At 42.9% G+C, this 57,671-nt stretch carries 43 protein-coding genes, 1 pseudogene and 1 other annotated feature (2 of these 45 running past the window's edge); all 44 genes and pseudogenes read left to right on the top strand.

The window, feature by feature from the left end:
- Nucleotides 1–903: the 3' portion of an AEC family transporter gene (locus OCV65_RS04425; protein WP_262581057.1), read on the top strand. Its footprint begins 42 nt before the window's first position; only the last 903 of its 945 coding nucleotides appear in the window; its start codon lies off the left edge, out of view; its stop codon occupies nucleotides 901–903.
- A 116-nt stretch (nucleotides 904–1,019) separates the two neighbouring features.
- Nucleotides 1,020–1,248, top strand: a binding site (T-box leader).
- Between the two features lie 91 nt (nucleotides 1,249–1,339).
- Complete coding sequence (locus OCV65_RS04420) at nucleotides 1,340–3,994, top strand: valine--tRNA ligase (protein WP_118383377.1); 2,655 nt, start codon at nucleotides 1,340–1,342, stop codon at nucleotides 3,992–3,994.
- 14 nt (nucleotides 3,995–4,008) lie between these two features.
- Nucleotides 4,009–6,243: an LTA synthase family protein gene (locus tag OCV65_RS04415; RefSeq protein WP_330424463.1), complete on the top strand. Its 2,235-nt coding sequence runs from the start codon at nucleotides 4,009–4,011 to the stop codon at nucleotides 6,241–6,243.
- A gap of 1 nt (nucleotide 6,244) precedes the next feature.
- Entirely contained in the window at nucleotides 6,245–7,549 is a 1,305-nt protein-coding gene (locus tag OCV65_RS04410) for a bifunctional folylpolyglutamate synthase/dihydrofolate synthase (protein ID WP_262581056.1), read from the top strand.
- Between the two features lie 22 nt (nucleotides 7,550–7,571).
- On the top strand, nucleotides 7,572–7,706 hold the full coding sequence (locus OCV65_RS04405) for a hypothetical protein (protein ID WP_262581054.1): 135 nt from the start codon (nucleotides 7,572–7,574) through the stop codon (nucleotides 7,704–7,706).
- Between the two features lie 17 nt (nucleotides 7,707–7,723).
- Nucleotides 7,724–9,085, top strand: a complete 1,362-nt coding sequence (locus OCV65_RS04400; RefSeq protein WP_262581053.1) for a hypothetical protein — start codon at nucleotides 7,724–7,726, stop codon at nucleotides 9,083–9,085.
- Nucleotides 9,086–9,402: 317 nt separating this feature from the next.
- On the top strand, nucleotides 9,403–9,714 hold the full coding sequence (locus tag OCV65_RS04395) for an STAS domain-containing protein (protein ID WP_118383379.1): 312 nt from the start codon (nucleotides 9,403–9,405) through the stop codon (nucleotides 9,712–9,714).
- 1 nt (nucleotide 9,715) lies between these two features.
- Entirely contained in the window at nucleotides 9,716–10,186 is a 471-nt protein-coding gene (gene spoIIAB, locus OCV65_RS04390) for an anti-sigma F factor (protein ID WP_118383380.1), read from the top strand.
- Nucleotides 10,165–10,395 (top strand): annotated as a pseudogene (locus OCV65_RS04385) (sigma-70 family RNA polymerase sigma factor); the annotation flags it as partial. The gene spoIIAB and the pseudogene OCV65_RS04385, both read left to right, overlap by 22 nt.
- Before the next feature lie 206 nt (nucleotides 10,396–10,601).
- Entirely contained in the window at nucleotides 10,602–11,348 is a 747-nt protein-coding gene (locus OCV65_RS04380) for a hypothetical protein (RefSeq protein ID WP_008688040.1), read from the top strand.
- A 2-nt stretch (nucleotides 11,349–11,350) separates the two neighbouring features.
- Nucleotides 11,351–12,145 carry a ParA family protein gene (locus tag OCV65_RS04375; RefSeq protein WP_055057300.1) on the top strand — a complete coding sequence of 265 codons (795 nt, stop codon included), beginning with the start codon at nucleotides 11,351–11,353 and terminating at the stop codon, nucleotides 12,143–12,145.
- Nucleotides 12,126–13,055 (top strand): ParB/RepB/Spo0J family partition protein, encoded by a 930-nt coding sequence (locus tag OCV65_RS04370; protein ID WP_008688042.1) that lies wholly within the window; start codon nucleotides 12,126–12,128, stop codon nucleotides 13,053–13,055. Before OCV65_RS04375 ends, OCV65_RS04370 begins: the two co-directional genes overlap by 20 nt.
- Before the next feature lie 112 nt (nucleotides 13,056–13,167).
- On the top strand, nucleotides 13,168–13,479 hold the full coding sequence (locus tag OCV65_RS04365; RefSeq protein WP_008688043.1) for a DUF6050 family protein: 312 nt from the start codon (nucleotides 13,168–13,170) through the stop codon (nucleotides 13,477–13,479).
- A gap of 131 nt (nucleotides 13,480–13,610) precedes the next feature.
- Nucleotides 13,611–14,009, top strand: a complete 399-nt coding sequence (locus OCV65_RS04360; RefSeq protein ID WP_055057301.1) for a hypothetical protein — start codon at nucleotides 13,611–13,613, stop codon at nucleotides 14,007–14,009.
- A 13-nt stretch (nucleotides 14,010–14,022) separates the two neighbouring features.
- Nucleotides 14,023–14,421 carry a single-stranded DNA-binding protein gene (locus OCV65_RS04355; protein ID WP_054335695.1) on the top strand — a complete coding sequence of 133 codons (399 nt, stop codon included), beginning with the start codon at nucleotides 14,023–14,025 and terminating at the stop codon, nucleotides 14,419–14,421.
- Nucleotides 14,422–14,435: 14 nt separating this feature from the next.
- Complete coding sequence (locus OCV65_RS04350) at nucleotides 14,436–14,828, top strand: hypothetical protein (protein ID WP_008371496.1); 393 nt, start codon at nucleotides 14,436–14,438, stop codon at nucleotides 14,826–14,828.
- A complete protein-coding gene (locus OCV65_RS04345; protein WP_055057302.1) occupies nucleotides 14,821–15,702 on the top strand; it encodes a replication initiator protein A in 882 nt (293 codons plus the stop codon). Before OCV65_RS04350 ends, OCV65_RS04345 begins: the two co-directional genes overlap by 8 nt.
- A gap of 10 nt (nucleotides 15,703–15,712) precedes the next feature.
- A complete protein-coding gene (locus OCV65_RS04340; RefSeq protein WP_055057303.1) occupies nucleotides 15,713–16,531 on the top strand; it encodes a replication initiator protein A in 819 nt (272 codons plus the stop codon).
- Nucleotides 16,531–17,325 carry an ATP-binding protein gene (locus OCV65_RS04335; protein ID WP_055057304.1) on the top strand — a complete coding sequence of 265 codons (795 nt, stop codon included), beginning with the start codon at nucleotides 16,531–16,533 and terminating at the stop codon, nucleotides 17,323–17,325. The genes OCV65_RS04340 and OCV65_RS04335 overlap by 1 nt, the downstream gene beginning before the upstream one ends.
- 82 nt (nucleotides 17,326–17,407) lie before the next feature.
- On the top strand, nucleotides 17,408–17,899 hold the full coding sequence (locus tag OCV65_RS04330) for a PcfB family protein (protein ID WP_055057305.1): 492 nt from the start codon (nucleotides 17,408–17,410) through the stop codon (nucleotides 17,897–17,899).
- A gap of 23 nt (nucleotides 17,900–17,922) precedes the next feature.
- Nucleotides 17,923–19,782, top strand: a complete 1,860-nt coding sequence (locus OCV65_RS04325; RefSeq protein WP_330377032.1) for a VirD4-like conjugal transfer protein, CD1115 family — start codon at nucleotides 17,923–17,925, stop codon at nucleotides 19,780–19,782.
- Between the two features lie 123 nt (nucleotides 19,783–19,905).
- On the top strand, nucleotides 19,906–20,121 hold the full coding sequence (locus OCV65_RS04320; RefSeq protein ID WP_017144663.1) for a Maff2 family mobile element protein: 216 nt from the start codon (nucleotides 19,906–19,908) through the stop codon (nucleotides 20,119–20,121).
- A gap of 12 nt (nucleotides 20,122–20,133) precedes the next feature.
- On the top strand, nucleotides 20,134–21,003 hold the full coding sequence (locus OCV65_RS04315; RefSeq protein ID WP_055057307.1) for a VirB6/TrbL-like conjugal transfer protein, CD1112 family: 870 nt from the start codon (nucleotides 20,134–20,136) through the stop codon (nucleotides 21,001–21,003).
- Nucleotides 21,004–21,026: 23 nt separating this feature from the next.
- On the top strand, nucleotides 21,027–21,491 hold the full coding sequence (locus tag OCV65_RS04310) for a PrgI family protein (protein WP_055057308.1): 465 nt from the start codon (nucleotides 21,027–21,029) through the stop codon (nucleotides 21,489–21,491).
- On the top strand, nucleotides 21,373–23,829 hold the full coding sequence (locus tag OCV65_RS04305) for a VirB4-like conjugal transfer ATPase, CD1110 family (RefSeq protein WP_172677497.1): 2,457 nt from the start codon (nucleotides 21,373–21,375) through the stop codon (nucleotides 23,827–23,829). The genes OCV65_RS04310 and OCV65_RS04305 overlap by 119 nt, the downstream gene beginning before the upstream one ends.
- Before the next feature lie 145 nt (nucleotides 23,830–23,974).
- A complete protein-coding gene (locus OCV65_RS04300; RefSeq protein ID WP_055057348.1) occupies nucleotides 23,975–26,776 on the top strand; it encodes a CD1108 family mobile element protein in 2,802 nt (933 codons plus the stop codon).
- A 42-nt stretch (nucleotides 26,777–26,818) separates the two neighbouring features.
- Nucleotides 26,819–27,121 (top strand): DUF4315 family protein, encoded by a 303-nt coding sequence (locus OCV65_RS04295; RefSeq protein WP_008688068.1) that lies wholly within the window; start codon nucleotides 26,819–26,821, stop codon nucleotides 27,119–27,121.
- Complete coding sequence (locus tag OCV65_RS04290) at nucleotides 27,075–28,499, top strand: CD1107 family mobile element protein (RefSeq protein ID WP_330377030.1); 1,425 nt, start codon at nucleotides 27,075–27,077, stop codon at nucleotides 28,497–28,499. Before OCV65_RS04295 ends, OCV65_RS04290 begins: the two co-directional genes overlap by 47 nt.
- A gap of 6 nt (nucleotides 28,500–28,505) precedes the next feature.
- Nucleotides 28,506–30,578 carry a DNA topoisomerase 3 gene (locus tag OCV65_RS04285; protein ID WP_055057309.1) on the top strand — a complete coding sequence of 691 codons (2,073 nt, stop codon included), beginning with the start codon at nucleotides 28,506–28,508 and terminating at the stop codon, nucleotides 30,576–30,578.
- Nucleotides 30,579–30,647: 69 nt separating this feature from the next.
- Nucleotides 30,648–36,941: a SpaA isopeptide-forming pilin-related protein gene (locus OCV65_RS04280; protein WP_055057310.1), complete on the top strand. Its 6,294-nt coding sequence runs from the start codon at nucleotides 30,648–30,650 to the stop codon at nucleotides 36,939–36,941.
- Nucleotides 36,942–37,029: 88 nt separating this feature from the next.
- Nucleotides 37,030–37,170: a hypothetical protein gene (locus OCV65_RS04275; protein ID WP_166460071.1), complete on the top strand. Its 141-nt coding sequence runs from the start codon at nucleotides 37,030–37,032 to the stop codon at nucleotides 37,168–37,170.
- A 6-nt stretch (nucleotides 37,171–37,176) separates the two neighbouring features.
- The gene (locus OCV65_RS04270; protein WP_055057311.1) at nucleotides 37,177–38,265 is read left to right on the top strand and encodes a DUF5688 family protein; all 1,089 of its coding nucleotides are present in this window, start codon (nucleotides 37,177–37,179) and stop codon (nucleotides 38,263–38,265) included.
- Between the two features lie 68 nt (nucleotides 38,266–38,333).
- Nucleotides 38,334–46,016, top strand: coding sequence for a DEAD/DEAH box helicase family protein (locus OCV65_RS13560; protein WP_055057312.1), 7,683 nt, complete (start codon nucleotides 38,334–38,336; stop codon nucleotides 46,014–46,016).
- A gap of 80 nt (nucleotides 46,017–46,096) precedes the next feature.
- Nucleotides 46,097–48,856: a YodL domain-containing protein gene (locus tag OCV65_RS04260; protein ID WP_055057313.1), complete on the top strand. Its 2,760-nt coding sequence runs from the start codon at nucleotides 46,097–46,099 to the stop codon at nucleotides 48,854–48,856.
- Nucleotides 48,857–48,883: 27 nt separating this feature from the next.
- A complete protein-coding gene (locus tag OCV65_RS04255; RefSeq protein WP_024728263.1) occupies nucleotides 48,884–49,090 on the top strand; it encodes a PIN domain-containing protein in 207 nt (68 codons plus the stop codon).
- Between the two features lie 284 nt (nucleotides 49,091–49,374).
- Complete coding sequence (locus OCV65_RS04250) at nucleotides 49,375–49,614, top strand: helix-turn-helix domain-containing protein (RefSeq protein WP_008688092.1); 240 nt, start codon at nucleotides 49,375–49,377, stop codon at nucleotides 49,612–49,614.
- Nucleotides 49,615–49,702: 88 nt separating this feature from the next.
- Nucleotides 49,703–50,440: a LytR/AlgR family response regulator transcription factor gene (locus OCV65_RS04245; protein WP_055057314.1), complete on the top strand. Its 738-nt coding sequence runs from the start codon at nucleotides 49,703–49,705 to the stop codon at nucleotides 50,438–50,440.
- On the top strand, nucleotides 50,437–51,732 hold the full coding sequence (locus OCV65_RS04240; protein WP_055057315.1) for a sensor histidine kinase: 1,296 nt from the start codon (nucleotides 50,437–50,439) through the stop codon (nucleotides 51,730–51,732). The genes OCV65_RS04245 and OCV65_RS04240 overlap by 4 nt, the downstream gene beginning before the upstream one ends.
- A 101-nt stretch (nucleotides 51,733–51,833) precedes the next feature.
- A complete protein-coding gene (locus OCV65_RS04235) occupies nucleotides 51,834–51,992 on the top strand; it encodes a cyclic lactone autoinducer peptide (protein ID WP_005344225.1) in 159 nt (52 codons plus the stop codon).
- A complete protein-coding gene (locus OCV65_RS04230) occupies nucleotides 51,992–52,576 on the top strand; it encodes an accessory gene regulator ArgB-like protein (protein WP_005344227.1) in 585 nt (194 codons plus the stop codon). The genes OCV65_RS04235 and OCV65_RS04230 overlap by 1 nt, the downstream gene beginning before the upstream one ends.
- Nucleotides 52,577–52,673: 97 nt before the next feature.
- Nucleotides 52,674–53,399 carry a thioesterase II family protein gene (locus OCV65_RS04225; RefSeq protein ID WP_055057316.1) on the top strand — a complete coding sequence of 242 codons (726 nt, stop codon included), beginning with the start codon at nucleotides 52,674–52,676 and terminating at the stop codon, nucleotides 53,397–53,399.
- A gap of 10 nt (nucleotides 53,400–53,409) precedes the next feature.
- Entirely contained in the window at nucleotides 53,410–54,108 is a 699-nt protein-coding gene (locus OCV65_RS04220; protein ID WP_055057317.1) for a 4'-phosphopantetheinyl transferase family protein, read from the top strand.
- The gene (locus tag OCV65_RS04215; RefSeq protein ID WP_055057318.1) at nucleotides 54,098–55,687 is read left to right on the top strand and encodes a (2,3-dihydroxybenzoyl)adenylate synthase; all 1,590 of its coding nucleotides are present in this window, start codon (nucleotides 54,098–54,100) and stop codon (nucleotides 55,685–55,687) included. Before OCV65_RS04220 ends, OCV65_RS04215 begins: the two co-directional genes overlap by 11 nt.
- A gap of 14 nt (nucleotides 55,688–55,701) precedes the next feature.
- Nucleotides 55,702–57,671, top strand: the start of a protein-coding gene (locus OCV65_RS04210) for a non-ribosomal peptide synthetase (protein ID WP_055057319.1). It continues 5,719 nt past the right edge of the window; only the first 1,970 of its 7,689 coding nucleotides appear in the window; its start codon is at nucleotides 55,702–55,704; its stop codon lies beyond the right edge, outside the window.

Genomic DNA, 57,671 nt, shown 5'->3' with positions numbered 1-57,671 from the left:
TTTCTGATGATGGTACTGGGATACTTTTTTAATAAAATTGGATGGATTGATGACGGATTTGCATCTAAGATGAATAAATTCGTCTTCCGCGTACCGCTTCCGGTATTGTTGTTTGGTGACCTGGCGACGGTGGATTTCTCTGAAGTATGGGATATGCGGTTTGTGTTATTTTGCTTTGTAGTAACAGTATGCAGTATTACGATTGCAGCGGCAGTATCTTGCTTATGGTCAGATCGCTCAATCAAAGGAGAATTTATTCAGGTATCTTACCGAAGCAGTGCGGCACTTCTTGGAATCGCATTTATCCAGAATATCTATGGCACAGCAGGTATGGCACCGCTGATGATCATCGGCAGTGTGCCATTGTATAATGTAATGGCAGTTCTGGTGCTGTCACTTTTTAAACCGGGACAGCAGGGATTAGACCGTGCAATGTGGAAACGGACATTGAAAGGTATTGTAACGAATCCGATCATACTTGGCATTGTGACAGGTCTTGCGTGGTCAGCACTGCATCTGCCGATGCCGACGATTCTGAATAAAGCAGTATCCAGCGTGGGCGGTATGGCTACACCGATGGGACTGATGGCGATGGGAGCAACATTCGATTTTGGTAAGGCACTCAGCAAAGTGAAGCCGACTGTCGTGGCGGCATTTATCAAACTGGTGGGATTCTGTGCAATATTTCTGCCGGTTGCAGTACAGATGGGATTCCGTGAGGAGAAGCTGGTGGCGATTCTGGTTATGCTTGGATCTGCAACGACCGTCTCAAGCTTTGTCATGGCGAAAAATATGGGACATGAAGGAGTGTTGTCGTCCGGTGTTATCATGCTGACGACACTGTGCAGTGCATTTACTCTGACGGGATGGCTGTATATTTTGAGAAGTATGGGACTGATCTGATTTCCTATATTAAGAGTTTATGAAGATTTTTTAAACTCCTTGACAAATCGACATCCAATGGCTATCATATTCAATAGTTTAGGCTCGACTTTGATTTATTTTCATGTGCGGGCAGTTGAAAGGCCAGGATGAAGAGGAGTATGTATCGGATGCACCGACAGAGAGGATGGTTCGTTGGCTGTGAGACCGTCCGGGAAGCGAGATACAGAAGGTAGCTTCGGAGCTGGATGGCTGAACAGTATCAGTAGGCTGTCCCGGAGTCGTTCCCGTTAAAGAATAAGATGAGCGTGCAGAAGGTTTTCTGCGTCATAAAGGTGGTACCGTGATGATTAAGTCACCCTTTATTTAATACATAAAGGGTGATTTTTGTATTTTAAAATACCCTTACATGTGAAACAGTATAATGATCTATTGAAAGAGAAAAGGGAGAAAGAACATGAGTCAGAATCTTGAAACAACTTACAATCCGAAAGCGATTGAAGACAAGCTGTACAGCAAGTGGTGTGAAAAGAAGTATTTTCACGCAGAAGTAGACAGAAGCAAGAAGCCATTTACCATTGTTATGCCGCCGCCGAATATCACAGGTAAGTTGCATATGGGACATGCGCTGGATAACACGATGCAGGATATCCTGATTCGTTATAAGAGAATGCAGGGATATAATGCTTTGTGGGTACCGGGTACAGACCACGCTGCAATCTCAACTGAGGTTAAGGTTACCAATCAGCTGAAAGAAGAAGGTATCGATAAGAAGGAAATGGGACGTGAGAAGTTCCTGGAGAGAACTTGGCAGTGGAAAGAAGAGTACGGCGGAACGATCAAGGAGCAGCTTAAGAAACTTGGCGTATCCTGTGACTGGGACCGCGAGCGTTTTACCATGGACGAAGGATGCTCAAAGGCTGTTGAAGAAGTATTTATCAATCTTTATAAGAAGGGATACATTTATAAGGGATCCAGAATCATCAACTGGTGTCCGGTATGTAAGACTTCTCTGTCAGACGCAGAGGTTGAGCATGAGGAGCAGGATGGACATTTTTGGCATATCAAGTATCCGATCGTAGGAAGTGATGATTACCTTGAGATCGCTACTACCCGTCCGGAGACTATGCTTGGTGATACTGCGATCGCAGTACATCCGGATGATGAGCGCTATAAAGAGCTGGTAGGAAAGAATGTAATTCTGCCGCTGGTTAACAAAGAGATTCCGATTGTAGCAGATTACTATGTAGATAAAGAATTTGGAACAGGTGCGGTTAAGATTACACCGGCACACGACCCTAACGATTTTGAGGTCGGTAAGCGTCACAATCTGCCAGAGATCAACATCATGAATGATGATGGTACGATCAATGAAAACGGCGGTAAATACGCAGGTATGGACCGTTACGAAGCGCGTAAGGTTATGGTAAAAGAACTGGAGGAACAGGGACTTCTGGTTAAAGTGGTTCCACATTCTCATAATGTAGGTACACATGACCGCTGCCATACAACTGTTGAGCCACTGATCAAACAGCAGTGGTTCGTTAAGATGGATGAGCTTGCCAAGCCGGCGATCGAAGCGATCAAGAACGGCGACCTGAAGTTCGTACCAGAGCGTTTTGACAAGATTTATCTGCATTGGCTGGAGAACATCCGTGACTGGTGTATTTCAAGACAGATCTGGTGGGGACACCGTATTCCGGCATATTACTGTGACGAATGTGGCGAGATGGTAGTTGCTAAAGAGAAACCATCTGTATGCCCGAAATGCGGATGTACACACATGACACAGGATGAGGATACACTGGATACCTGGTTCTCATCAGCACTGTGGCCGTTCTCTACGCTGGGATGGCCGGAACAGACAGAAGATCTGGATTATTTCTATCCGACGGATGTACTGGTAACCGGATATGACATCATCTTCTTCTGGGTAATCCGTATGGTATTCTCCGGATATGCGCACACCGGCAAGTCACCATTCCACACGGTACTGATCCATGGACTGGTACGTGACTCACAGGGACGTAAGATGAGTAAATCTCTGGGCAATGGTATCGACCCGTTGGATATTATCGATCAGTATGGTACAGATGCACTTCGTATGACATTGATCACAGGTAATGCGCCTGGTAATGACATGCGTTTCTATAATGAAAGAGTAGAGGCAAGCCGTAATTTTGCCAATAAGGTATGGAATGCGTCTCGTTTCATCCTTATGAATATGGATGGAAAGAATGTAACGAAGCCGGAAGCCTCTGAACTGATGCCGGCAGATCAGTGGATTCTGTCTGCATGCAATACACTGGTGAAGGATGTTACAGAGAACCTGGATAAATTCGAACTGGGTATTGCCCTTTCTAAGGTATACGATTTCGTATGGGATGAGTTCTGTGACTGGTACATTGAGATCGCCAAGTATCGTATGTATCATGCAGAGGAAGATCCAAAGGGAGCAAATGCTGCGTTGTGGACATTGCGTGAAGTATTGAAGACCTCCCTGAAGCTGTTGCATCCATACATTCCATTTGTAACAGAAGAGATTTACAGCAAGCTGGTTCCGGAAGAGGAATCACTGATGATGTCTGCATGGCCGGTATACGATGAAGCAGCAAGCTTCCCGGAGGCTGAAGACGTACTGAACCATTATAAAGAGATTGTAAGAGGCGTACGTAATGTACGTGCAGAAATGAATGTACCGAATTCACGCAAGGCTACGATTTATGTAGTATGCGAAAATGCAAAGCTGAGCCAGGGACTTATGAGTCTGAAAGATTCAGTGAAACTGATGGCAGCAGCCAATGACTTTGTGATCCAGACAGACAAGACCGGCATTGCAGATGATGCCGTATCTATTGTAGTTCCGGATGCAACCGTATATCTTCCGATGGAAGAACTGATTGACTTTGCACAGGAGATCGAACGTCTTGCTAAAGAAGAGACAAGACTTCAGAAAGAGATCGCACGTGCAAATGGCATGCTGAACAATGAGAAGTTTGTCAGCAAGGCACCGGAAGCAAAGGTACAGGAAGAGCGTGAGAAACTGGAAAAATATCAGCAGATGCTTGCTCAGGTACAGGAGCGTCTTGCCGGACTGAAAGAAAAAATGTAAGTAAGGTGATTGAATTGAAAAAGCTTCATTTTAAGCTACATCTGAAAAAACCAAAAAAGCCGGATATTAAGGGGACAATCTATAAGATCCGGCACCTGAAAAAAGAAGACATTATTGCCTGGAGAAAGGCGAAGAAAGAGCGCAGGGAGCGAATCTTGGAAGAGCGCAGGAACAGCGCATTTGCGAAAAAGATGAAGCCGGTTTATATGTGGATGAACCGGCTGTCACTCCTGTGCCATGCACTGCTTGCATGTGTGATCAATCTGGTTATCGAAGCCATATCCAGACATTCTCTGTTTCAGGCATGGGATTATATGGTAAATTCACCACTGGTGTTCCTGTATAATGCATTCATGATATTTGCGACATTTTCAATCGTCTATCTGTTCCGACGACGGGTATTTGCCAGAATTATTGTAAGTGTATTGTGGCTGATCCTCGGTGTCTGCAACGGCTATATGCTGATCAAGCGTGTAACACCGTTTAATGCGCAGGACTTAAAGGTAGCGATGGACGCAGTTCAGTTGATCAATAACTACTTTGATCCATTTGAGCTGATTATGATCGCGGTTGGTATCGTGGCGGTTGTGGTATGGATCATATCCATGTGGCGCCGCGGCGGACAGTACACAGGTAAGCTTCGCAGATGGCTGGCAGTGATCGGTATCGGAGTCAGCTTCGGAGCATATCTGATCGTCAGCCAGATTGCACTGGATCAGCGTGTAGTATCTAACTATTTCGGAAATATTGCATTTGCTTATCAGGATTATGGTCTTCCATATTGTTTTATGGCCAGTGTGTTTAACACAGGCATTGATGAGCCGACAGGCTACAGTAAAGAGGAAATGGAGAGAATCAGCAATAACGGTGAGATTACAGTCAATGAGACCTCCCGTGCATCAGATGATCTGCCGAATATCATTTTCGTGCAGTTAGAGTCTTATTTTGATGTAGATGAGGCAGAATTTTTTACAACATCTGAGGATGCATGCCCGAATCTGCATGAGATGTATAAGAATTATTCTTCCGGATATTTCAAGGTGCCATCCGTAGGCGCCGGAACCGCGAATACCGAGTTTGAGGTTATGACCGGTATGAATATGCGTTTCTTCGGACCGGGAGAATATCCATTTAAGACTTATCTGAAAGAAAAGACTGCGGAAAGTGCGGCAACAGCACTGGGCGCATTGGGATATGGAACTCATGGATTGCATAATAACGGTGGTAACTTCTATAGCCGTGCCCGTGTATACAACAATGCCGGATATGATACATTTACCAGTAAGGAATTTATGAATATCCTGCAGACCACACCAAATGGATGGGCGAAAGATGAAGTGCTGATTCAGCACATGATGGAAGCAATGGACACTACCGAGCAGCAGGATTTCCTAATGACCATCAGCGTACAGGGACATGGTGATTATCCGGAAGAGCAAGTCATCGAAGACCCGAAGATTAAGGTTGAGGGAATCGAGAACGAGGCACTGAAGAATAAATGGGAATACTATGTGAATCAGGTCTATGAGATGGATAAGTTTGCAGGGGATCTGGTAAAAGCAGTGGAAGACCGTGGCGAACCGACAGTGATCGTATTCTATGGAGACCATCTGCCGACCATGGGACTGCAGGCAGAAGACTTAAAGAGCCGTTACCTGTACAACACCAATTACGTAATCTGGGATAACATTGGTCTGGAGCAGCAGGATAAGAACATTCCTGCATATCAGATCATGTCAGAGGTATTTGAACGTCTGGGTATCCATTCCGGAACGATCTTTAATTACCATCAGGAACGGAAAGGTACAAAGAATTATCTGTCCGACCTGGAACTCCTGCAGTACGATATTCTGTACGGCAAGCAGTATGTCTATAATGGTAATCCGCCAATCACGGAAGGACATATGCAGATGGGCGTGAAGGATGTAACATTGTCTGAGATCGTACCGCATCTGGAGACCGGATACAGTTTGTATGGTGAGAACTTTACCAAGAGCAGTAAGGTCTATGTCAATGGTGAGAAGCAGAAGAGTACATTCCTGAACAATACACGAATTGAACTGCCGGATACTTCTGATCTGCAGTATGGCGACATTATCACGGTCAGTCAGGTGGGATCAAGCAATACGGTATTCCGTACATCCAATGAGTATGTATATCAGAATGGACAGTTGATTGAAAAGCCGGATACCGGAAGCGGCATCGAAGGCAAATCATGGCTTGAGACAACGAAAGAACAAGGGGATTAACATGACGTATCAGGAAGCAGTCGATTATATAGAGGAGATTCCGAAATTTACAAAAAAACATACACTGGAACATACGCGTGAGTTTTTACGAGGACTTGGTAATCCAGAAAGGGACCAGAAGATTATCCATGTGGCGGGAACCAATGGCAAAGGATCTGTATGTGCCTATCTGCGTGCCATGCTGGAAGCAGATGGGAAGACGACAGGATTTTTTACTTCTCCTCATTTGGTGAAGATCAATGAGCGGATCTGTCTGAACGGACAGCCGGTCAGTGACGAAGAATTCCTGAGAGCATTTGAAAAAGTTAAGACAACAGTAGACGAGATGAGCGGAGCTGGCTTCGCTCATCCGTCCTATTTTGAATTCCTGTTTGGAATGGGAATGGTGGTATTTGCTGAAAAACATCCGGATTATACAATCCTTGAGACAGGACTGGGAGGAAGACTGGATGCGACCAATGCGGTGGGGAAGCCACTGATGACGGTCATTACATCGATCAGTCTCGACCATACAAAATATCTTGGCAGTACCATATCAGAGATTGCGGCAGAAAAAGCAGGGATCATCAAACAGAATGTGCCGTTAGTGTTTGACGGAAGCAGTCCGGAAGCATCAGAAGTGATTCGCAGACAGGCGGAGACAAAAGGCGCAGAATGTAGAGAAATCACGAAACATGCGTTCAAAATCCAGGAAATCACAGACAAACGTATTGCTTTTTCAAGGGTAAATGCTTATGATGATAATATCGTCTGGAGGCTTTCTAATTCTGGGATCTATCAGGCAATGAATGCTTCTGTTGCGATTGCAGCGATGGAAGGAATCAGCAGGGAACCGGTAACGAAGGAGAAGTACGGGCGATGGCAGAGAGCACTCGCAGAAGTGCACTGGGATGGCCGTATGGAAGAGATCTGTCCCGGCATTTATCTGGACGGAGCACATAATCCAGGTGCCATTACGGCATTCTGCGACAGTATACAGGCACTGGGCGAAGAGACACCATCGGTGATCTTATTTTCAGCAGTGGAAGATAAAGAATATGAATCCATGATCCGGGAGCTGTGTGAGCGGGTACCGGCAGAGACCTATGTGGTTACCGAGATCGAGGATGGACGACGAGTGCCGGCAGAGGTGCTGAAACATATATTTGAGAAATACACAGACCGTCCTGTGCTTGCAAAGCAGCAGATCGCAGACGCATGGACAAGGGCAGTCAAAAGTAAAACAGAACAAGGAAAGATGTACTGTCTGGGATCATTGTATCTGGCGGGAATGATTAAGAGGGAAATATTACAGCCTGGCAGTTAGCGAAGATAAGGAGGACATACAGATGCTTAATTTTGAAGAAGAGTTGAAGAAATTCCAACCATGTCTGGAAGTAGAAGATATTGAGGATGCAGTTTATCAGGAAGATCTTGCTGATATGACTGATCTTCTGAGAGAAGTTATCGAACAAACGAAGTAAAAGGTTATGGGGATTATATGGAGTATACACAGAAAGTAGTCTATCAGTCCAATTACTGGTACAATGACGGACTTAAGAAGGCGAAGATCCGTGATATGACGGGAGCAGTCACATCGCTGAAGAAGAGTCTGCAGTTTAACAGTGAAAATATTGCGGCAAGGAATCTCCTCGGTCTGGTCTATTACGGCAGAGGAGAAGTGGGGGAAGCACTGGTTGAATGGATCTTAAGCAAGAATCTCAGACCAAAGGATAATATTGCCAATTATTATATACAGAAGATACAGAAGAGTCCGGCGGATCTGGATACGATCAACCAGGCGATCCGTAAATACAACCAGAGTCTGGTCTACTGCGAGCAGGGCGGAGAAGATATGGCTATCATCCAGTTAAAGCAGGTAGTAGCAGCATTTCCGGGATTCCTGAGAGCATATCAGCTTCTGGCATTATTGTATCTGCACACTGAGCAGTACAGCAGGGCAAGACATGTGCTGAAGGAAGCACGCAAGTTGGATACGACCAACGAGATCACGCTCCGTTATATGCATGAGCTGACCAATGGTAAGATGCGCAAAGAAGCAGCAGAGGCAGTCAAAAAGGATGAAAAGTCACAGACCGTCACTTATAATGTGGGCAATGATACTATCATTCAGCCCGCATCAGCATTAAAGGATAATAGCGGTCGCATGACATTTATTAATATCTTGATTGGTCTGACAGTTGGTGTTGCGGTGATGTGGTTCTTAATCATGCCGGCGGTCAACAAATCGACCTCTCAGAAGACCAATAAGCAGGTGACAGCATTCAGCGACAAGATTGCAGAAGAGGAAGCACAGATCAGCGCACTGAAGACAGAACTGGAGAGTTACCGGGCGTCCAGCGAAGAGAGCGAAAATGCACAGCAGACAGCAGCGTCTACAAAGGAAAGCTACGAGATCGTGATGGAGATGTATTCACATTATCTGCAGAGCGATATGAAAGATTCTGCTATGGTAGATTCACTGAAGAATGTTAATCCAGATGCGTTGGGAACACTTGGAAAGAGCCGTTATGAGGAGATGACGGACAGCATTTATCCGAGATATGCAGATGCATTATATACCGAAGCACTACAGGCATACGAGGTGGCAAACTACAGTACTACGATCAGTGACCTTGAAGTGCTTGTCGGATTTGATGAAGGATACAGTGATGGCAAGGCCGTATATCTGCTTTATAAGGCATATGACAAGACTGGAGATACGGATAATGCAAATACCTGGAAAGACAAATTGGATAAAGATTATCCGAATGTAGATACATCAGATCTGGGAGAATCTGATTCGGAGTCGGATACATCAGGAAGCAGTAAGAAGAGTAGCTCAGATGACGCAGAAGAATAAATAGAACACAAAAGAATAAGAACAATACGAAAGAGAAGAATGGGTAATGCACCTGTTCTTCTTTTTGTGCAATAAGCCGCTATGCAGAAATCGTGCTTGCACGAATTTCTATATGGCGGCCAATGTTCATCGAGCCGACAGGCGAGATGACATTGATTGCACGTCGAGTAGGTGTTGGTTTACTCGATTATGCGCGACGAGTCAAAGTCCGAGCGGGCTCAGGACCTTGACGACCGCTTACAATCTCAGAATGTGCCTTTTGGCACTTCTGGTGATTTGTTGTTTAGCAGGGAGAATTAAGTAAAGGGGTTGAAACTATGAAATTTGAAGTGCAGGAGAATTACCTGACTATTTATCTTCCGAAGGATCTGGATCATCACAGCGCAGAGGAAATCAAAAGAGAAGCGGACCGTCTTATTGAGCGGGGGCATATCCGGTATGTAATCTTTGACTTTGCAGGAACGGAGTTCTGCGACAGTTCCGGAATCGGAGTCATTATGGGAAGGTATAAGAAGGTGTGTATGTTTGGCGGAGAAGTTTGGGCGGCGCATACCAGCGAACGGATCAAAAAGATACTGAAAATGTCAGGAGCGGCTAAGATTATGCAGATATATGAGGAGGAAAAGTAAGATGAAAGAAATCGTAAATGGAATGACAAATGAGATGAAACTGGAATTTGACAGCCGTTCCGCAAATGAGGCATTTGCCAGAGTGACAGTAGCGTCCTTTATGACGCAGCTGAACCCTACGCTGGAAGAGGTCTCTGATGTGAAGACAGCAGTGTCTGAGGCTGTGACCAACGCAATCATTCATGGGTATGAAAATCATGTGAATAAGGTGCAGATCTATGCGGGGATTGAAGGCAGGACACTGCATCTGGAAATCTCCGATCGGGGCGTGGGAATCCCAGATGTGAAAAAAGCAATGGAACCGCTCTATACCACCAGACCAGAGTTAGAACGGTCCGGCATGGGCTTTTCATTTATGGAAGCCTTTATGGATGAAGTGCAGGTAGAGTCGGAACCGGGTAAGGGCACTATCGTCCGCATGAAGAAAATTATAGGGAGAGGCAGGGAATTATGGACCACACAATCGCTCTGATTCAGAAGACTCACCAGGGGGATGAACAGGCGAAGGCACAGCTTGTAGAGGAAAATGTGGGACTTGTGTGGTGCGTGGTAAGAAGGTTCTTTAACCGTGGCGCGGAAGCAGACGATCTGTTTCAGATTGGAAGCATCGGACTGTTGAAGGCAATTGAGAAATTCGATATTACATACAATGTGAAATTCAGTACCTATGCAGTACCAATAGAGTAAGATAAAGGAAACGACCGGAAAAGCCTTAAAATAAGGGATTTCTGATAAAGGCATTGGATAAAAAAACAGTGCTGTCAGATGTACATTTCGATATCTTATGTTGAAATAACAGTATAGATAAGATATTGAAAACAATTCGGAATTGTTTCTGATAGGAACCTTCTTGAATGAGATGATGACCATTCAAAGGAGGTTTTTTTATGGCAAGAATTATGACAAGAAGAAAAGCCATACCCAAGGCAATCGAATTACTGCAATGTCTGCCACAGACGGAGGAAGTTGTGGAAGTGATACAGGCACTAAAAAAATATTCTTCCACGCCATTGGATAGATGGGATGCAGCCAGTGTATATGAAGCATTAGATGAATGGACAGAATCTCATAATGGTATACCACCGAGAATAAAAGAGTGTGACAGCCATAAAGAGCTACCAAGCCATATGGTCTTTGAAAAGCTTTTTGGAAAAACAGCCAGAGAATTTCTAAATGATTATTATGGTGAGATGGAATACGTAAGGATTGGACGTCATGGAACAAGGTGTGTGGATGATCAATATGATTTTCTGGAAATATTTAAAAATGAATTTGAACGGATACAACCGGCAACGTCAAAAATATATGATGCTTGTAGAAATCCAGAAACACCATCATGGGGAACGATTGCAAGAAGATGTAAAGTGTCTTCCTGGTCAGAGCTGGTTACACTGTCCGGTGTAGAAGCGAATTGCATTAGAAGAAGATATGACACATATAATATTAGAAATAAGTTGAGCGTTTCACAAAAAACGAATTTGGAAACGGATTTGACAGCACACGAACAGCAGGAAGAAAAAGAAAGATTTGAGGCATTGCTGATAAAGACGCATGATTTAACATTGCAGGCTGAAAATCAGAAAAAGGCAGAAAAAGCAGTTTCAAAACATACATTACGAATCGGGAGGAAATAGAGATGGCAAAAGTTATAGCAATAGTCAATCAAAAAGGTGGTGTCGCAAAGTCAACTTCCTGTGTGAATTTAGGAATCGGATTGGTAAAAAAAGGATATAAAGTTCTGGCAATAGATTTTGATCCACAGGGAAGTTTAACAGAAAGTCTTGGATATCAGAATCCAGATGAATTAGAAATAACAGTAGCGACAATTCTTCATTGTGAAATGAATGGTCTTGAATTATCAGAAGGATATGGAATTCTTCACCATGAAGAGGGAATGGACATTCTTCCGGCAAATATTGAACTGTCTGGGGTAGAAGTTAGTCTGGTAAATGTTATGAGCAGAGAATATGTGTTAAAACAGTTTATCAAGACAATTTCGCCAGAATATGATTATATCCTGATTGATAATATGCCATCGCTAGGAATGCTTACTGTAAATGCTCTTGCAGCAGCTGATTCGGTTATCATTCCGGTTATGGCACATTATCTTCCTGTTAAAGGATTGGAACAGTTGATGCAGACCATATATAAAGTTAGAAAGCAGATAAATCGAAAGCTTCAGATTGACGGAATCTTACTTACCATGGTAGATCGAAGAACGAATTTTTCAAAAGAGATTATAGAGTTGCTTCATGATAATTATGGCGAATATATCAATATTTTCAAGACTGCAATCCCGTTTTCGATAAGGGCAGCAGAGACGAGTGCTGAGGGAGTAAGTATTTATAAACACGATCCGAAAGGTCGTGTTGCCGAAGCTTATAAAAAACTGGTAGAGGAGGTGATTGGTGATGGCAGTGAAAGAAAGTAGTGCTTCAAAGATAAAATTCAAAGGGGTAGATGCATTATTCGGATTGTCAGAGGAGCAGGAGTGTGTGCGAGAAATTCCGCTGGACGAGTTGGATACATTCAAGAATCATCCGTTTAAAGTGTTTAGGGATGATAAAATGGAGGAAATGATTGAAAGTATTTCAGAATATGGAGTTCTTGTGCCAGGAATTGCAAGACCTTCAAATTCAGGGGAAAAGGATTATGAATTAGTTGTGGGACACAGAAGAAAATATGCTTGCAGGGAATTAGGACTGAAAACAATGCCGGTCATTATCAGAGATATGTCTGATGATGAAGCAACTGTGGTTATGGTCGATTCCAACATTCAAAGAGAAAATCTGCTATATAGTGAGAAGGCATTTGCATACCGCATGAAGTATGAAGCATTGAAACGTCAGGGTAGACGGACTGATTTAACTTTGGTCCAAGTTGAACCAAAGTTGAAAAAAAGATGGGCAGCTGAGATGGTTGGCACAGAAGTCGGAGAGACAATGAGTACGATCAAACGATATATACGCTTGACCTACTTGTCGAATTACTTGCTGGAGTTTGTAGATAAAAATGAATTGCCATTTACTGTTGCAGTTGATTTATCTTATTTGAAAAGTAATGAGCAGTCATTGTTACTGGCGTTTATAGGAACAACAAAGAAAATGCCAAATGGATCTCAGGCAAAAAAACTGAAAGAACTTAGCCAGCAAAAAGAATTGACTGGAGAAGATATAGAGAAAATTCTTAGAGGAGAAGCAAAAGTGAATTATCAGAAAATCAGTTTTTCAGAAAAGCAACTGCAAAAATATTTTCCACCAGATTACAAGAAAGAGCAAATCGAAAAAATAATTTTCCAGTTATTAGATTCGTGGAAAGCACAAACAGAGCAAAGGGGATGATAAAGTGGAATATGAAAAGCAAATAAGATATAATGATAGACAGATGCAAAGATATCAGGCATATCTTTCTAAAGTACAGAAGATAAACAGATTAGATAAGAGGACGAAAGAAATGACGATTGGAGATGTAATTAAAAAATCAATTCTGCCACTGGCATTTATGGTATTCTGGTTTTGGATGACAAAAACAATTATGAAGGTCAGTGGGCAGACGGATTGGTTCTGGTGGGTATTTATTGCCGGACTTCCATTTGGAATACATAAAATGCGGTTGATTCTAATTCCGAGAGGAATGGATACCACAGCAACACTTGGGATGGCTGCATTAAGTGTCATTATTGGAGCATTGATTGGAAGCATCATGATTCCAGTGTATGTGATCAGAGCGATATACGTGTTTATACGGTATGTCATTGGAAAATAGAATATTAGATTGATAAGAGGCAGGCTTGCGAAAATAAAAATCGTAAGTCTGCCTCTTTTTTTGTGCTTAAAAACAGGCAATTCAGGGGAATTCCCTTTTGCAAATATATATATTCTTGGAGGATTTTTAAGATGAGAGAGCGAATTGAAAGTAAGCATGTAACAAAGGAAATCAAAAGTCAGATGCCAGTGATTCCGGGGGCAATTGTTAAAGAAAGAGGCTGTACGTTCTGCCCGTATTATCTGGGCAATTATGAGAAACAGCCACGCTGTATGATGAAAACCTGTGCTTGGGATGATGAAAATGAACGTTTCCATCCAGTTCTTCGTGGACTGATTCCATTTTACAAAGAGAAGATGGAAAAAGCAGAAGAGAAGTTCTTGGCAATGAAAAAGATTTACACAACGCTGTTAGGAATGTTTGCCGCTGAAATGAAGCAGGAAGAGTTGGAAAAAGATGAATGTTACGGATGTGCCTATGGAAAATGTGGACCATGTATCGGTATCTGTTACAAATCAATGAAAGCATAGGAGGGGGAAGCCAATGAATACAACAGTTATTTCTGGGCGATTGGTAAGAAATCCCGGATACAACGAAGTGGAGAATGAAAAAGGACTTCATAAGATTGCCAAGTTTGTTTTGGCAGTCAGAAGAAATTATTCCGATGAAGTCAGTTTCATTCCGGTAAAGGCTTTTGCGAAGAAAGCAGAATTTGCCAGAGATTATCTGATACAGGGAACGAAGGTCATGGTGGAAGGCGAGATTGTCACGGGTAATTATGAAGATAAAGATACCGGAAAAAAGATTTATACCACCGAAGTGTATGCAAACCGGATTGAATTTGCTGGTGCAAAAATGGTTGACAGACCACCGTTTCCAGAAGATGCGGAAGGGTTCTTAGAGATCCCAGAGGGCATGGAAGAGGAAATGCCGTTTAGATAGAGGAGGATTAAAAGATGGTTTCAGTAGATCAGGCGTATATGGTAGAGCATATGAAAAATGCCGATGGAAGTATCAATAACAAAAATGTAGTGCTGTCAGCAGCATGTGAAGCAGCAGAACTGTTCCAGTGCATGATGTCAGTAAATCAGAAACTGGAGGACTGGCAGAGATTTAACCACACTTTGGAGATGCATCTGAGGAGTGTGGAATGTGAGAAAATCCATGATATCTGTCAGGCAGTATATGGAATGAAACATCCGTCCAATGAACTGGAAGGATTGTATCTGGCAAGGGAGGATGAACAGATATGCCTGCTGTATTATCAGGTATTTGTGGGTATGTTGGAAATCAATATCAATTCAGCTGAAGTGCTGTACAAACAGAAGGAGGAAATAATCAATGAGTAAGATGGAGTATATGCCGGTAGATTGTCTGCAGGTGCCAAAGATGCTGTTCCAGATGGAAAAATACAAAAATCTGTCAAATACAGCAAAGATTTTATACAGCTTATTTCTGGATCGCTTAAAATTTGCGGTGCAGAATGGCTGGGTAGATGGTGAAGGGGATTTATTTGTAATCTATCCGAAAAGTGAAATGAAAAAAGACCTGAATACGACCAGATATGGGGTAGATCAGGCAGTACAGGAACTGGTGGAGGTTGGAAATCTGGTGCGTATCATTTCAGACAATGGAAAGGCGAAACACTTTTATATCAATGATATTTATGAAAATGAGATGGAGAAAGAATCAATGATGACATTAGACAGCATTATGGCAAATATGCCGATGGAAGAAAGAGAAATTATCATGGACAAGATGGTGAAAGCATCCAGAGATATTCTGGAAACGATTGCGGATATGGGATATCTGGATGAATATGAGACACCACTGACTTCAATGGAAGAAAGAAATTATCGAGATGAGCTTGGACAGCTTGATATTGATCAGATTTCCTGTGATGGCTATGAATTTGGCATGGACCTGGCATTTGGAATCCTGGAAGAAAATGAGGAAAATGCTGATAGAGTACTGGACATTCAGAAGTATGTGAATAGGCAGCATAAAAAGTGTTCAAAAAAGAAATTTATGAAAGTTTTGGAGACTCTGGTACACGCAATAGGAAATGATGAAGGATTTATTGCCGATATGTATGCGTGTGATAAAGAGGCAAGGAAAATTTATCTGGAAGAAGCGGTGAATGCGTTCAATTATGTGCTTGATGAATTGTGTCATGGCACAGGAAGTGCAGCAGGGTATGACTTCAACAATATGGAAGAATAGGAAATAAATTATGGCAGATTTTGAATACTTCAGAGCAGAAGAATCTGACCAGTTTTCTTTTTTCCGAATACCGAAAGCCCTGTTTACAGAAAAGGAATTTCAGAGTCTTTCCACAGATGCAAAACTCTTGTATGGAATCCTTTTAGACCGCATCAGTCTATCAAAGAAAAATGGCTGGATTGACAGTGACGGTTATGTCTATATCATTTATACGATTGCAGAACTGCAGGATCTTTTGCGGATGTCCCATACGACTGTAACAAAGCTCCTTTATGAACTTGACAGTGTGCATGGAATTGGACTGATTGAACGTTACCGGCAGGGAAATAACCGTCCCTCTGTCATATATGTGAAAAATTTTGTGAAACGGGTCAGAGGAAAGCCAGACAGATATTTTCATTCTGGATTGCAAGAAACTGGAAGTCCGGATAGCAAGGAGTTGGAAATCCGGATAGCAAGAAATTGGAAGTCCGGGCAGCAAAAAAATAGAAGTCCGGACTGCAAGAATCTGGAAGGAAGTAATACTAAGATAAATAAGACAGAAAAGAATCATACTGATAAGAGTAAGAGCAACACTCACGCTTTGGAAGAAAATTTCAGTCAGTATGGGAGATTCAAAAATGTTGTTCTGTCGGAACCGGAACTGCAGGAGTTGATGACTTTATTTCCGTGGGACTACCAGAAACGGATTGATCATCTTTCTGTTTATATGAAATCCAGTGGAAAAGAGTATCAGAATCATTTTGCAACAATCTGTCTTTGGGCAGAACGAGATGGAGCCAGGGCAGGAATGGACAAATATGAATTTCAGGAAGGAGAAAGCCTGTGATGGAAAATAAAGTAACAGCAGATTATCTGGATGAAGAGGGATGTCTTCATTGTGGTATCTGTGGAAAAAGAAAACAGATGAAAGTCAGTCTGATGGGATTTGAGCATGTAGTGTCCTGTTTGTGCGAATGCGAGGTAAAAGCCAGGCAGGAACTGGATGAGAAGATGCAGCGGGAAGAAGCACAGAGGCTGCTTTATCAGAGAAAGTCAGTCGGACTTCGGGAAAGAAGATTCTGGGAATGGAAATTTGAAAATGACAATGGAAGCAACCAGAAGATACTAATCGTCAGGCAGTATGTAGAAAATTGGACAGATATGAAGAGAAAAAATGTAGGACTGCTTCTGATGGGACCAGTTGGAACCGGGAAAAGTTTCTTTGCAGGCTGTATTGCAAATGCACTTTTGGAACAGGGAGAACGTGTCATGATGACGAATTTTTCCAGGATCTTAAACGAAATGACCAGCTATCAGGCAGATAAGAACCAGATTATACAAAATCTTGTGGATTATCCGCTGCTGATTATTGATGATTTAGGAATAGAACGAAATTCCGAGTTTGCTTTGGAGCAGGTCTATAATGTGATAGACAGCCGCTATTGTAAAATGCTTCCGCTGATCGTAACAACGAATCTGGGACTGAATGAAATGAAATCCACAGATTTGGATACTGCCCATCAGCGTATTTACAGTAGAATACTTGAAATGTGTGTTCCCATCTATTGTGGTGGAGAAGATAAGAGAAAAGAAGAAGGGACAGAAAAACTCGTACAGGTGCAGAACCTGATTACCGGTTAATCTGTCTTTTTTCATTAAAGGGGGTGATTGCCATGATTACAGATCTGGACAGCAGTTGAATCGCTGAAAGGAGGGAAAAGGCATGCAGGAAGAGGTAACTCAGAAAACGGTCACGTTCTGTATTCGGGCTACTAAGATTACGGCAGACCTGTTGAAAAAGGTTCTTGTTGCGTATCTGCGTCATCAGAAGCAGAAATCAGTAGAGAAGAAAGCACAGAAAAATCAGCCGAAACAGGGAAAGGTCACGGTAAAAGAGCTGGCAAAACAGAATGCCGGGATGGTCAATATCGAGATCACAAATAAGAATATCAAGTCCTTTGAACGGTATGCCAGAAAATACGGGATCAATTATGCTCTGAAAAAAGACAAGAGCAAAGAGCCTCCGGTTTATCTGGTATTCTTCAAGGGACGTGATCAGGATGCACTCAATGCTGCTTTCCGTGAGTTTTCCCAGAAACAGATTCAAAAAGCGAATAAACCTTCCATTCATAAGCGTCTTGCAGCTTACCGGGCAATGATGCCAAAGAAGACGAAGGACAAAGTAAAGAACCGGCATCAGGAGCAGAGTCGATGAAAAAGAAAAGCTGCAAAACTCTGATGCAGAAGTGGAAGAATAAAATCGGGGGTAAGCTGTCCGCCCTGGATAAAAAGGAACTGGTTCTTACAAATATTCCTTATGCTCTGGCTGCTTTCTATGCAGACCGGGCATTTTTTCTTTACCGGAACAGTCCGGGAGAAGATATGGGGAACAAACTATTATATGCGATGGAACATGCAGATCGGATCTTTACAGGGATTCTGTTGAGCTTTGACCTGAGAGATCTATTGGTTGGAGTTACTGTCGCAGTTATTTTGAAATTATTGGTTTGGCAGAAACAGTCAGATGCAAAGAAACTTCGGAAGGGAATCGAGTATGGTTCAGCCAGATGGGGAACTGCAGAGGATATCAAGCCTTATATGTCAGATGATCCCTGGATGAATATTCCGTTGACAGCAACAGAAGCATTGGCTATGGAGAGCAGACCAAAGCAGCCGAAGTATGCGAGAAATAAAAATATCGTGGTCATCGGTGGTAGTGGTTCCGGTAAGACACGATTTTTCGTTAAACCGTCGGTCATGCAGATGAATTGTTCCATGGTCATTACAGATCCAAAGGGCACTCTCATTGAGGAGTGCGGGAAGATGTTAGCAAAGGGACCGCCTAAGAAAGATAAGAATGGAAATATTATGAAAGATAAGTCTGGAAAAGTAGTTCATGAGCCCTATGTGATTAAGGTTCTGAATACCATCAATTTTTCCAAATCGCTTCATTACAATCCATTTGCCTATATACGGTCTGAAAAAGATATCTTGAAGCTGGTGACAACAATCATTGTGAATACCAAAGGCGAAGGGGAAAAAGCTTCCGAAGATTTTTGGGTGAAAGCAGAGAAATTGCTGTACACAGCACTGATTGCTTTTATCTGGTATGAAGGGGATGAAGAGGAAAAGAACCTGAATACCCTTCTGGATCTTTTGAACGAAAGCGAAACCCGTGAAGAGGATGAAACTTACCAGAATCCTGTGGATATGATGTTCCAGGAGCTGGAAGAAAGAGATCCGCAGCACTTTGCGGTCAGACAGTATAAAAAATATAAAATGGCGGCTGGAAAGACAGCGAAAAGTATTTTGATATCCTGTGGAGCCAGACTTGCCCCATTTGATATCGCAGAACTTCGTGAGATCATGTCTTACGATGAAATGGAACTGGATAAGATCGGAGACAGGAAAACAGCCTTGTTTCTGATCATGTCTGATACAGATACAACCTTTAACTTTGTGATTGCCATGTTACAGTCACAGCTTTTCAATCTGCTTTGCGATAAGGCAGATGATAAATATGGTGGAAGACTTCCGGTGCATGTGCGTGTCATCGCCGATGAGTTTGCCAACATCGGGCAGATTCCTCAGTTTGACAAGCTGATCGCAACTATCCGAAGCAGGGAAATCTCTGCTTCTATTATTTTGCAGTCCCAGAGTCAGCTAAAGGCAATGTATAAGGATAGTGCAGATACCATTTTGGGCAACTGTGATACTACACTTTTTCTTGGTGGCAAAGAGAAAACCACCTTAAAGGAAATGAGTGAGCTTCTGGGGAAGGAAACCATTGACCTGTATAACACTTCGGAGACGAGGAGTAATCAGAAGTCCTTTGGATTGAACTACCAGAAAACAGGCAAACAGCTGATGACGGAAGATGAGATTGCAGTCATGGATGGAGGAAAATGTATCCTGCAGATCCGTGGTGCCAGACCATTTTTTTCGGATAAATATGATATCACGAAACACAAAAACTATCGGCTTCTTGCAGATGAAAACGAGAAGAACCGGTACAAAGTAGAGAAAGAGTTAAATCCACAGTACACACCGAAACCCGAAGAAGAGGTGGAAGTGATTCATGTAGAACTGTCGGAGTAACCTTGGGAATGAACGAAAAATAATGAGGAAAGGAATAACTGACATTAGGTGCGCCGGCTTTTTAGTCGGTGTTTTTTCATTCCCGTAAACACCTGAAAGAAGTCAGTTTTGGTTTATGAATATATGGCATTTTTTAGCAGCGCAATTACAACTTTAAAAACTCTTGTAGTCGCTATCGGCGCAGGTCTTGGTGTGTGGGGTGTCGTAAACCTTCTGGAAGGATATGGAAATGACAATCCCGGCGCTAAGAGCCAGGGCATCAAACAGCTGATGGCTGGTGCCGGAATCATGCTGCTGGGAACTACCCTGATTCCACAGCTGGCAACATTGTTCTCTTAAGAGGAGTGGTAGATGAACACCATCATTGAGAGAATTACGGAAGCGATAAAGGATATCCTGATTGGACTTATCAAGTCATGTTTGGATAACATGTTCACGTCTGTCAATGAGCAGGTGGGAACCATAGCCGGGCAGGTGGGACAGACACCGCAGGGATGGAATGCAGGGATTTTTAATCTGATCCAGAATATATCCCAAACGGTGATCGTCCCCATTGCGGGACTGATCATCACCTTTGTCCTGTGCTATGAATTGATCACGATGGTAACACAGAAAAACAATTTCCATGAATTTGAGACTTACAATATTTTTCTCTGGATCTTCAAAGCGTATGTAGCCATTTATCTGGTGACAAATACGTTCAATATCACGATGGCGGTCTTTGACGTTGGCCAGCATGTGGTCAACAATGCCGCCGGGGTGATATCAGGAAACACTGCGGTGGATGCAACAGAAGCAATTACACGAATTGTGGATGCCCTGGAGGATATGGAGTTAGGGGATTTGTTCCTGCTATCCATGGAAACGCTGCTGATCAGTATTACCATGCGGATTCTGTCGATCATCATAACCGTTATTTTGTACGGAAGAATGATAGAAATTTACCTTTATACTTCCATAGCACCAATTCCGTTTGCCACCATGACCAATAAGGAATGGGGCAATATCGGAAACAACTATTTAAAAGGCTTGTTCGCACTGGCATTTCAGGGATTCTTCATGATGGTCTGTGTGGGAATTTATGCAGTTTTAGTAAATGCAATGACCATATCCAGTGACCTTCATGCAGCAATGTTTTCAGTAGCGGCTTATACCGTGATTCTTGCATTTTCATTATTCAAGACCGGAAGCCTTAGCAAATCGATATTCAATGCCCACTAACGGGCAGGAAAGGAGCGCATACCATGGCGTATGTACCAGTACCAAAAGACCTTACCAAGGTCAAAACAAAAGTAGCGTTAAATCTGACAAAGCGGCAGTTGATTTTCTTTTCACTTGCCGCAGTTGTGGGAATTCCGTTTTATCTGTTCATGAGAAAACCAATCGGTTCCAGTATCGCTGCCATTTTGATGGTAACGGTCATGCTTCCGTTTTTCTTCATGGCAATGTATGAAAAAGACGGGCTTCCCTTTGAAAAAGTGGTGGCAAATATGATTCGACAGAAGTTTATCTGTCCGGCAGTAAGACCATATAAGACAGAAAATTTTTATCAGGAGATTTCCACCCTTGTAAAAAAGGAGGGTGTGCCGGATGGCAAAAAAGACAAAGCAGGAGGCTCAGCAGGAGCGTCTGTCCCTGGCGGAAAAAAGAAACCGTCAGGAAAGAAGAAACAAAAAAAGCAGAAAAGAAAGAGAACAGGAAAAGCGTAAAAAGAAACAGGAACGGGACCGTAGGAAACAGAAAGGCATTCCTACAACTGCACAGCAGAGTATTCCGTATATTCGGATGCTGCAGGATGGTATCTGCCAGGTGACAAAGACCTTTTTCTCCAAGACGATTCAGTTTTATGACATCAATTATCAGCTTGCTTTAAATGAGGATAAGACCACGATATTTGAGAATTACTGTGATTTTTTAAATTACTTTGATTCTTCCATCAGTGTGCAGCTGTCCTTTATCAATCAGCAGGTGGATGTGGCAGAATTTGAGAAAAGCATTGACATTCCGGATCAGAACGATGACTTCAATGCCATTCGTGAAGAATACCGTACTATGCTGAAAAATCAGCTTTCCAAAGGAAATAATGGTCTGGTAAAGACGAAGTATATCACTTTTGGAATTGAAGCAGAAAGTCTGAAGGTAGCAAGACCAAGGCTTGAAAGAATCGAAACAGATATCTTAAATAACTTTAAGGTTCTGGGAGCACAGGCACATTCTTTGAATGGACTGGAAAGGCTGGAGATTCTGTATCATGTGTTCAACCAGGATCGGATCGAACCATTTAAGTTCCAGTACAAGATGCTTCCGGAAACCGGATTAAAGACCAAAGATTTTATTGCACCGACTTCCTTTAACTTTTCCAAGAATCAGACATTTTTGATGGGAAGAACGATGGGAAGTGTGAGTTACCTTCAGATTCTTGCACCGGAGCTGACAGACCGGATGCTTGCAGATTTTCTGGATGTGGATGACAGCATCAATGTCAACATTCATATCCAGTCCATTGATCAGAGTTCAGCAATCAAGATGATCAAGAGTAAGATTTCTGATCTTGATAAGATGAAGATCGAAGAGCAGAAGCGTGCGGTACGTTCCGGTTATGATATGGACGTGCTTCCATCGGACCTTGTGACTTATGGCGAAGAGGCAAAGAATCTGCTGGAAGATCTGCAGTCCAGAAATGAGAGAATGTTCCTTGTGACAGTTCTGGTAATGAATACCGCAAAGAAGCGTCAGAAGCTGGATAATAATATTTTCCAGGTGCAGGGGATCGCACAGAAATATAACTGTTCCTTAAAACAGCTGGATTATCAGCAGGAAGCAGCACTCATGTCCTGTATTCCGCTTGGAGTCAATCGAATTGAAATTCAGAGAGGGCTTACCACATCTTCAACGGCGATCTTCGTGCCATTTACGACACAGGAACTGTTTCAGGAAGGGGAAGCTCTTTATTATGGATTGAATGCATTATCCAACAACATGATCATGGTTGACCGGAAACGTCTGAAGAACCCGAATGGACTGATTCTTGGTACACCAGGTTCCGGTAAGTCCTTCTCAGCAAAGAGGGAAATTACAAACTGCTTTTTGATTACGGAGGACGATATCATTGTCTGTGATCCAGAAGCCGAATATTCGGCACTTGTGCAGGCGCTGCATGGGCAGGTGGTAAGAGTTTCGCCGGTATCTGACCAGTATATCAATCCAATGGATCTGAATCTGAATTATTCCGAGGAAGACAATCCACTGTCACTGAAAGCAGATTTTATTCTGTCTTTGTGTGAACTGATTGTTGGAGGAAAGAATGGATTGGAGCCGGTAGAAAAGACCATTATTGACCGTTGTGTGCGGTTAGTATATCAGGAATACCTTGCCGATCCAGTACCTGAGAAGATGCCAATCCTAGAGGATTTATATAATCTTCTGAGAAAACAGGAAGAACCGGAAGCACAGCGACTGGCCACATCATTGGAGATTTATGTTACAGGTTCTTTGAATGTGTTTAATCATCAGACAAACGTGGATATCAATAACCGCATTGTATGCTTTGACATCAAGGAACTTGGTAAGCAGCTGAAAAAAATCGGGATGCTTGTAATCCAGGATCAGGTCTGGAACAGGGTAACGATGAACCGTTCTGCCCATAAGTCCACCAGATATTATGTGGATGAGTTCCACCTTCTTTTGAAGGAAGAGCAGACCGCAGCTTATAGTGTGGAGATATGGAAGAGATTCCGTAAATGGGGTGGTATTCCAACTGGCATCACCCAGAATATTAAGGATTTGCTGTCTTCCAGGGAAATTGAGAACATTTTTGAAAACTCAGACTTCATTTATATGCTCAATCAGGCTTCCGGAGACAGGCAGATTCTGGCAAAACAGCTGAATATCTCACCAACCCAGCTGTCCTATGTAACCAACAGTAATGAGGGGGAAGGACTTTTGTTCTATGGAAATGTCATTATCCCATTTGTAGACAGATTCCCGAAGAATTCCCTCTATAAAATCATGACAACCCGCTTAGAGGAGACTTCCGAAGCAGGTTAAATCAAAGGAGAAAACAATGTTACGAGCAATTTCATATGTATTAACTTTTAGTGGCGGTGCTGTTTTCGGCATCGCTTTTCTCTGCTTATTACAGGCAGGGAAAGGGTATCCGAAGAAGGAGGAGTAAGTAGTGGCAGAACAGAGAATGAAAGTCAGGGACAAGAAAGTCCAGAAGATGACCAAGGATGGGCTGGTGGAAGAAAACCTGACAGATAAATCTTCTGTTCGTGTCAGTAACCGTGTCGGTGATGTGCAGATGGGAAGAAAACAGGGGGAAAAAGAAGAAAACCTTGTGGATAAGTCTCCCCGCCAGTCTGAACGGAGTGGGAAAAATATTCGACCCTCTGTGCAAAAATCCAGGGATGCACCGGAACTGATACGGACAGAGAAGCAAAGTGAGGATTTGGGACAGAGTAGTAAACAGCAAAATAGAAAAAGAATCCGTGCTGAAGTCGGAAAAGAATCCAGACTTGCAGAAAAATCCGAAGCCGGACAGTCAGGGAGACTGAAAGAAAAACGTGCTGATCTATCAGAAAACAGAGGAGACAGCCGGAGAAATCAGACAGGTGGCAGCAAAAAGCCAAAACAAAAACAACGTTTGAAGTTTGCTTATGAGGAAACTGGTGCTTCTGTGAAAAATGACAAAGATATGGAGAAATTGAACCAGATGGATACGGATGGAGTCAATTTCCGCCATCAGAAACAGAAGGAAAAAGCCAAAAAGTTTTCTTATGAAGAAGCAAGAAAGAAAAAGGAAGCAAAGCAGCATTCCAAGAAAGCACAGGTCTATCAGGCAAATGAAGGAGAAACTCCTGGAAAGAAAAAATCCCGTTTGAAGTTTGGTGAAGGGGAATCTGTGAAAACAGAAAAAACTTCTGTTGTCAAGAAAGCAGGAAGTGCAACTTCCGTAGCATTACACCGTGAGATTAGCAAAAATGAAGACGATAATGCGGCGGTAGAAGGTGCCCATAAGTTAGAAGAAAGCGGCGAAGGTGTTTACCGGCTGGAACAGAGAAGTGCCAGACGCAGGAAACAGTGGGCATCCAGAAAAAGAAGCAGACTTGAGAGACAGGCAGAGAAACAGGCACAGGCTGCATCCCATCAGGAGCAGAAGAAGCTGAAAAAACAGATTCAGAAGCAACAGATCAAACGGGATTATGCCAAAGCGAAGCGAAGTGAACAGATAGTAGGAACAGCTACAAAAGGTACGATTGATTATATTAAGAAGATTGGCGGTAAGGTCACCAACTTCTTTAAAGAAAACCGGAAGGTGTATATCAGTGTGGCAGTTCTGATCGGATTGATGTTTCTGATTATAACGAATGTCACGTCATGCTCTGCAGTGTTTTTACAAAATGTGATCACTTACACGGGAACCAGTTATCTGTCATCGGATCAAGCAATCCGGGAAGCGGAACTGTATTATACACAGCTGGAAGCTAATCTGCAGGAGCGGATTAACAACATGGAGTCTGAAGAATCGGGACATGAGGAATACCGATATAACATCGGACCTATTGAGCATGATCCGTTTATCCTAATCAGTTATCTGTCAGCAAAGTATGAGGAGTTTACTTTTGAACAGGTCAAGCCTGAACTGGATGCATTGTTTGTAGAGCAATATCATCTGACTACTGAAGCAGTCAATGAAACTGTGACAGAGACAGCAACAGTAAGAGTTGGAGAATCGTTGGGACAGGTTGTAACAAGCGGATATTGTAACTGTCCAATCTGTTGTGGTATTTGGAGTGGAGGACCGACTGCCAGTGGAGCATATCCAACAGCCAATCATACCTTAGCAGTAGATGCTTCCAATCCGTTTGTTCCAATGGGAACAAAGGTGGTCATGAATGGTGTCGAATATACGGTAGAAGATACCGGAGCTTTCGCAAGATACGGTGTACAGTTTGATGTCTATTATGACAGTCATGCGGCAGCATCCGCACATGGTCATAAGACCTGGGAATGCTATCTGGCAGATGATAATGGAAGCCAGGAAGTGGAAGTGACCAGGACAAGAGATATAGATGTGCTGAATGTCACCTTAAACAGCGGAAATCTGATGTCGATCTGTCAGGACAGGCTGGGATTTTTCCAGAAAGAACTGTTCAGTGTCTATAACGATACGAAAGGTAATTTACAGATGTTTGCGACACCGGTTGATTTTAACTGGTATTCCAGTGTGACAAGTTATTATGGATATCGGATTCATCCAATTTCAGGAGCAAATCAGCTTCATAATGGTATGGATATCGGAGCGCCGGAGGGAACAAAAGTAATGGCAGGGCTGACCGGAACGGTTACAACTTCTGCTTATAACGACAGCTATGGCAATTATGTTGTGATCAAGGACAGTAAAGGCTATGAACTGCGGTATGCACATTTAAGTAGCCGGAGTGTATCTGCAGGTGTATCCGTCACGAAAGGTGATGAGATTGGTCTTGTAGGAAATACTGGAAATTCTACAGGAAGCCATCTTCATATTGAACTTCTGAAAAATGGAGAGCGCTTAAACCCGATCTTTTATCTGGAAACTGGAGAAGGGGCAGGCTTTGGCGGCAATGAATACACCAGTGAAGCGGCACAGCGTTTGTTGAACGAAGCAGCGAGATATCTAGGAACACCGTATGTGTGGGGTGGATATTCTCCAAGTGGATTTGACTGTTCTGGATTTGTAAGTTACTGCCTGACAAACTCTGGTGTAAGGAATACAGGAAGATTGACTGCACAGGGACTGTATGACATCTGCACGCCGGTATCTCAGTCAGAAGCACAGCCGGGAGATCTGATCTTTTTTACAGGCACTTATGATGCAGGAGTTCCGGTAACGCACATTGGAATCTATGTAGGCAATGGTCAGATGATCCATTGCGGTCATCCGGTGCAGTACACGTCCATCAATTCACCATACTGGCAGAGCCATTTCTATGGATTTGGACGATGGTAAGAAAAAAGGGCGGCTGCATCAGCCGTCCGGAAAGGAGAAGCGATGAAAAGTCTTGAAAAAGCAACGGCGGATTATGAGAAAGCCAAGGAAAAAATGGAAGCATCCAAAGCCAGATATGAAGCAGACTTAAAGCGGTTCAAGGCTGCGGAGATTGCAAAAACAGAAGCGGAAAATCTGGAAATTGTAAGAATTATCCGTGCAATGGATATGAGTATTCCGGAATTGGAAGCTTTCAAAAAGAGAATGAAAAATGAACTGCCCGGCAGGGTGGAAATACAGAAGGAGGAAACAAAAGCCGATGATGAATCTGGAAAAAATGAAACAGAAGAAGAGAACAATTACTAAAAGCAGGGTAAAAAAGGGCTTGCTTGCAGCAACGACATTTCTTTGCCTGACAACACCTTTGCTCCAGACACAGACTGCTTATGCAGCTGAGAATACCACACCTGCGATTACGATTGAGAAACCGGATGGCTGGAAACAGGGAGAAACAACCATTGCTGTTACGGTAGATGCCAGCCATATGCCGGAAGGTTTCTCAATAGCAAAGATTGAAGCGAAAGCAGGAAAAGATGGAAGCTGGCAGGATGTAACCGGAAGCGGAAGTATCACGATCACTGGAAATCAGACAGTGTATGTGCGTGTGACAGATGGTGAGGGAAAGGTCTATGAGCAGAATCGCTCTATTAAGTGTTATGACACGGAAAAGCCGACACTTTCTGCTTCTCTGACAGATGGTGTGCTGACGATTCAGGGGAATGATACAGTATCCGGGATTACTGCGGTAACAGTCAATGGCACCACTTATACAGACTTGAAGGATGGAATGCTGAGAGTGCAACTGACACAGAAAGATTTTACTACAAAACAGATTGAGATTACGGTAACAGACGGTGCTGGAAATACTTCTGAAAAGTATGTGTTGCAGAATCCTTACTATGAATGGGCAAAGAAGCAGGCAGAGAAACAGAAAACTTCCAGTGACAGCAATGGTGCAATGGCAACTACGACCAGTGCAGATGCAACGGGAACTGAGAAAACAACGACTTCTCCGCTTCCGCAGGATGCACAGGCTTCTGAGCCGACAGATGCAAAAGGGACCGTGGATGATCGGACAGTAACAGGTATTGAGAAACAGCTTAATAAAGAAGGCGAGACGGCAGAATCCGTTACAAAAACAGCTACGGAAGGAACAAAAGAGTTTTATACCATTTCAACAAAGAGTGGTAAGATTTTCTATCTGATTATTGATAATTCAAAATCTCAGGATAATGTGTATTTCCTTACCGAAGTCAGTGAGAAAGATCTGATGAACTTCACACTTTCTAATTCAGTGACACTTCCGGAAGTAGATACTGTTTATGCAGAACCAGAGAAAAAAGCAGAGGAAGAAAAACCGGAAACGACAGAGTCATCCGAGAAATATAAGGTAGAGGATGACATCCAGATGCCGGAAGATAAAAGTTCATTTGGAACGTATCTTTTGATCGTACTGGTTGCAGTCGGAGCTGCGGCAGGAGGATATTACTTCAAAGTCTATAAACCAAAGCATGAATATGATGACGAGGATGAGATGGAAGAGGATGAAGATGAATCCGAAGATTCAGAGTCAGAAAAACGGGAAGTAGACGATGCAGATGAGCAGGAAGAAAGTGCAGAACCGGAAATCCTGAGAGATGAAGATTTCAATGATGATGTACTGGAAGATGAAGAAGAGGAGTAGGAGTAAATGAAATTAGTGATTGCAGAAAAGCCATCGGTTGCGATGGCACTGGCTTCGGTACTGGGAGCCAGAACAAGAAAAGATGGCTACGTGGAGGGAAACGGTTATATCGTTTCCTGGTGCATAGGACATCTAGTTGGATTATGCGATGCATCGGAATACGATGAAAAATATAAAAAATGGAGATATGAAGATCTGCCGATTGTGCCGGAATGCTGGAGACACAAGGTTTTGGATGGAACAAAGAAGCAGTACGGAATCTTGAAAAAACTGATGAGAGATTCCAATGTAGATGAAGTGATCTGTGCTACTGATGCAGGACGTGAAGGAGAGTTAATCTTTCGCCTGGTGTATGAGCAGGCAGGATGCAAAAAGCCGATGAAGCGGCTCTGGATTTCTTCCATGGAAGAACAGGCAATTAAAGATGGATTTGCGTCATTAAAAGACGGTTCGTGTTATGACAGTCTCTATCAGTCAGCACTTTGCAGGGCAAAGGCAGACTGGCTGGTGGGAATCAATGCGAGCCGTCTTTTTTCCGTTCTGTATAACCAGAATCTGAAAGTCGGAAGAGTGCAGACACCAACACTTGCCATGATCGTGGATCGAAATCAGAAGATCAAGGAATTTACCAAAGAAAAATATTATATGGCTCATATCAAGTTTGATGATATGGATGCGGTTACAGAGCATTTTCAGAAAAAAGAGGATGCAGATAAAGTGGCTGCGGACTGCCTGGAGCGGATGTGCGAAGTGGAAAAGGATGATGTGAAAGAGAAGACGGTACGCCCTCCAAAACTCTATGATCTGACCACTCTTCAGAGGGAAGCAAACAGAATGTTTGGCTATACCGCACAGCAGACATTGGATGCCGTGCAGGAGATGTATGAGCAGAAGCTTGTCACTTATCCGAGAACAGACAGCCAGTATCTGACAGATGAGATGGAAGAAAGCACAGAAACTCTGATTCAGATGTTACTTGGGAAAATGCCTTATGTTGAAGGTCTGGAATATCAGCCAGACGTGAGTAAGGTATTAAATTCAAAGAAAGTATCTGATCACCATGCGATTATCCCGACTATGGAAGTAGCCAAAGCAGATATTGGTGAACTGAAAGAACGAAACCGTAAGATTTTGTATCTGATCAGTGCCAGGGTACTGACGGCAACCGCAGATCCTTATATTTATGAGAGCCATAAATGTCAGATTACCTGTAATTATCATACGTTTTATCTCACGGCAAAGAAAACAAAGCAGGAAGGATTCAAGGCGATCGAAAATAAATGGAAACAGTTCTTTGGCGTAAAGATTGAGAAAGAAGAGCCGGAGCTGGATATCTGGGCAGGCAAGCATTACGGCCCTTGTGATTCTTTTGTATCGGAGCATTTTACACAGCCACCGAAACAATACACAGAAGATACCCTGCTTTCTGCAATGGAACGTGCAGGGAATGAAGAACTGACCGGAGATACAGAAAAGAAAGGACTTGGCACACCGGCAACAAGGGCAGCAATCATTGAAAAACTGATTCAGTCTGGCTTTGTGAAAAGGGAAAAGAAAAATCTGGTGCCGACAGATGATGGCAATGTACTGATTACGGTTCTGCCGGATGAGATTAAATCTCCGAAGATGACAGCAGAGTGGGAAATGGCATTGAATCACATTGCCCAGAATACAGAGACCGCAGATGAATTTCTAAATGGGATTACAGAGCTGATGCAGGAACTGGTTGCCAGATATCAGGGTATTTCAGAAGAAAAGAAAGGGCAGTTTCAGGGAAAAGCAAAAGGAGAAGTCATTGGCAAATGTCCCCGCTGTGGAGCAGATGTCAGGGAAGGAAAAGTAAACTTTTACTGTTCTGACCGGAACTGTGCTTTTACCTTGTGGAAGAATGATAAATTCCTTGCAAGCCAGGGGAAAAAGATGGATAAGGCGGCAGCAAAGAAGTTCCTGGCTAAAGGAAAAATCCATTATAAGGATCTGGTATCCAAAAAAACAGGGCGACAGTATGAAGCAACTGTGGAAATGGTTGATCCCGGCGAGGGGAATGTGCAGTTCAATCTGATTTTCCCACAACGATAAGTAGTGTATTGCAGGCAGTCTAAGGACTGTCTGTTTTCATACAAATATTATGAAAGAGAGGACCTTAGCATGAAGAAAAAAGGTAATTTTAGGAAAGTAGTATCTGGATTGCTGGCAGGCATGACAATGCTTAGTACAGTGTTATCTCCGATGACTGCATATGCAGCGGAGATTCAGCCAGAGAAAAAACCTCCACTTTATGAGGATGTGAAAGATTTTCTGGATGAAGATGAAGTGGTGACTGCCAAAGATTATGAAATTGAAACAGGCAGTGTATTTGATGTGAAATCAGACTACACAGGACTGGAAATCAAGGATGATGACAAGGTTAAAGTCACATTTGAGGAAGCAAAGAACGACAAGGATGAGGATTTTACGACAGATCATGCGGACACTTACAAAGCGGTCTATTATGTGGAACCGGTAAATCAGGAGCATCCGAAGTATCAGATCAGCCGAAAGTTGATTGTGCGTGAGAAAGAAACAGAAACGCAGACAGAAACTGCAGGGAGTGAAGCAGTAACCGAATCCGAAACAGCTGGCAGTGAACAGCAGACAGAGGAAGCGGAGGAGTCAGAATCAGACTCGGAAATTACCGATATTGATGCTGATGAATTTGATGATTTAGTAGAGCAGGCACAGAATCAGGATACCTATGATGAAGAATCAGGGTTAGAGCTTCACGATGTTTTGGAACAGGCAGGAGACAAAGGTGTGGATCTTGATTCTATGGAAGAGGGAGAGATTGCAACATTTGAAGCAGTTTCGGCTTATTCAGCAAGAAGCACACAGCAGGTAACAATTGAAAAAGGACCACTGTATAGATATGCAGATTATAATCTTGGAACCTATCTGACAGAGCCGTACTATATCAGCTACGGAAGCGTCAGAGCAATTGCGTATTGTGTACAGCCAGCTAAGCCAGGGCCTGGATCTGGAAATTATACAATTACAAAGATTGGAGACAATCACGCGTTAGCAAAAGTGTGTTATTACGGTACAGATGCCGCAGGAAGCGAAAGTTTTTTCGCGAATAAACACACAGATTTTTCAGAAGGAAAAAGATTCATCATTATTCACATGGCTGCATCTTATGCCAATGGAAGCAGTGATGCGTTCTATGGAACAAATGCTACAGGCGAGGCTTTGGCAAAAGAACTCTATAATTATTGTGTGAATAAGCCGGAAATACCAGATGTAGCGATGTCATTTTCCAAACCGAATGTAAAAGCTTATGTAGATGGAAATGTTCAGAGAACGGAGAACATTCAGTTCAACGCATCTTCCCAGCAGAAAATTACAATGGACTTACCAAAGGGAGTAAAGTTTCATAATGTATCTACTGGAAATGTAAGTGCGGCAGGTGCAAGCGTAACAATTGGAGGAGGAACCACGTTTTATCTCTCGGCTCCTCTGACACAGACAAAAGATGTAAGTGCTACTTTTTCTGCAAAGATGAAGGGAAGTATTACAAAAGATTATTCAGCATATAAACTGACTACGAATGCAAGTGTTCAGGATCTGGCATTTGTGTTTGGAGAAGGTGTCGCTGATGAAAAATATGTAAGCTTAAAGGTGTCCTGGATTGAACAGGCTACGATCGAAATCGTAAAGAAAGACGATACAGCGGATGTTAATCTTGCAGGTGCAGTATTCGGTGTATACAGCGATGAGGCTTGTACAAAGCTGCTCACTCAGATGCCGGCAACAGATAAGAATGGAAAATCTTCTGTTACGATCATCAAGACACAGGATACCGTTTATCTGAAAGAGATCACAGCACCACAGGGATATGTAGTAAATGCAACGGCAACAAATGTAAAACTGGTAGCAAGTAAGACTTCCTCTGTGACTGTAGAAAATAAAGAACAGCTTGCAGAGCTTACCATTTACAAAGAAGGACAGGTGCTTTCCGGAGCAGATGTCAGTGAAAATGGAACGGTATTTCAGTATGAAAACCGCAGACAGAAAAATGCAGTGTATAACGTGTATGCCGGGGCAGATATCGTAACTGCTTATGGCACAAAAGTGTACAGCAAAGGAGACCTGGTAAAAGAAAATCTGACAACAGGTGAGAATGGTTCTGTTACACTGAAGAACCTGCATCTTGGAAGCTATGTGGTGAAAGAAGCAAAAGCACCGGACAATTTCTATAACGGCAGCGAAGAAAAGTCAGTGACTCTGACTTATGCCGGACAGAATAAAGAAGTTGTATTTGCAGATGTGACTTTTAACAACGAAAGACAGAAAGCAGACGTTTCCGTAGTAAAACAGGATAAAGATACAAAGAAACCACTGAATGGCGGTATTTTTGCACTGTATGCATCCGATGATATTAGAAATGCAGACGGAACCGTTGTTGTGAAAAAAGGAACACTGATTGAGAAAGCAACTACTGGAGCAGATGGAACTGCAAAATTCACAGCAGATCTTCCGATTGGATATTCCTATTCCGTAAAAGAAGATCAAGCGCCGGAAGGCTATGTAAGAAATACAGAAGATGTGTATACGTTCAAGTTTTCTTACACCAATGATAAAGAAGCAACCGTATCATTTGCCCATACCTTCAGCAATGACCGTGTGACAGCAAAGATCAATTTATTCAAAGTTGATAAAGAAACAGGAAAAGCAGTACCACAGGGAGATGCCACACTGAAAGGTGCAGTTTATGGTCTGTATGCCCGTGAAGATATCGTGCATCCGGACGGAGCAACCGGAACTATTTATAAAGCAGGAGAACAGGTAGCGTCTCTTACAACAGATGACAAAGGACAGTCTTCTGTAAAAGGTTTATATCTTGGCAAATATTATGTCAAAGAGATCACACCGCCGACCGGATACCTGGCAGATACAGAAGAGCATGATCTTGTGTGCAGTTATGAAGGAGATATGACAGCAGAAGTAAAAAGAGAGTGCACTTCCAGTGAGCAGGTCATCAAACAGCCATTTCAGATCATCAAAGCAGCCAACAATGGAAAGACCGATGCAGATCTGTTATCCGGAGCCGGATTTACAGTTTATCTGAAATCTTCCCTTACAAAGAAAGCAGATGGAAGCTATGATTTTGATTCTGTCAAACCAGTAGTGAGTGGAGAAAATGGAGCAACTGAGATTTTCACAGATGAAAAAGGGTATGCCTGCAGTATTCCATTACCATTTGGAAGCTATATAGTGCGTGAAACTACAACACCGCACAATTACAAGCCAGTCGATGATTTTGAAGTGAATATCACAGAACATCATCCAAACGAGCCACAGATCTGGCGAGTGCTTCTGGATGAAGAGTTTAAGGCAAAACTGAAAATCGTGAAAAAAGACGATGAAACAAAGAAATCTGTATTGATTGCAGGAACAGAATTTAAGGTATATGACCTGGACAACAAGAAGTATGTGGAGCAGGTAACAACTTACCCAGTGACAACTACTCACAAGTCCTATTTTACGGACAGCCAGGGATATCTGATCATGCCGAAGAATCTGAAGATCGGACATTACCGAATTGAGGAAGTCAACGCACCGGAAGGGTACACAATCAACAAGAATTATGTAGAGATTGCAGTGGATGCAAACACAGCATACCAGATGGATTCTGAAAGCGGAGATGCCATTATTACGGTAGATTACGAGAACCATCCGGTAAAAGGAAAGCTGACGATCTATAAAAAAGGTGAGATGCTGACCGGATTCAAGAAGGATTTTGTTTATGAAGAAAGATACCTGAAGGGTGCAGAATTTAATGTCTATGCAGCTGAAAATATTTATACACCGGATTACCAGAAAGATGAAAACAGAAACAGACAGCTGATCTATGCAAAAGATGCACTGGTAACAACGGTAACGACTGGGGAAGACGGAAAAGCAGTTGCTGATAACCTGCCGCTTGGTTCTTACTATGTGGTAGAAGAGACTGCACCGGAAGGATTTGTCCTGAACCATGACAGATCAGAAGTCGCATTTGTCTATGCCAATCAGGATACACCGGTGATTGAACAAGAAGTGACTGTTGGCGATGACCGACAGAAAGTTGCGATTCAGGTAGAAAAACAGGATGCAGAAAATGGTGCAACCGTAGCAGGAGCTGTCTTTGGTATCTATAACAAAGCGGATATCAAGGCAGATGGAAAAGTAATCGTGAAAGTAGACACACTCTTACAGGAAATGACCTCTGATAATAATGGTCTTGCAGTATGTACGCTGGATCTGCCACTTGGACAGTATTATGTGAAAGAGTTAAAAGCACCGGCTGGATTTGTGTCCTCTGATGAAGTTCTGAATCTGAATGCTTCTTACCAGGGACAGGATGTGAAGACAGTAAAACTGAAAACAGTGAAAAAGAACCAGCCAACAACAGTAGAAATTACGAAATCTGATGTAACAACAGGTGTGGAACTGGATGGGGCAAAACTCACCGTTCTTGATAAAGAAGGAAATGTTGTGGATCAGTGGACTTCTGTAAAAGATCAGCCACATGTGATCAAACGACTGACAGTTGGTGAGGAATACACTCTTCGTGAGGAAATGGCACCTTATGGTTATCTGAAAGCAATGGATGTGAAGTTCACGCTGGAAGATACCGAAGAGATTCAGAAAGTAGAGATGAAAGATGAAGTACCGACAGGACTTCTGATCATCAACAAAAATGGAGAGTTTTTGGATAAAGTGACACTTCTGGACAATGTAAAAGGTACTGTGGAGCATCTCTTTGAATATGTAACTGGAAGTCTTACAGATGTAACTTTCGATGTATTTGCTGCGGAAGATATCAAAGCGGCAGATGGTGTCAGCGAAGATTATTTTAAAGCAGATGAAAAAGTGGGAACCATTACCACAGATTCTAATGGTATTGCACAGATGGGAGATCTCCCGGCTGGCAAGTACTATGTGAAGGAAGTAAAAACAGCCCATGGTTATGTGCTGGACAAAGAGCCGAGATATGTTGACCTTTCCTATCGTGATCAGGATACACCAGTTATCACTTATGATGAGAAATGGCAGAATGCCCGTCAGAAAGTAAAGGTTACGGTTCTGAAGAAAGAAAAAGATACAGAACGTGTTCTTGCAGGTGGTGTCTTCGGTCTTTATACCAGTGAAGATATCAAAAATGCAAAGGGTGAGGTACTCCTTGAGAAGGAAAGTCTGATCGAGCAGCGAGTAACGGATGAAAAAGGACAGATTACTTTTACGGCAGATCTTCCGATAGACGGAAAATACTATGTGAAAGAGATCTTTGCACCGGACGGATTTGTTACAACAGATGAAGTACAGGAGTTTACCTTTGAATATGCCGGAGAAGACCAGGCAGAAGTAAGCTACGACTTTACTTTTGAAAATCAGCCAACCACAGTGGAGTTGTCCAAAACAGACCTGACAACAGGTAAAGAACTTCCAGGTGCACACCTGAAAGTAACGGATTCAGATGGCAATACAGTAGATGAATGGACTTCTACGGAAGAATCCCATGTGATCAAAGAACTGGTTGTTGGTAAGAAATACACCATGACAGAGACAAAACCGGCAGATGGATATGTTACTGCAGAAAGTATTACCTTTACAGTAGAGAATATAGCAGAGGTTCAGAAGCATGATATGAAAGATGATGTGACAAAAGTAGAGATCAGTAAGACGGATATCACAGGAGAAACTGAGATTCCGGGTGCGAAACTGACGATTCTCGATAAGGATGATCAGGTAGTAGAGAGCTGGACTTCCACAGAGGAAGCACACTATATCGAAAAACTGCCAATCGGTAAATATACCTTACGTGAAGAGCAGGCACCGAAAGGATATCTTCTGACAGCCGATGTGACGTTTGAGGTGAAAGACACCGGAGAAATCCAGAAAGTGGCTATGAAAGATGATACTGCCAAGGGAAAAGTGATTCTCAATAAGACAGATAAATCGTCAGGAGAACCACTGAAAGGGGTAGAATTTGAACTCCGTGACAGTAAGGGAAAAGTTCTGGAAACCTTAAAGACAGATGCTGCAGGTCATGCGGAAAGTAAGCTGTATGAGATTGCCACATTTAAGAACGGCAAATATGATGCGGCGATCAAGTATTATCTGGTGGAAACAAAGACACTGGACGGATACACACTGGATCAGAGCAAGCATGAAGTGACGTTTGCCTATGCAGATGACAGTACACCGGTCGTGGAAGTCACTTTCAATCTGACAAACGAGAAACCGGAAGTTCCAGAAACACCGAACACACCGGATACACCACAGTCCCATGAAGAGACAAAGATATCAAATGCACCGAAAACAGGTGACAGCACGAATATCTGGCTGCCGATCCTACTTCTTGTAACTTCCACAGGAGGTATGGCAGGACTTTATATCAGCAGAAAAAGGAAAAGCAAATAAGGAAACCAAAATCAATGGTTATGATTGGGAGCTTCTATGTGAGGCTCCCTTTTTCATACAAAAAAATCACAGAAAGGAATAGAAAACTATGATGAAAGCAATGGAAAAAAGACAGGAAGCACGAAAAAACCAGGAGAAAACTTTAAAGAGAATGATGGCTTATCAGAAGAAAGCCGAGCAGATGATCAGCAGAAAAAGAATGAACCATCACATGATCAGAAAGGGGTAAAAGCGTATGATGAACAGAAAAGAATTTTATGAATATGTCAAAGACAATGTAAAGGAGTATCTGCCAGAGTCTTACAAGGACGCAGAAATTAAACTGCAGGAAGTAGAAAAAAACAACGGGTTGAAGTTGACAGGTATTACGATTCCAAACGGAGATCAGAGAATCGTACCGACAGTCTATCTGGATTCCCTCTACCAGGAATATATCCATGGAAAAGATGTAGACTCTTGTGTTGGCGATGTGGCTGATATGCGTATTGAGGCACAGGGAAAAGCAGAATTTTTTGATATGGGAGTTACGGATATTCTGGATTATGAAAAGATGAAGGACAAATTACAGATGAGAATTTGTGATAAGGAATGGAATACCGATCTTCTTGCAGATAAAGTAGTCACAGAACACGGAGATTTTGCAGCTTATTATGCAGTAAATCTGGAGGAAAATGGAGAAGGGATCAGCAGTATTCCGGTAACTGTTTCTCTGATGAACGAGTGGGGAGTATCTGCCGAACAGATTCAAGCGAATGCGATGGTGGCAGACCGAAAACGTGGTGTCACACTTATGGATATGAATGAGATTATCAAATCTATGATTTTTGGTGAAGAACCAGAAAACCTGCTGAATGAAAAAATGGATATGGAAGCCATGGAAAACCCAATGTTCTGTCTGACAAACAAAGCTAAGATGAATGGAGCTTCCCTGTTACTGCAGGAAGATATTCGTAAACAGATTGGGGAATGCCTGGGAAGTGATTACTTTGTCATCCCATCTTCCATTCATGAAGTGCTGATTCTTCCTGATAACGGCATTTTTCAGGTTCCGGAATTAAATGCGATGGTACAGGAAGTCAATGAGACACAGGTGGAAAGACAGGAACAGCTTTCGGATAAGGTTCAGTTCTGTGATAAAAAGACCGCAGTAATGGAAAATGCTGAGCGTAGGGAAGCTCGTTTGGAGAAAGAAAAAGCAGCCGAAAAAGTGGAAGTAAAAGGTGGAATCCATGGAAGACTGGAAAAAGCCAAGGCAGAAATCAAGGCAAAAGAGGGAGACAAAGTGCCAAAGAATAAGTCAAAAGAGCTTGCCACAGCATTATAAAGAGTAACAACGATGATTTTAAGGGGACTGTGCTAAGCAGTCCCTGATTTTATGAAAAGGAGTAGCGCATGGCAAATAAATTATATGCAATGGAACAGCTGACGGAAGAGGTGGCAAAAGATGTAGCTGCCAGTCCGCAGGAATGGATGCGGTTCCTAAACACTGCATCCAGACTGTACAAATACACTTTTCCAGAACAGCTTTTAATTTATGCACAGCGACCGGAAGCAACTGCCGTAGCATCCATGGAAATTTGGAATCAGAAGATGTACCGCTGGATCAAAAAGGGATCCAAAGGGATTGCCTTGATTGACAATACTTCCGGACCGAAAACGAAACTTCGGTATGTATTTGATGTGCAGGACACTTATAAAGTGCGGAATCTTGGAAAGGATCCTCAGTTATGGAATCTTCCGGTGGAAGGAGAACAGCTGGTGGCAGATTATCTGCAGGAGCAGTTATCACTGGAAGATACAGAAGGAGGACTTGCTGAAAGTCTGCATCAGGCAGCGAAGGAGAGTATGCAAGAATGGCTTCCAGATGCATTGGAAGAACTGAGACTGGACGTAACAGGGACATTTCTGGAAGAACTGGACGAACAGAATCAGGAAGTCGAATTTCGGGAACTGATGACCAATAGTGTCTGGTATGTATTACTAAACCGGTGTGGACTGGATGCACAGGAATATCTGGATGCAGAGGATTTTCGGCATATTACGGACTTTAATCAGCTGATAGTATTAGGACATCTGGGAAGTGCAGTCAATGAGATCAGCAGACCAGTCCTGATGCAGATTGGACGATATGTGCTGAATAATCTGGAAAATGACCTGAAAACGGTTGCAAAAGAAAAAGAAGTAGTCTATAATGAATTTAACACGTTAATGCGTGAAAGTAATACAGATAACACAGAAGATAGAGAAGAAAAAAAGGAGGAAACAGACTATGAGAGAGATCAGTTACAGCCAGAACGGAGAGTATCAGATTCCAGATATCAGCCTGGAAGAGACGAGAGGAACCATCGGCAAGTACGGAATGATGCGGAAAGAGTATCTGAGAAATCACAAGGTAGCCAGGTTCAACATTCTGACACTGCAGAACCGTCTGGACAGTCATCTGATGGAGATCGACAGCCAGGCAAGACAGAGAGTAGACGACCTGATGAACGAACTTCTGGAGAAAGATCCGGCACCGGACAAAATGGCAGACGGGATGGCATGGACCAGACACATGAACCAGATCAAGGCACAGGCAGAGGAGCTGGTGATTCAGGAGATTATTTACAGTTAAGTCTGTTCCCAACAGAAGAGGAACAGTTAGGAGAAATAAGGAAAGCGGCAGCTGCATTGGAACAGCCAGCCGCTTTTCTTATTTCCGATGAAGTGGTAAATGATATTCTCCGCACGGGAAGCGGACAGAAAAATACACTGTTTCATATTACAGCAAGACTGATTGAAGGTCTGGATAATGAAGAAATGCGGAGTTTTCTGAAAGATGAATATGGAACTGGTGGCAAAGGATTTACCATAGATGGTCAGAAAATCAGTATCTGGTATGACAATGATGGTATCCGTATCCGGCGAGGGGACTCTGCCAGAAGAAACTTTGACCGCATGGTTACGTGGGAAGAAGCAGCGAACAGAATTCGGGATATGTATGAGGATGGAAATTACGTGGATAATTTGATTTCCAATAATGCCATTGAACAGGAGCAGGAAGAAATGACCAATCTTCTTGCACTTCATTTTCGGGATACTTGCAGAAACTGGGAAAAGAAACAATCATATTCAGACTGGCAGGATGTAGTGAGTGGAGCATGGACAGATCAAGAGGAAGCAGATGCGATTGTCTATCGTTTTGAATGGCTGCAGAAATATATGGATGAGAATCCGGGAGATTATCACCGCTGGGAGATTCAGCATAATCCGGAATATTTCCAACGCTTTCAGGATCTTCAGAGGGAGCGTTCCTGGGTAGACCAGAAATTTACGGTCGAACGTCCGGCACTATCCTTTATCACACAGGATGAAATTGACGCAGTGTTAAGAAGAGGCGGCATTACTGCAGGAGGACGTAACCGAATCTATGAGTATTTCATGGAACATCATGATATGAAAGATGCAGCTGAGTTCCTGAAAAATGAGTATGGAACAGGTGGTTCCTCACCCGGAATACCAGGAGCAGATGCTTCCGACGCATCCCATGATGCAAAAGGATTAAAACTTGCAAAAGGGAAAATTGGCAGTCCAGAGGTAGAAGTTTTATTAAAGTGGAACAAGGTTGCAGAACGTGTTCGCCAGTTAATCCGCACAGATGATTATTTGTCACCGGAAGAAATGGAAAAGTACGAAGAACGACAGGAAGCACAAAGACTGGCAGACCTGGAAGAAGCACAGCAGATGTTAGGAGAACAGCTGGAACAGGATTCTTTTACAGCGGAAGATATAACGGATCTGCGACTAGTTGATTCAGAATATATGTCCGGTACCAGAACAAAAATCTATGATTTTGCTTGCAAAGTTAAGGGAGAAGAGAATCGACTTCAATACACATTAGAATATCATGATGATGGAGAAGGTTTCACGATTCATACGGAAAAAGATGATATTTGGGAGCGAATGTCAACACAAGAATTGGAACGTCTGGATGTAAAACTTGGACAAGAAGTACTTTATTATCATTATCACAACAAAACAGTAAATGCGGATACCTTAGATAAATTACGGGAAATCAAGGAAGAAATCATGGAGGAAGAGTCTTCCTATTTTACTGCTATTTCTAAACGTGTGTGGACAGATTATGATAAAAAAGAAAAAGAACTGTCGGGAGAAGCTGAGGTATTGGAAGAAAAAGAATCATTGGAAGAGATTAACGGAATAGCAGAACTGATTCCAGCAACGAACTTCCATATCACAGATGATGAACTTGGACAGGGAACACCGAAGGAGAAATTCCGAGCCAATATTATGGCTATTCAGCTGTTAAAAAAATGTGAGGATGAGAACCGCAATGCGACACCAGAGGAACAGGAAATCTTATCCAGGTACGTCGGCTGGGGAGGTCTTGCAGATGCATTTGATGAGACAAAATCTGCATGGGAGACAGAATATTTGGAATTAAAGACCGTCCTTACACCGGAAGAATATGCTGCAGCCAGAGCTTCCACATTAAATGCTCATTATACACAGCCGATTGTGATTGAAAGTATGTATCAGGTGTTGGAGAATCTGGGATTTACAAAGGGAAATATCCTGGAGCCATCTATGGGAGTCGGGAACTTCTTTGGAAAGCTTCCAGAGAATCTAAACCAGTCCAAACTCTATGGAGTGGAACTGGACAGCATCAGTGGCAGAATTGCTAAACTTCTCTATCCAGATGCCAATATCCAGATCAAAGGCTTTGAGAAGACGGATTATCCCAATGATTTCTTTGACGTGGCAATCGGAAATGTGCCATTCGGTGCATATAAGGTCAATGACCGTCAATATGACCGCTACAATTTTATGATTCATGATTACTTTCTTGCCAAGACTATAGATCAGTTACGTCCAGGTGGTGTAGCTGCGTTGATCACAACAAAGGGAACTATGGACAAGGAATCACCGGAAGTCCGGAAATATTTGGCAGAGCGTGCAGACCTGCTGGGGGCTATCCGACTGCCGAACACAGCTTTTAAGGCAAATGCAGGAACAGAAGTCAGTGCTGATATTTTGTTTTTCCAGAAGCGTGAGAGTTTCACAAAAGAGATGCCAGACTGGGTGAATTTGGAGAGTGATGCAAATGGGATTACCATTAACAAGTATTTTGTTCAGCATCCGGGATTGATTCTTGGTGAGATGAAAGAAGTGTCCGGTCCGTATGGTATGGAAACAACCTGTGCTCCAATGGAAGGAGCTGATCTGGAATTACAGTTACAAGAAGCTGTAAAACACATCAGAGGAAGCATGGTAGCGGCAGTAGATATAGAGGCAGAACTGGATGAGATGCCAGAGAGTATTCCGGCAGATCCGAATGTCCGAAATTACAGCTATACGGTGGTAGATGATCAGGTATATTACCGTGTCAATTCTTTGATGAATCAGGTGAAAATGCCTGCAGTCACTGCAGAACGTGTAAAAGGCATGGTTGCAATCCGTGATACCGTTCGTGAACTGATCGCCATGCAGATGGAAGAATTTGTCACAGACGAAGAAATCCAGAAACAGCAGAAAAAACTGAATCAGGTGTATGATACCTACACAGCAAAGTATGGAGTTATTGGAAGTAATGCTAACAAACGTGCATTTTCTGATGACTCTTCTTATTGTCTGCTGTGTTCCCTGGAAGACTTGAATGAAGATGGAACATTGAAGCGGAAAGCGGACATGTTCACCAAACGAACCATTAAAAAGGCGGTCGCTGTGACAAGTGTGGAGACAGCCACAGAAGCACTTGCTCTGTCCCTAAATGAAAAGGCTAAAATAGATCTTCCATATATGGCACAGTTGACCGGAAAGACCGAAGAGAAAATCACAGAAGAGCTGGTTGGAGTTATCTTCAAAAATCCACTGACAGACCAGTGGGAAAGCGGAGATGAATATCTGTCTGGAAACGTCAGAGATAAATTAAATACAGCGAGAACTTTTGCAGAGAATCATCCGGAATTCACACCGAATGTGCGTGCATTGGAGGCAGTTCAGCCAAGAGATCTGGAAGCGTCGGAGATTGAAGTGCGTATTGGAGCCACCTGGATTGAACCTTCGGATTATCAGGATTTTATGGTGGAACTGCTTCATACGCCGAGGTATCTTGCACAGAAGGAAATACAGGTAAAATTCTCTGAGGTAAATGGTGAGTGGAGGATTACAGGAAAGAACGCCGACAGTCCAAGAAATGCGTTTGCTTATGCAACGTATGGAACGGAGAGAGCAAATGCCTACCGGATTCTGGAAGATACCTTGAATCTAAAAGATGTTAGAATCTATGATAAAGTCGTAAATGACAATGGGGATGAAGTGCGAGTTTTGAATAAAAAAGAAACTATGTTGGCATCACAAAAGCAGGATGCCTTGAAGGCTGCATTCCAAGATTGGATTTTTAAGGATCAGCAGAGGAGAGAAAGGCTGGTAAGCGTGTACAATGAGCGTTTCAATAGTATCCGTCCCCGTGAATATGATGGTAGTCACTTGAGTTTTCCAGGAATGAATCCGGAAATAGAGCTTCGTCCGCATCAGAAAAATGCAGTCGCACATCAGTTATACGGTGATAATGTGCTTCTGGCACATGTAGTAGGAGCTGGGAAGACTTACGAAATGGTAGCGGCGGCAATGGAGAGCAAACGTCTGGGATTATCACAAAAGAATCTCTTTGTTGTGCCAAACCATTTGACAGAGCAGTGGGGAGCGGAGTTCCTGCAGTTATATCCAGGAGCAAATATTTTGGTAGCAACCAAGAAAGACTTTGAACCGGCAAACCGAAAGAAGTTCTGTGCCAGAATCGCTATGGGAAATTACGATGCTGTTATTATTGGTCATTCCCAGTTTGAGCGTATTCCAATCTCTGATGAGAAACAGGAAGCCATGCTTCAGAGGCAGATTGATGATCTGGAAATGGCAATCCAGAGTGCAAGGTATGAACAGGATGGTGGACGTTATACCGTCAAACAGATTGAAAAGACAAGAAAAACATTGCAGACAAGGCTGGAGAAACTGAATCAGAAAGAGAAAAAAGATCAGGTAGTTACGTTTGAAGAACTGGGAGTGGATCATTTATATGTAGATGAAGCACACAGTTATAAAAACGCATTTCTTTATACAAAAATGAGAAATGTAGCCGGGATTGCACAGAATGAAGCACAGAAGTCGGCGGATATGTTTAATAAATGTCAGTATCTGGATGAGATTACCGGAGGAAAAGGCATTACCTTTGCTACGGGCACACCGATTAGCAACAGCATGACGGAATTATATGTTATGCAGAGGTATCTGCAGAACAGCAAATTACAAAATATGGGACTTGGACTGTTTGATTCCTGGGCCTCCACCTTTGGCGAGGTAGTCACGAGCATTGAGCTTGCACCAGAAGGAACAGGCTACCGTGCAAAGTCAAGATTTGCAAGATTTTATAATATTCCGGAACTGATGAATATGTTTAAGGAGATTGCAGATATCAAGACTTCCGATCAGTTAAAGCTTCCTGTGCCAGAGGCGGAATATGAAACAGTGGTGCTGAAACCAACGGAACAGCAGAAAGAAATCGTAGAAAGTCTGGGGGAACGTGCAGAAGTTGTCAGAAACGGAGGGGTAGATGCTTCGGTTGATAATATGCTGAAAATTACCAATGATGGAAGAAAATTGGCATTGGATCAGCGTTTGGTGAACGAATTATTGCCAGATAATCCAGAAAGCAAAATATCAGTCTGTGCAGAGAAAAGTTATGAGATCTGGAAAGACACGGCAGCACAGAAATCTGCACAATTGATTTTCTGTGACTTGAGCACACCGAAAGGTGATGGCAGTTTCAATGTTTATGATGACTTGAAGCAGAAACTGATAGCGAAAGGTGTACCGGAAAAAGAGATTGCTTTTATTCATGATGCAAATACAGAAGCAAAGAAGACGGAGCTGTTTGGAAAAGTGAAATCCGGGCAGGTTCGTTTTTTGATTGGCTCAACAGCAAAGATGGGTGCCGGGACCAACGTGCAGGACCGTCTGATTGCGTTGCACCATCTGGATATTGGCTGGAAACCATCTGATTTGGAACAGAGGGAAGGGCGTATTATCCGTCAGGGAAATCATAATAAAAAGGTTCATATCTTCCGGTATGTAACTGAATCCACATTTGACAGCTACATGTGGCAGTTGGTTGAGAACAAGCAGAAATTCATTTCTCAGATTATGACCAGCAAAGCACCTGTGCGAAGCTGTGAAGATGTGGACGAAGCGGCACTTTCCTATGCAGAGGTCAAAGCTCTTGCAACCGGAAATCCAGCAGTAAAAGAGAAGATGGCATTGGATGTTGATGTGGCAAAATTAAAACTTTTAAAAGCCAACCACATGAATAACCAGTACCGCCTGGAAGATGATATTGCAAGGAATTTTCCACAACAGATTGCAAAACTGACAGAAATCATTGACAGCTACAAGGCAGACATCGCTCATTACTCAGAGCATAAAATCACAGATCCAGAGCAGTTTACTATGGAGATTGGCGGCAAAGAGTTCACAGAAAAGAAAGAGGCAGGAGCAGCACTTCTGGCGGTATGTAAAGATATTAAAGCTGTAGATGCTGCGATGGATATCGGAAACTATCAGGGATTCAATATGAGGATTCAGTTTGATGGATGGAGTAAAGAATTTATTCTATCTGTCAAACATGAGGCTGTCTCGAAAGTTCATCTTGGAGCAGATGCACTTGGAAATATTACTCGTATCAACAATCTGTTGGACAGTTATCCAGAGAAGCTTTCAGAAGCACAACAAAGACTGGAAACAGTATATGAACAGCTTGCAAATGCAAAAGAAGAGGTTGGAAAGCCATTTCCAAAAGAAGAGGAGTTGAACCAGAAACTGGAGCGACTGTCAGAATTAAATGCATTGCTCAATATGGATGAACGGGAAGATGCAGAAACAGAGGTGTCTGAATCAGATGAGAAAGAAGAAAGACCGACACGTGGTTCTATCCATGAAAAACTGCAGATTTATAAAGAAAAGAGTCAGCGGGAAAGTGAAACTGGCAAGGAAAACAGAAAACGGGACTTCGGTCTGGAATAAATAAACAGGAAAGATGGCATAATTTGGTAGAAGAAGGTTCTGCCTGTTATGCCATTTTTTAGAACACAGGAGGAATTTGAATGGCGAGAAGTATGATAACAGGAAAAGAAACGCAGAAAATGCAGGAATATACGCAGGAACGGATTGCTCAGGCAGAGCGTAGAGATATAGAATTTTCAACAGATGTAAAAGAACAGATTTTTGAATATGCGAATCTGATCGGCGAGGAAGAGAAAGTTAGGAATTTGGTAAGAAATCTGGCAGATGCAGTGAGTCAGGCAGATCAAGAAGGTGTAGAGGATTTGCTGGATGACGCAAGAATGGATATTCAAGAACTGCTGGATCCAACCATAGGTAAGCTGGAATTACGTGACTATGGATATACAGCAGAAGATATGGTGCCACTTAGAAAAGAAGCAGCCTTGGATTATCACAGAATGGGTTCTAAGATTTATTGCCTTGGAAGTGATGGCAGTAAAGGTGAATATGCGAGTAAAGAAATGATACAGGCACACGACGGTTTGTTTGGAATGGAATTGCAGATGTGGGAACGGATAAAGGATAACAACCTAGATTATGCAGAAGAAAATTTAGGAGCATTTCAGGAGCCTATGAGTGTCATTGAGCAGGAAGAAGCACTGAAATTATACGATGCAGGAGCAGATATCTATCTGATCACTAATTTTTCATCACCGATGTATGTCACAGAACGTATGGAAATTGAACGAGGACCAGAGCATTATCAGATGTCTATGACAGAACTGGAGCGTTTCCGTAACCTGGAATGGGAAATGCAGAAATATCCACAGATTCAGTCATTGAAAGAAGCAAACCTGTTGTTAGGAACAAGAAGGGTATTTGGTATTTATCAGATCCGGGATGATTCACCGGGCGAAAACTATGCTTTTATGAATATGAGTTTTATTGAAAGTCATGGTATGAAGATAAAAAAAGAAGATTACAAGCTGGTCTATGTTGGTGAATTATCAGGAAATATGTCACTGGATGATATTTTTGAAAGATTCAACATTGATAGACCGGAAGATTTCCGTGGGCATTCCCTGTCTGTCAGTGATATCGTAGTTCTGAATGACGGGGAAAAAGTAACTGCTCATTTTGTAGACAGTATCAGTTTTGAACAGCTAGATTCTTTCCTGAATCTGGAAGAACAGGTCCTTAGTGAACTGGCATATGAGGTAGGAGAACGTTACTTTGCTATTCAGAGAACAGAAGAAGGATATGATTATTCCTTTTACGATGAAGATTTCCGCTTGATGGATGGTGGCGTTTATGAGAATGATGAAATTTCTATTGAAGAAGCGGCGGAGGAACTTTTGGAAGACGAAGGCTGGACTGGAGAACGCATCCGTGGAGATTATGATCGGTTGATGGAGAAAGTAGAAGAAATGGATGAAGTTGTAATGGCAGAGATTCAGAAAAGCCAGGGCGAATATAAGCCATTGGCAAAGGTGGAGGAACTGGAAGAGGCCAATTATAACATGATTGATAATGTACTCAATAATATGCCGCCTAAGAAAGAAGCTTATCTGGAATATTATGCTGCAGAATGTGATGAAATTCATGATATGGGAGCTTATGAGAAAAGCACAGATGTGAAAGAAATCGCAGCAATCTATGAGAAGTACAGAGAAGATCCGGAAAACGCTTATAAAGGCAGTGGAATGGGGATTATTTATCGTGATCCGGAGGATAGCTTGTTTGATGAAACAGAACTGTTAATTGTAATGGGAACAACGATACACGGCGACTTCTTGGATAATGTGCGGTTTTTAAAAGATCAGCCGGTGGTGCGTGAAGGTTTGGAGAAGATTCATAAAGCATTGCCTGATTATAAATATATCCCGATTCAGGATGTGCGTGAGGCAATGTATCCGAAAAAAATGACAACAGAAGAACTGGCAGCAGCATTGGATGAGATTGCGGAAGACTTCGATCCGTATGACTATCGGGACCATGTAGAGCCAGGGCAGGATACCATACAGGAAGTCATGCTGGATCTGCAAAGTGGAAATGTTGGTTCTTATATTTCCTTTCTGAAGGATGTGATTGAAGAAGACTGTGAGCAGTCCGTGTGGGCAGGTGTTTTGCTGGAACGGCTGAAATCCTACGAACCAGATATATCCAAAGAAACAGAGCCGATGGTGTATGTGAATTACTGTGAAAAGCGAGAGCTGATGGAACCACGCTGTCAGAAGCTCTCAGATCTGGATTCCCGTACTGCACAGAAGGATAAGGAATGGTACGCAGACCGTAATCCGAGGACGGATGAGCCGATGGTAACAGCCCAGATGTTTTTTACTATATATTATGCGGAAAAAGGCGATAAAATGATGCAACATTTCAAAGGGAAAATAGATATTGGAACAGGAAATGGCGGTATTTTAAGTCAGCTGAAACTCCAAAATGAACTGAAACTTACGGATGAAAGCTGGATTGGTTATCTGAAAAACAAGGGAAATGAAGAGTTTCAGAAGTGTATGGAAGATCTGACCGATATGCAGAACCATGTGCTGCCATATTTGCAGAGCTTTTGCAGTCTGGAAGAAAAAAGTGTGCAGGAAAAGCAGGAACGGCAGGTTGCAGAAAAGCAGGACAGCAGAGTAGAAGCGTCAAGAGCAGCGAATGTGACAAAAGGGGATAATGACAAAGCTGTGAAAAAGGTAGTTTCGAGTATGCAAACAGAAAAGAATAAAGCAACTACGAAGGCAAAGAAGCCATCTATTCATGAACGACTGGAAATCAATAAGAGAAAAATCCAAGAAAAGCAGGGAAAAGATGAGCTGGAGAGAGGAGCTGATCGGGATGTAAGAACGGTATAAATTTATAGAAAGGCACTTGGCTCCGTTTTGGACATAGCAAAAGTGCTGACAGTGACGAACGAAGATGTGCTGCCTGCTTATTTGCAGAGAGTATCTGATTTTGAAGACTGCCTACTTGCAACTTGTACGAAGGAGAATCAGTGTGATGCGATTGTGACAAGGAATAAAAAGGATTTTCTTTCCTTTTGGATTACACTGCTTTCTCCGGAAGAACTGCTGAATATTTATTCGTAAAAATATGTTTTTACAATCGGCAGCAGAAGGAAAGTTGAATGATAACCCCGATCCAGCATACTGCAAAATATAAAAATTTTATAACAAAGTGGAAAACCCTGCGTAGGATCAGAAATGTTCTCACAGGGTTTCATGTATCTAATAAAATATAGAAATTTAGCGGATTTCTGCTAGAATAAGAAAAACTGTTAAAAAAATATCGTGCATAGATCAAAAAGACTATATATGGGCGACCTTTTAAAGCCGATTTATATAAAATAGAAGAAAAAAAGGTGGTCGATACCGTGGATATAAAAACAGCGGTCATATATCGGTTAAACGATCTGATTAAGCAGAAAGATATCACAGTGAATGAAGCGGCGGTGCGCTCAGGCGTCCCGCCTTCAACACTGAAAAATATTTTGTATGGACAAAGCAGGAATGCTGGCGTAGTTACAATTAAAAAGATATGCGATGGATTGGATATTACAATACAGGAATTTTTTGAAGATCCCATCTTTGCAGATTTGGAACCGGAGTTATAGGAACAGGTAAATAATCTTAGGATTCAGATTCTGCAAGATGGTTTTTTTATGGGAAAGGGTTAGAAGAAACTAACACTGGAGGATGAATATGTGTAAAATAGCAATTTGCGACGATGATAAAGAATACAGGGAGAAAATAAAGACGGTCATAGAAACGGAAGGGATTCTGTCTTCGAATGAGATACGGTTTTATGAATATGAATCAGGAAAAGAATTATTGGAAGATGCGGATATTTTGCATGATCTGATTTTTATGGATATGCGTATGCCTGGATTGGATGGAAATAAAACAGTACTGAAGCTGAGGGAATATAATGAAGCAGCGATATTGGTGTTCTGCTCCGGATACTTTGAGCCGACTTCAGACAGCATCAATATTGGGCAGCCGTTCCGGTATATTATGAAAGACTTGCATGACAGAAGTCTGAAAAGGGAAATCCCTGCGATTTTATCAAAAGTAAAATTGCACTGTGGAGATTCTTCCGTGACGGTTACATCAGCGGGAAGAGTAATTCGTATCTATACGGAAGACATTTTATATATCTGTCTGGCGAAAAGGGGTTGCTCTATATACGTTGCTAGGCAGGGGGAGATAGATGAGATACATTGTAAGGAATCTTTAGGCGATTTATATGAACGTCTGGCCGGAAGGGGATTTGAGTATGCACATAACAGTTATATTGTAAATCTGGCGAAAGTGGAAGGATTGGAAAAGAATGTGGCGCTGCTACAGATGGGAATCCAATTGAATGTTTCAAGGTCGAGAAAAGGTCAGTTTGCTGACGCTCTGATCATGTTTCTTGGGGAAAGGAACGGCATGGTATGATAGTAAGAGATTTTTTGATCTGCCTTCTTCAGATGTATCTGTTGGAAGATCTGGAAAAGAACATGCTTCCATACAGAAGAGAAAACTTTTGGGGAAAATTTCTCGTATATTTTGTCGTAGCGCTGATAATGCTCGGAATCAACCACTTGGAATCCTCAATATTTAATATGGTAATGATTCCGGTAACGTATATGATTGTGTCAATGGTTGTGTTCCGGGGAAATATATGGAAGAAGCTGGTTATAGTATGCTGCTATTATGTGCTGGCAATTATTCCTGAATTTCTCTTTGCAACGCTTACGAATGCGTATGGCGTGACTGGTGCATCTGAGGGTTTTGGGACGGAAATAGAAAAAACATTAGCGCTACTACTGATGAGTACCATGACATTTCTGTTTATTAAATGCATTAATCAGGTAACGAGAAAAAGGGATTATCTGACGATTGAGAATAAAACTTTTACTGTGCTGCTCATGCTGCCAACCGCTACGATCATTATATTAGGATGTGTGTTTTATTCAAATATTTCTTTTGAAGGAATGAACAGGGTTATGGTTCCGGTAGGAGCTTCGCTGCTGCTATTGACGAATATCTTCATTTTCTCAGTGTTTGACCGGTTTGTAGAGAAATCAGAAGAAGTGAAGAAGATGGACCGGCTTTACCAGAAAAGCAGGGCGGAGATTGCTAATTTACAGTATATGAATAAGGTCAATGAGGATAACAGGGCATTCTTACACGATATAAATAAATTCATTTGTACAGTAGCCGGTTTGATGGAAGAAGGAGAAAATCAAGAGGTTAAGGAGATTATGGAACATTTAGGTGTCCGGATTCAGAGCCTTCAAAAAGGTGTGTATTGCGAACACCCGATCTTGAACAGCATCCTGTGCGAAAGGAAATTCCTTGCGGAATCTAAAAATATTTCCTATAAGATTACTCTGGGTAATGATCTCAGGCTGGACTTTCTGGAAGAACTGGATATGATCTCAATCGTAGGTAATCTTTTGGATAACGCACTGGAAGCGGCAGAAAAGACAAAAGATGGCCGATATGTGGAATGCAGGATGTATATGGGAAATGAGGAACATTTCCTTGTTATGGAATTTTGCAACGGGTATGTTGTTCCACTGTTAAAGGACAAGGACCGGTACATAAGCACCAAAAGAGATGCAGACAGTCACGGGATCGGACTGCATACGGTGGGAAAACTGGTTAAAAAGTATGCGGGAATTATGAGAGTGGAGGCCGGAGAACGGGAGTTCTCTGTTAAGCTTATCTTTACAATAAAATAAAGATGTGCAAAAATCGCCCAAAAAGTTACCGTTTTTGCCACGGTAATTGAAAAGAGGGCGATTTTTGTGTAAACTTTCGGAAAAAAGGAGGCTTTGTAACTATGAAAAAAATAATCAGAAAAAACCTGGGAATCAAACTGCTTGGAGCTGTAAACTGTCTTGCACTCTGCTTGACGGCGTATACGGCAAATCTGGCGTGCAACTGGCTGTACTATCAGGAAGATGAGCCGGAAGAAGTTAAGAAAATGAGGAAATTCTAGTGTGGAAAAAAATGGCTGGTCGGCTTTTTGAACTACAAAGCAGGAATGGGATTCTTGAAGAGAAAGACCGCAGGCTGTATGAATATGCTTACGGCGTACTGCTGGGCAGGGTGGTAATATACCTTATCATCGTCATACTTGGCATCATAACGGGGAATTGGATGGAGATGATAGTCTTTTTATTGCCCTTTACTGTTTTAAGGCAGTATGCCGGAGGGATTCATTTGGAAAAGGCAGGGGGCTGCATGGCTGTTTCCGGTATCCTTGTCCTTCTATGCAGTCTGTATCTGGCGTCTGCTCCGGCTGTAATATGGCAAATGCGGATCATATGGTTTGTCGCGGTTGGCGTTATATTTATCATGGCGCCGGTAGATGCCAGCAGCAAGAAGTTGGATGCGAAAGAGAAAAAAGTTTATGGGATGCGCGCGAGGGTAATTTTAGTTATTGAATGCGCGATAGCAGGTGTTTTTTCTGTGATTGGATATTCCCTGATCGTAAACGGGATTATGGTAGCGCATATTGTTTTGGCGTCTGGTTTAATATTAGGATGGACCAAAATTTTTTTTGATAAAGAGTTAGAGTGAACTAATCCATGATAGGAATAAGAAATACCTGGGAAAAGCGTATTGCAAAAGGATGATAAACAGAACAAAAAGAACATGATACAAGAGGAATATAAAAGTGAATTTGAAATTGATAAAAAATACAGAAAATATCAACAAAGAGAAAATAACCTTGTTCTGCCTGCCGTTTGCAGGAGGCGGTGCTTCTGCTTATAACCAGTGGGCGAAAAAGATGCAGGGGAAAGTAACGGTATGCCCAGTTCAGCTTCCGGGAAGGGAAGAACAGATCATGGAGAAACCGTATATAGATATGTCGGTTATGTTAGATGACCTGGAAGAGGCTGTAAGAAAGGTTGTGTACGGACCGTATGCCTTATGGGGACACAGTATGGGTGGGAAGATCGCCTATGAGCTGGAAAAACGGTTGGAGGCAGCGGGATATACTGCAAAATGCCTGTTTATTTCCGGCAGCCGGGTTCCTAGTATTCCGGAGCCAAATCCAATCTATCATCTTCCGGATGAAGAGTTTAAGAGGGAACTGGGGAGATTTGAAGGGACGCCCAAGGAGGTACTGGAGAACCAGGAATTGCTGGATTTCTTTCTGCCTATGCTGCGGGCAGATTTTACCATGGATGAAACGTATTATGACAAGGCGGGAATAGTGCTGCATACGCCTATCGCTGCATTTGGCGGAGAAAAGGACGGAGAAGCGGATGAGAGTGCGATCTTGGAATGGGGAAAGTATACGGACAATGATTTTAACTACCGGATATTTCCGGGAGGACATTTTTATCTGCGGGATTGTGAAGACGAAGTAATAAGTGAGGTCATGAGACTGCTTTAGAGAATGAAAAATGGAGATTAAACGATACGGAGAAAAGGAATTTCTGTCAGCAGACAAACTTTATATCCGTGAAAATGAGATACATATATGGTGTATCCGCTGGCCTGAAATGACAGATTTCTGGAAGAACCATGAATATATCCTGAGTGGGCAGGAATTGGAGCAAGCCGGAAGATTCCGTTTTCCTGAAGACAGGATGCGTTATATAGCCGGGAAGGTTGTCGTGCGGATCCTCTTAAAAAGATACTTAGATATGGAAACGATTGATTTTTCTGTCAATGAACTGGGTAAGCCTTATCATAAAGAAATCGCAGGAAAGCAGACAGTCAATTTTAATATTTCGCATTCGGGGGAATTCATACTGGAGGGATTCGCTGTCGGAATGGATATCGGAGTGGATGTGCAGGAAATGGCAGGATGCCCGGATTACAGGGAGATAGCCGGGAATTTCTATACGGCAGAAGAAGCGGAAGATGTAATAAATGAGGGACCGGAACTGTTTTTCCAGTATTGGGCGGCGAAAGAAGCGTATGTAAAAGCGATCGGTATTGGATTGGGAAGAGGAATGGATTTCTTCTCTGTCAGAAACGGGGAAATTACAGAAAAAGGCAGGAAAGGCCAGGGATGGCATTTGTATCCGGTAAAGATTGAGGGATATGCTGCGTATGTGGCGGCGCATAAGAAAGGAGACAAATCAAATGAGTTATAAGAAGGATATGAGCAAATACGAGCATCTGGAAGGATGGGAACGATGCGGCTTTGGAGAGCAGCTTGATAAGTGGGCGGAAAAATATGGAGAAAGAACTGCGGTCACGGACAGCGAAGACGAGATCAGTTATATGGAATTAAAGCAAAAAGCAGATTGTCTTGCGGCAGCTTTTCTGCGTAAAGGGATTTTAAAGGGAGACAAAGTGCTTGTGCAGCTTCCGAATAGGATTTCTTTTGTGATCGTGTTTTTTGCGCTTTCCAAGATTGGGGCGGTGCCAATCATGATGCTGCCGGCCCACAGGGAGGCGGAACTGGAAGGAATTATTGAACTGGCAAAGCCGGCCGCTTATATTGTGGTGGAGAAATATCTGGGATTTTCATATGTGCCGATGGCAAATGCGATGAAAGAGAAATATTCATGTATCCGGCATATATTTGTAGATAGCGAATCCGGGGATATCAGTGGAATGATTGCGGAAACGTGTGGAGAAAATGGAGCATTTCCGGCTGTGGATGGGTATGAAACGGCGGTGCTTTTGCTGTCCGGCGGGACGACAGGGGTTCCGAAACTGATTCCGCGCACCCATACGGATTATATGTATAATGCCCGCATGTCCGCGAAGAGATGCCGCTTGGATAGCAGTGACGTTTATCTGGCGTCTCTTCCGGTAGCTCATAATTTCCCATTATGCTGCCCGGGGCTTTTAGGCACGCTGGACGTGGGAGGAAAAGTTGTGCTTGCGTCTGCGACCAGCCCGGATGATATCCTTGACGCAATTACAGAGGAAGGTGTCACGATAACGGCATTGGTTCCTGCTATGGTTACTGTGTGCATGGAAATGCTGGAATGGGATGAAAATTATGATATATCCAGCCTGCGGATTTTGCAGGTGGGCGGCGCAATGCTGGAAGATTCCCTTGCGGATAAGATCATTGAAGAATGGCCGTGTAAACTGATGCAGGTATTTGGTACGGCGGAGGGGCTACTGTCCTTTACTAGCCCGGAGGATGAAGGTTCCCTGATCGCAAGATGTCAGGGAACTCCGGTGTCTCCTGCGGATGAAGTGAAGATTGTGGATGAAGAAGATAAGGCCGTACCGGAAGGAGTTTTTGGGGAATTATTATCCAGAGGCCCGTATACGATTGATGGTTATTATATGGCGGAGGAAGCGAATAAAAAGAGCTTTACGCCGGACGGATTTTACCGGACGGGCGATAAAGCTATGTGGACGAAAGACGGAAGGTTACGTTTGGGCGGGAGGATCAAAGAGCAGATTAACCGCGCCGGAGAAAAGATCATGCCTTCAGAGATTGAAGCTTACCTTTGCAGGCATTCGAAAATCAAAGAGGCAGCCGTTGTCGGCGTTCCGGATGAAACCCTTGGAAACCGGATATGTGCATTCCTTGTGACCGATGATGAAGCCGGGATTGATTTACAGGAAATCCACAGGTTCCTGCGGGAAATAGGCATTGCGGCGTATAAAATGCCGGATCAGATAGAACGGGTAGAGACATGGCCGCTGACCAGCGTAGGAAAAATAGATAAGAAAGCATTAGAACGGATGGCGCAGGAAAAATAGAAGGAGACAGAATCATGGAATATATAGAGATAAAGGAACAGATCAAACAAAAGCTGCCGGTAGCCAGAGATTTGGGGGATTCCGAAAATCTGCTGGAGCTTGGGCTTTCATCCCTGACGATCATGCGTCTGGTAAACCAGTGGAGAAAACAGGGGGTTAAGGTTTCATTCGGTTCATTGATGGAAAATCCTACCCTTGAAGGCTGGTGGGCGCTGATCCAGCGCAGCATGAAGAAAAAAGCGGGCAAAAAACGGGCGCAAGAATCTAAGATAACGCCGGAAAAGGATATGAAACAGCCGTTTCCTTTAACAGACGTACAGTATGCATATTGGGTTGGCAGGGATGAAGAACAGGCTCTTGGAGGAATAGACTGTCATGCGTATTTAGAGTTTGATGGGGGAAATATAGATCCGGAGCGTCTGGAAAAAGCATGGAATGTGCTGCAGTATCATCATCCCATGCTGCGTGCCTGCTTTTTGGAAGATGGGACACAGAAAATCCTGGATAAGCCGTATTGTGAAAAAATAAAGGTTCATGATTTTTCACGGATGTCATCTGAGGAAGCAGAGGTAATGGCAGTATCTGTCAGAGAACGTTTATCCCATCGGAAGCTAAAGATCGAGGAAGGCGAAGTGGCAGGAATAGAGCTTACGCTTTTTCCTGAAAATAGGGCACGCATGCACGTGGATATGGCACTTTTGGTTGCCGATGTACAGAGTTTGCAGATCTTATTGAGGGATTTGGCGGCTGCCTATCGCGGAGAAAGCCTTCCGGCAGAATCAAAAGGGTGGAATTTTGCTTCTTATCTGGAACGGCAAAAAGAGGAAGATAAGGAAGAGAGAAACAATGCAGAAGGATACTGGAAAAAACGCTTGGAACATTTGCCGAAAGGGCCAGGCCTGCCACTGGCAAAACGGCCGCAGGAAGTGACAAAGACTGTATTCAACCGCAGGATTGTAAGGATTGGCAAGGAAGAGTGGGCTCATCTGCAAGTACGGGCAAAGGAATACCAGACAACTCCGGCAATGGTTCTTCTTACTGCATATGCGACGGTTTTGGAACGGTGGAGCAGGAATCATCGTTTCCTTATTAATATTCCATTGTTTAACCGGAAAACAGAGCAGCAGGGATTGGAAGACGTGATAGCAGATTTCACTACACTGTTATTGCTGGAGATTGACTGCGAAGGGAATCCGACGTTTGCAGAATTGCTAGACAGGATCCAGAAGCAGCTCCATGAGGATATGAAGTATACGGCATATTCTGGCGTGCAAGTCCAGAGAGACCTTGCACAGATGTATGGAGACGCATCGGCAGTGGCGCCGGTTGTTTTTGCCTGCAATCTGGGAACGCCGTTGGTAAATGATACGTTCCGGAAAGAACTGGGGCAGTTTTCCTATATGATTTCCCAAACGCCGCAGGTGTGGAATGACTTCCAGAGTTATGAAGATGAAAATGGCGTACAGCTTACATGGGACAGCGTGGATAAGTTATTCCCGGAGAATATGATCCCGGATATGCTGGAGTGTTTTGAGAATCTTCTGCATGAATTGGGAAAGAAGGACTGGAATCAGCGATTTGATGTGCTTCCTGAAAAAAGAAAAAGAGAAATTGAAGATACAGCGCGTACAGGAGTGCCGGAGCGTGTGGAATGCCTGCATTGGGCTGTTATGAACCATGCGGAAGTTTGCCCGGAAGATATTGCGCTTATTGATGCGGGAAGCGGAAGATCGGTTTCCTATGGGGAATTAAAAGCACGGGCGACAGCAGTGGCGGCAGGGATTTCAGAAAAGGATATTAAGGGAGTCCCAGTTGCACTTACCCTGCCGCGCGGGATAGAACAGATCGAGGCGGCATTAGGAATTTTGCTTTCCGGAAATTCATACCTTTCGGTCAGCTTAAGCCAGCCTAAAGATCGGAGAGCGTTAATCCATGAGAAGACGGGAGTCCGCTATGTGGTCACGAATCGGGAATTATCCGAAAA

The sequence above is a fragment of the Dorea ammoniilytica genome (genome assembly GCF_025567415.1).
Lineage (GTDB): Bacteria > Bacillota > Clostridia > Lachnospirales > Lachnospiraceae > Claveliimonas > Claveliimonas ammoniilytica.
The sequence above is the reverse complement of the archived record's forward strand: the minus strand, read 5'-3'. Positions and strand labels throughout refer to the sequence as shown.

Excerpts from the sequence above, each read along its gene's own strand:
- OCV65_RS04275 (WP_166460071.1), top strand. The coding sequence starts at position 37,030 with ATGATGAAAGCAATGGAAAAAAGACAGGAAGCACGAAAAAACCAGGAG.
- OCV65_RS04405 (WP_262581054.1), top strand. The coding sequence starts at position 7,572 with ATGCTTAATTTTGAAGAAGAGTTGAAGAAATTCCAACCATGTCTGGAA.
- OCV65_RS04335 (WP_055057304.1), top strand. The coding sequence starts at position 16,531 with ATGGAAAATAAAGTAACAGCAGATTATCTGGATGAAGAGGGATGTCTT.
- OCV65_RS04290 (WP_330377030.1), top strand. The coding sequence starts at position 27,075 with ATGATGAATCTGGAAAAAATGAAACAGAAGAAGAGAACAATTACTAAA.
- OCV65_RS04235 (WP_005344225.1), top strand. The coding sequence starts at position 51,834 with ATGAAAAAAATAATCAGAAAAAACCTGGGAATCAAACTGCTTGGAGCT.
- OCV65_RS04375 (WP_055057300.1), top strand. The coding sequence starts at position 11,351 with ATGGCAAAAGTTATAGCAATAGTCAATCAAAAAGGTGGTGTCGCAAAG.
- OCV65_RS04345 (WP_055057302.1), top strand. The coding sequence starts at position 14,821 with ATGAGTAAGATGGAGTATATGCCGGTAGATTGTCTGCAGGTGCCAAAG.
- OCV65_RS04365 (WP_008688043.1), top strand. The coding sequence starts at position 13,168 with ATGACGATTGGAGATGTAATTAAAAAATCAATTCTGCCACTGGCATTT.
- OCV65_RS04410 (WP_262581056.1), top strand. The coding sequence starts at position 6,245 with ATGACGTATCAGGAAGCAGTCGATTATATAGAGGAGATTCCGAAATTT.
- OCV65_RS04380 (WP_008688040.1), top strand. The coding sequence starts at position 10,602 with ATGGCAAGAATTATGACAAGAAGAAAAGCCATACCCAAGGCAATCGAA.
- OCV65_RS04270 (WP_055057311.1), top strand. The coding sequence starts at position 37,177 with ATGATGAACAGAAAAGAATTTTATGAATATGTCAAAGACAATGTAAAG.
- OCV65_RS04350 (WP_008371496.1), top strand. The coding sequence starts at position 14,436 with ATGGTTTCAGTAGATCAGGCGTATATGGTAGAGCATATGAAAAATGCC.
- OCV65_RS04300 (WP_055057348.1), top strand. The coding sequence starts at position 23,975 with ATGAAAGTCAGGGACAAGAAAGTCCAGAAGATGACCAAGGATGGGCTG.
- OCV65_RS04400 (WP_262581053.1), top strand. The coding sequence starts at position 7,724 with ATGGAGTATACACAGAAAGTAGTCTATCAGTCCAATTACTGGTACAAT.
- OCV65_RS04220 (WP_055057317.1), top strand. The coding sequence starts at position 53,410 with ATGGAGATTAAACGATACGGAGAAAAGGAATTTCTGTCAGCAGACAAA.
- OCV65_RS04420 (WP_118383377.1), top strand. The coding sequence starts at position 1,340 with ATGAGTCAGAATCTTGAAACAACTTACAATCCGAAAGCGATTGAAGAC.
- OCV65_RS04315 (WP_055057307.1), top strand. The coding sequence starts at position 20,134 with ATGAACACCATCATTGAGAGAATTACGGAAGCGATAAAGGATATCCTG.
- spoIIAB (WP_118383380.1), top strand. The coding sequence starts at position 9,716 with ATGAAAGAAATCGTAAATGGAATGACAAATGAGATGAAACTGGAATTT.
- OCV65_RS13560 (WP_055057312.1), top strand. The coding sequence starts at position 38,334 with ATGGCAAATAAATTATATGCAATGGAACAGCTGACGGAAGAGGTGGCA.
- OCV65_RS04370 (WP_008688042.1), top strand. The coding sequence starts at position 12,126 with ATGGCAGTGAAAGAAAGTAGTGCTTCAAAGATAAAATTCAAAGGGGTA.
- OCV65_RS04260 (WP_055057313.1), top strand. The coding sequence starts at position 46,097 with ATGGCGAGAAGTATGATAACAGGAAAAGAAACGCAGAAAATGCAGGAA.
- OCV65_RS04395 (WP_118383379.1), top strand. The coding sequence starts at position 9,403 with ATGAAATTTGAAGTGCAGGAGAATTACCTGACTATTTATCTTCCGAAG.
- OCV65_RS04305 (WP_172677497.1), top strand. The coding sequence starts at position 21,373 with ATGGCAAAAAAGACAAAGCAGGAGGCTCAGCAGGAGCGTCTGTCCCTG.
- OCV65_RS04330 (WP_055057305.1), top strand. The coding sequence starts at position 17,408 with ATGCAGGAAGAGGTAACTCAGAAAACGGTCACGTTCTGTATTCGGGCT.
- OCV65_RS04285 (WP_055057309.1), top strand. The coding sequence starts at position 28,506 with ATGAAATTAGTGATTGCAGAAAAGCCATCGGTTGCGATGGCACTGGCT.
- OCV65_RS04340 (WP_055057303.1), top strand. The coding sequence starts at position 15,713 with ATGGCAGATTTTGAATACTTCAGAGCAGAAGAATCTGACCAGTTTTCT.
- OCV65_RS04215 (WP_055057318.1), top strand. The coding sequence starts at position 54,098 with ATGAGTTATAAGAAGGATATGAGCAAATACGAGCATCTGGAAGGATGG.
- OCV65_RS04360 (WP_055057301.1), top strand. The coding sequence starts at position 13,611 with ATGAGAGAGCGAATTGAAAGTAAGCATGTAACAAAGGAAATCAAAAGT.
- OCV65_RS04355 (WP_054335695.1), top strand. The coding sequence starts at position 14,023 with ATGAATACAACAGTTATTTCTGGGCGATTGGTAAGAAATCCCGGATAC.
- OCV65_RS04240 (WP_055057315.1), top strand. The coding sequence starts at position 50,437 with ATGATAGTAAGAGATTTTTTGATCTGCCTTCTTCAGATGTATCTGTTG.
- OCV65_RS04320 (WP_017144663.1), top strand. The coding sequence starts at position 19,906 with ATGGCATTTTTTAGCAGCGCAATTACAACTTTAAAAACTCTTGTAGTC.
- OCV65_RS04295 (WP_008688068.1), top strand. The coding sequence starts at position 26,819 with ATGAAAAGTCTTGAAAAAGCAACGGCGGATTATGAGAAAGCCAAGGAA.
- OCV65_RS04280 (WP_055057310.1), top strand. The coding sequence starts at position 30,648 with ATGAAGAAAAAAGGTAATTTTAGGAAAGTAGTATCTGGATTGCTGGCA.
- OCV65_RS04325 (WP_330377032.1), top strand. The coding sequence starts at position 17,923 with ATGCAGAAGTGGAAGAATAAAATCGGGGGTAAGCTGTCCGCCCTGGAT.
- OCV65_RS04245 (WP_055057314.1), top strand. The coding sequence starts at position 49,703 with ATGTGTAAAATAGCAATTTGCGACGATGATAAAGAATACAGGGAGAAA.
- OCV65_RS04310 (WP_055057308.1), top strand. The coding sequence starts at position 21,027 with ATGGCGTATGTACCAGTACCAAAAGACCTTACCAAGGTCAAAACAAAA.